At 36.4% G+C, this 57,671-nt stretch carries 60 protein-coding genes, 3 pseudogenes and 1 other annotated feature (1 of these 64 running past the window's edge); of the genes and pseudogenes, 23 read left to right on the top strand and 40 right to left on the bottom strand.

Annotated features, from left to right (window positions below; genetic code table 11):
• The 7 genes from ACYQ73_RS20475 to ACYQ73_RS20445 form a co-directional block, all read right to left on the bottom strand.
• Positions 1 to 293: the 5' portion of a hypothetical protein gene (locus tag ACYQ73_RS20475; RefSeq protein ID WP_460014155.1), read on the bottom strand. It extends 589 nt beyond the left edge of the window; the window shows 293 of its 882 coding nt (coding positions 1–293); the start codon lies at positions 291 to 293; its stop codon lies off the left edge, out of view.
• Positions 290 to 472, bottom strand: a complete 183-nt coding sequence (locus ACYQ73_RS20470; protein WP_460014154.1) for a hypothetical protein — start codon at positions 470 to 472, stop codon at positions 290 to 292. The genes ACYQ73_RS20475 and ACYQ73_RS20470 overlap by 4 nt, the downstream gene beginning before the upstream one ends.
• Before the next feature lie 8 nt (positions 473 to 480).
• Positions 481 to 750 (bottom strand): AbrB/MazE/SpoVT family DNA-binding domain-containing protein, encoded by a 270-nt coding sequence (locus ACYQ73_RS20465; protein WP_460014153.1) that lies wholly within the window; start codon positions 748 to 750, stop codon positions 481 to 483.
• A complete protein-coding gene (locus ACYQ73_RS20460) occupies positions 747 to 1,163 on the bottom strand; it encodes a helix-turn-helix domain-containing protein (RefSeq protein ID WP_460014152.1) in 417 nt (138 codons plus the stop codon). Before ACYQ73_RS20460 ends, ACYQ73_RS20465 begins: the two co-directional genes overlap by 4 nt.
• Before the next feature lie 112 nt (positions 1,164 to 1,275).
• Positions 1,276 to 1,770 (bottom strand): hypothetical protein, encoded by a 495-nt coding sequence (locus ACYQ73_RS20455; RefSeq protein WP_460014151.1) that lies wholly within the window; start codon positions 1,768 to 1,770, stop codon positions 1,276 to 1,278.
• Positions 1,771 to 1,813: 43 nt separating this feature from the next.
• The gene (locus ACYQ73_RS20450) at positions 1,814 to 2,302 is read right to left on the bottom strand and encodes a hypothetical protein (protein ID WP_460014150.1); all 489 of its coding nucleotides are present in this window, start codon (positions 2,300 to 2,302) and stop codon (positions 1,814 to 1,816) included.
• Between the two features lie 409 nt (positions 2,303 to 2,711).
• Complete coding sequence (locus tag ACYQ73_RS20445; protein WP_460014149.1) at positions 2,712 to 2,957, bottom strand: helix-turn-helix domain-containing protein; 246 nt, start codon at positions 2,955 to 2,957, stop codon at positions 2,712 to 2,714.
• Positions 2,958 to 3,111: 154 nt separating this feature from the next.
• Here ACYQ73_RS20445 and ACYQ73_RS20440 point away from each other — a divergent pair, with 154 nt between their 5' ends.
• Positions 3,112 to 3,732 carry a LexA family protein gene (locus ACYQ73_RS20440; RefSeq protein WP_460014148.1) on the top strand — a complete coding sequence of 207 codons (621 nt, stop codon included), beginning with the start codon at positions 3,112 to 3,114 and terminating at the stop codon, positions 3,730 to 3,732.
• An 81-nt stretch (positions 3,733 to 3,813) separates the two neighbouring features.
• The gene (locus tag ACYQ73_RS20435) at positions 3,814 to 5,229 is read left to right on the top strand and encodes a recombinase family protein (RefSeq protein WP_460014147.1); all 1,416 of its coding nucleotides are present in this window, start codon (positions 3,814 to 3,816) and stop codon (positions 5,227 to 5,229) included.
• Between the two features lie 42 nt (positions 5,230 to 5,271).
• On the opposite strand, the pseudogene ACYQ73_RS20430 reads toward ACYQ73_RS20435, so the two are convergent.
• A pseudogene (locus tag ACYQ73_RS20430) lies at positions 5,272 to 5,712 on the bottom strand (ATPase, T2SS/T4P/T4SS family); the annotation flags it as partial.
• Positions 5,713 to 6,037: 325 nt separating this feature from the next.
• On the opposite strand from ACYQ73_RS20430, the gene ACYQ73_RS20425 reads away from it, so the two are divergent.
• Positions 6,038 to 6,748 carry a helix-turn-helix transcriptional regulator gene (locus ACYQ73_RS20425; RefSeq protein ID WP_460014146.1) on the top strand — a complete coding sequence of 237 codons (711 nt, stop codon included), beginning with the start codon at positions 6,038 to 6,040 and terminating at the stop codon, positions 6,746 to 6,748.
• Between the two features lie 120 nt (positions 6,749 to 6,868).
• Positions 6,869 to 7,111 carry a DUF2626 family protein gene (locus ACYQ73_RS20420; RefSeq protein WP_024361272.1) on the top strand — a complete coding sequence of 81 codons (243 nt, stop codon included), beginning with the start codon at positions 6,869 to 6,871 and terminating at the stop codon, positions 7,109 to 7,111.
• A gap of 172 nt (positions 7,112 to 7,283) precedes the next feature.
• Here ACYQ73_RS20420 and ACYQ73_RS20415 read toward each other — a convergent pair whose 3' ends face one another.
• Both ACYQ73_RS20415 and ACYQ73_RS20410 read right to left on the bottom strand, forming a co-directional pair.
• Positions 7,284 to 7,934, bottom strand: coding sequence for a YidC/Oxa1 family membrane protein insertase (locus ACYQ73_RS20415; RefSeq protein ID WP_460014145.1), 651 nt, complete (start codon positions 7,932 to 7,934; stop codon positions 7,284 to 7,286).
• Positions 7,935 to 8,431: 497 nt separating this feature from the next.
• On the bottom strand, positions 8,432 to 9,076 hold the full coding sequence (locus tag ACYQ73_RS20410) for an MBL fold metallo-hydrolase (RefSeq protein WP_460014144.1): 645 nt from the start codon (positions 9,074 to 9,076) through the stop codon (positions 8,432 to 8,434).
• A 168-nt stretch (positions 9,077 to 9,244) separates the two neighbouring features.
• Here ACYQ73_RS20410 and ACYQ73_RS20405 point away from each other — a divergent pair, with 168 nt between their 5' ends.
• Complete coding sequence (locus ACYQ73_RS20405) at positions 9,245 to 9,424, top strand: DUF2759 domain-containing protein (protein ID WP_132356740.1); 180 nt, start codon at positions 9,245 to 9,247, stop codon at positions 9,422 to 9,424.
• A gap of 536 nt (positions 9,425 to 9,960) precedes the next feature.
• Here ACYQ73_RS20405 and ACYQ73_RS20400 read toward each other — a convergent pair.
• From ACYQ73_RS20400 to rpmG, 5 genes and pseudogenes are all read right to left on the bottom strand, one after another.
• Positions 9,961 to 10,197: pseudogene (locus tag ACYQ73_RS20400) on the bottom strand (transposase); the annotation flags it as partial.
• 318 nt (positions 10,198 to 10,515) lie between these two features.
• Positions 10,516 to 12,411 (bottom strand): LTA synthase family protein, encoded by a 1,896-nt coding sequence (locus ACYQ73_RS20395; RefSeq protein ID WP_460014143.1) that lies wholly within the window; start codon positions 12,409 to 12,411, stop codon positions 10,516 to 10,518.
• A 281-nt stretch (positions 12,412 to 12,692) separates the two neighbouring features.
• On the bottom strand, positions 12,693 to 12,902 hold the full coding sequence (locus tag ACYQ73_RS20390) for a YqgQ family protein (protein ID WP_460014142.1): 210 nt from the start codon (positions 12,900 to 12,902) through the stop codon (positions 12,693 to 12,695).
• A 1-nt stretch (position 12,903) separates the two neighbouring features.
• The gene (locus tag ACYQ73_RS20385) at positions 12,904 to 13,488 is read right to left on the bottom strand and encodes a 5-formyltetrahydrofolate cyclo-ligase (RefSeq protein WP_460014141.1); all 585 of its coding nucleotides are present in this window, start codon (positions 13,486 to 13,488) and stop codon (positions 12,904 to 12,906) included.
• 62 nt (positions 13,489 to 13,550) lie between these two features.
• Positions 13,551 to 13,700, bottom strand: coding sequence for a 50S ribosomal protein L33 (gene rpmG / locus ACYQ73_RS20380; protein WP_008408521.1), 150 nt, complete (start codon positions 13,698 to 13,700; stop codon positions 13,551 to 13,553).
• A gap of 149 nt (positions 13,701 to 13,849) precedes the next feature.
• On the opposite strand from rpmG, the gene ACYQ73_RS20375 reads away from it, so the two are divergent.
• Entirely contained in the window at positions 13,850 to 14,302 is a 453-nt protein-coding gene (locus tag ACYQ73_RS20375; protein WP_460014140.1) for a hypothetical protein, read from the top strand.
• A gap of 3 nt (positions 14,303 to 14,305) precedes the next feature.
• Entirely contained in the window at positions 14,306 to 14,803 is a 498-nt protein-coding gene (locus ACYQ73_RS20370; protein WP_460014139.1) for a hypothetical protein, read from the top strand.
• An 80-nt stretch (positions 14,804 to 14,883) separates the two neighbouring features.
• Here the strand turns inward: ACYQ73_RS20370 and ACYQ73_RS20365 are convergent, their stop codons facing one another.
• The 9 genes from ACYQ73_RS20365 to ACYQ73_RS20325 all read right to left on the bottom strand — a co-directional run bounded on the left by ACYQ73_RS20365 (position 14,884) and on the right by ACYQ73_RS20325 (position 24,209).
• Positions 14,884 to 15,456 (bottom strand): anthranilate synthase component II, encoded by a 573-nt coding sequence (locus ACYQ73_RS20365; RefSeq protein ID WP_460014138.1) that lies wholly within the window; start codon positions 15,454 to 15,456, stop codon positions 14,884 to 14,886.
• Positions 15,437 to 16,837 carry an anthranilate synthase component I gene (trpE, locus tag ACYQ73_RS20360; protein WP_460014137.1) on the bottom strand — a complete coding sequence of 467 codons (1,401 nt, stop codon included), beginning with the start codon at positions 16,835 to 16,837 and terminating at the stop codon, positions 15,437 to 15,439. The genes ACYQ73_RS20365 and trpE overlap by 20 nt, the downstream gene beginning before the upstream one ends.
• A 189-nt stretch (positions 16,838 to 17,026) precedes the next feature.
• Positions 17,027 to 17,272, bottom strand: a binding site (T-box leader).
• Between the two features lie 34 nt (positions 17,273 to 17,306).
• Positions 17,307 to 18,383 carry a mechanosensitive ion channel family protein gene (locus ACYQ73_RS20355; protein ID WP_460014136.1) on the bottom strand — a complete coding sequence of 359 codons (1,077 nt, stop codon included), beginning with the start codon at positions 18,381 to 18,383 and terminating at the stop codon, positions 17,307 to 17,309.
• Between the two features lie 73 nt (positions 18,384 to 18,456).
• Positions 18,457 to 19,329 (bottom strand): hypothetical protein, encoded by an 873-nt coding sequence (locus tag ACYQ73_RS20350; protein WP_460014135.1) that lies wholly within the window; start codon positions 19,327 to 19,329, stop codon positions 18,457 to 18,459.
• 495 nt (positions 19,330 to 19,824) lie between these two features.
• Entirely contained in the window at positions 19,825 to 20,484 is a 660-nt protein-coding gene (phoU, locus tag ACYQ73_RS20345) for a phosphate signaling complex protein PhoU (protein WP_460014134.1), read from the bottom strand.
• Between the two features lie 12 nt (positions 20,485 to 20,496).
• On the bottom strand, positions 20,497 to 21,330 hold the full coding sequence (gene pstB, locus ACYQ73_RS20340; RefSeq protein ID WP_460014133.1) for a phosphate ABC transporter ATP-binding protein PstB: 834 nt from the start codon (positions 21,328 to 21,330) through the stop codon (positions 20,497 to 20,499).
• Positions 21,331 to 21,342: 12 nt separating this feature from the next.
• Positions 21,343 to 22,221: a phosphate ABC transporter permease PstA gene (gene pstA / locus ACYQ73_RS20335; protein ID WP_460014132.1), complete on the bottom strand. Its 879-nt coding sequence runs from the start codon at positions 22,219 to 22,221 to the stop codon at positions 21,343 to 21,345.
• Position 22,222: 1 nt separating this feature from the next.
• Entirely contained in the window at positions 22,223 to 23,170 is a 948-nt protein-coding gene (gene pstC, locus ACYQ73_RS20330) for a phosphate ABC transporter permease subunit PstC (protein ID WP_460014131.1), read from the bottom strand.
• A 64-nt stretch (positions 23,171 to 23,234) separates the two neighbouring features.
• A complete protein-coding gene (locus tag ACYQ73_RS20325; RefSeq protein WP_460014130.1) occupies positions 23,235 to 24,209 on the bottom strand; it encodes a PstS family phosphate ABC transporter substrate-binding protein in 975 nt (324 codons plus the stop codon).
• A 350-nt stretch (positions 24,210 to 24,559) separates the two neighbouring features.
• Between ACYQ73_RS20325 and ACYQ73_RS20320 the strand changes: the two genes are divergently transcribed.
• Positions 24,560 to 24,754: a hypothetical protein gene (locus ACYQ73_RS20320; RefSeq protein ID WP_427447921.1), complete on the top strand. Its 195-nt coding sequence runs from the start codon at positions 24,560 to 24,562 to the stop codon at positions 24,752 to 24,754.
• Between the two features lie 135 nt (positions 24,755 to 24,889).
• Here ACYQ73_RS20320 and ACYQ73_RS20315 read toward each other — a convergent pair whose 3' ends face one another.
• The 6 genes from ACYQ73_RS20315 to ACYQ73_RS20290 form a co-directional block, all read right to left on the bottom strand.
• On the bottom strand, positions 24,890 to 27,094 hold the full coding sequence (locus ACYQ73_RS20315; RefSeq protein ID WP_460014129.1) for a peptidoglycan D,D-transpeptidase FtsI family protein: 2,205 nt from the start codon (positions 27,092 to 27,094) through the stop codon (positions 24,890 to 24,892).
• Between the two features lie 148 nt (positions 27,095 to 27,242).
• Positions 27,243 to 27,434, bottom strand: a complete 192-nt coding sequence (locus tag ACYQ73_RS20310) for a hypothetical protein (RefSeq protein ID WP_460014128.1) — start codon at positions 27,432 to 27,434, stop codon at positions 27,243 to 27,245.
• Between the two features lie 67 nt (positions 27,435 to 27,501).
• A complete protein-coding gene (locus ACYQ73_RS20305; protein WP_460014127.1) occupies positions 27,502 to 29,703 on the bottom strand; it encodes a peptidoglycan D,D-transpeptidase FtsI family protein in 2,202 nt (733 codons plus the stop codon).
• Between the two features lie 401 nt (positions 29,704 to 30,104).
• On the bottom strand, positions 30,105 to 30,710 hold the full coding sequence (locus ACYQ73_RS20300; protein WP_460014126.1) for a superoxide dismutase: 606 nt from the start codon (positions 30,708 to 30,710) through the stop codon (positions 30,105 to 30,107).
• A 174-nt stretch (positions 30,711 to 30,884) separates the two neighbouring features.
• On the bottom strand, positions 30,885 to 31,364 hold the full coding sequence (locus ACYQ73_RS20295) for a DUF456 domain-containing protein (RefSeq protein ID WP_460014125.1): 480 nt from the start codon (positions 31,362 to 31,364) through the stop codon (positions 30,885 to 30,887).
• A gap of 172 nt (positions 31,365 to 31,536) precedes the next feature.
• Positions 31,537 to 33,168 carry a Na/Pi cotransporter family protein gene (locus ACYQ73_RS20290; RefSeq protein ID WP_460014124.1) on the bottom strand — a complete coding sequence of 544 codons (1,632 nt, stop codon included), beginning with the start codon at positions 33,166 to 33,168 and terminating at the stop codon, positions 31,537 to 31,539.
• A 195-nt stretch (positions 33,169 to 33,363) separates the two neighbouring features.
• On the opposite strand from ACYQ73_RS20290, the gene ACYQ73_RS20285 reads away from it, so the two are divergent.
• The 4 genes from ACYQ73_RS20285 to ACYQ73_RS20270 all read left to right on the top strand — a co-directional run bounded on the left by ACYQ73_RS20285 (position 33,364) and on the right by ACYQ73_RS20270 (position 36,075).
• Complete coding sequence (locus tag ACYQ73_RS20285; RefSeq protein WP_460014123.1) at positions 33,364 to 33,882, top strand: DUF1189 family protein; 519 nt, start codon at positions 33,364 to 33,366, stop codon at positions 33,880 to 33,882.
• Positions 33,883 to 33,934: 52 nt separating this feature from the next.
• Positions 33,935 to 34,279, top strand: coding sequence for a hypothetical protein (locus ACYQ73_RS20280; protein WP_460014122.1), 345 nt, complete (start codon positions 33,935 to 33,937; stop codon positions 34,277 to 34,279).
• A 95-nt stretch (positions 34,280 to 34,374) separates the two neighbouring features.
• The gene (gene ispG, locus ACYQ73_RS20275) at positions 34,375 to 35,490 is read left to right on the top strand and encodes a flavodoxin-dependent (E)-4-hydroxy-3-methylbut-2-enyl-diphosphate synthase (protein ID WP_460014121.1); all 1,116 of its coding nucleotides are present in this window, start codon (positions 34,375 to 34,377) and stop codon (positions 35,488 to 35,490) included.
• A gap of 12 nt (positions 35,491 to 35,502) precedes the next feature.
• Positions 35,503 to 36,075 carry a 5' nucleotidase, NT5C type gene (locus ACYQ73_RS20270; protein WP_460014120.1) on the top strand — a complete coding sequence of 191 codons (573 nt, stop codon included), beginning with the start codon at positions 35,503 to 35,505 and terminating at the stop codon, positions 36,073 to 36,075.
• A 44-nt stretch (positions 36,076 to 36,119) separates the two neighbouring features.
• Here the strand turns inward: ACYQ73_RS20270 and ACYQ73_RS20265 are convergent, their stop codons facing one another.
• Positions 36,120 to 36,248, bottom strand: a complete 129-nt coding sequence (locus ACYQ73_RS20265) for a hypothetical protein (protein WP_256469430.1) — start codon at positions 36,246 to 36,248, stop codon at positions 36,120 to 36,122.
• Between the two features lie 175 nt (positions 36,249 to 36,423).
• On the opposite strand from ACYQ73_RS20265, the gene ACYQ73_RS20260 reads away from it, so the two are divergent.
• Together ACYQ73_RS20260 and ACYQ73_RS20255 are read left to right on the top strand one after the other, a co-directional pair.
• Positions 36,424 to 36,564 carry a hypothetical protein gene (locus ACYQ73_RS20260; protein ID WP_460014119.1) on the top strand — a complete coding sequence of 47 codons (141 nt, stop codon included), beginning with the start codon at positions 36,424 to 36,426 and terminating at the stop codon, positions 36,562 to 36,564.
• Positions 36,565 to 36,792: 228 nt separating this feature from the next.
• Positions 36,793 to 37,287, top strand: coding sequence for a hypothetical protein (locus ACYQ73_RS20255; protein WP_460014262.1), 495 nt, complete (start codon positions 36,793 to 36,795; stop codon positions 37,285 to 37,287).
• Between the two features lie 720 nt (positions 37,288 to 38,007).
• On the opposite strand, the pseudogene ACYQ73_RS20250 reads toward ACYQ73_RS20255, so the two are convergent.
• A pseudogene (locus ACYQ73_RS20250) lies at positions 38,008 to 38,213 on the bottom strand (transposase); the annotation flags it as partial.
• Between the two features lie 259 nt (positions 38,214 to 38,472).
• Positions 38,473 to 39,051, bottom strand: coding sequence for a YdcF family protein (locus tag ACYQ73_RS20245; RefSeq protein WP_460014118.1), 579 nt, complete (start codon positions 39,049 to 39,051; stop codon positions 38,473 to 38,475).
• 1,321 nt (positions 39,052 to 40,372) lie between these two features.
• On the opposite strand from ACYQ73_RS20245, the gene ACYQ73_RS20240 reads away from it, so the two are divergent.
• The 5 genes from ACYQ73_RS20240 (at position 40,373) to ACYQ73_RS20220 (ending at position 44,712) form a co-directional block, all read left to right on the top strand.
• Positions 40,373 to 40,774: a MerR family transcriptional regulator gene (locus ACYQ73_RS20240; RefSeq protein WP_460014261.1), complete on the top strand. Its 402-nt coding sequence runs from the start codon at positions 40,373 to 40,375 to the stop codon at positions 40,772 to 40,774.
• Between the two features lie 32 nt (positions 40,775 to 40,806).
• Positions 40,807 to 42,135, top strand: a complete 1,329-nt coding sequence (locus tag ACYQ73_RS20235; protein WP_460014117.1) for a hemolysin family protein — start codon at positions 40,807 to 40,809, stop codon at positions 42,133 to 42,135.
• 167 nt (positions 42,136 to 42,302) lie between these two features.
• On the top strand, positions 42,303 to 42,707 hold the full coding sequence (locus ACYQ73_RS20230) for a hypothetical protein (RefSeq protein WP_460014116.1): 405 nt from the start codon (positions 42,303 to 42,305) through the stop codon (positions 42,705 to 42,707).
• 170 nt (positions 42,708 to 42,877) lie between these two features.
• Positions 42,878 to 43,327: a helix-turn-helix transcriptional regulator gene (locus ACYQ73_RS20225; protein WP_460014115.1), complete on the top strand. Its 450-nt coding sequence runs from the start codon at positions 42,878 to 42,880 to the stop codon at positions 43,325 to 43,327.
• Positions 43,328 to 43,977: 650 nt separating this feature from the next.
• A complete protein-coding gene (locus tag ACYQ73_RS20220) occupies positions 43,978 to 44,712 on the top strand; it encodes a metallophosphoesterase (RefSeq protein WP_460014114.1) in 735 nt (244 codons plus the stop codon).
• Positions 44,713 to 44,743: 31 nt separating this feature from the next.
• On the opposite strand, the gene cyoE is transcribed toward ACYQ73_RS20220, so the two are convergent.
• Positions 44,744 to 45,694 carry a heme o synthase gene (cyoE, locus tag ACYQ73_RS20215; protein ID WP_460014113.1) on the bottom strand — a complete coding sequence of 317 codons (951 nt, stop codon included), beginning with the start codon at positions 45,692 to 45,694 and terminating at the stop codon, positions 44,744 to 44,746.
• A 680-nt stretch (positions 45,695 to 46,374) separates the two neighbouring features.
• Here cyoE and proC point away from each other — a divergent pair.
• On the top strand, positions 46,375 to 47,175 hold the full coding sequence (proC, locus tag ACYQ73_RS20210; protein ID WP_460014112.1) for a pyrroline-5-carboxylate reductase: 801 nt from the start codon (positions 46,375 to 46,377) through the stop codon (positions 47,173 to 47,175).
• A 444-nt stretch (positions 47,176 to 47,619) separates the two neighbouring features.
• On the opposite strand, the gene ACYQ73_RS20205 is transcribed toward proC, so the two are convergent.
• The 5 genes from ACYQ73_RS20205 to ACYQ73_RS20185 form a co-directional block, all read right to left on the bottom strand.
• Positions 47,620 to 48,273, bottom strand: coding sequence for an alpha/beta hydrolase (locus tag ACYQ73_RS20205; RefSeq protein ID WP_460014111.1), 654 nt, complete (start codon positions 48,271 to 48,273; stop codon positions 47,620 to 47,622).
• A 277-nt stretch (positions 48,274 to 48,550) separates the two neighbouring features.
• Entirely contained in the window at positions 48,551 to 49,108 is a 558-nt protein-coding gene (locus ACYQ73_RS20200; protein WP_460014110.1) for a hypothetical protein, read from the bottom strand.
• A 170-nt stretch (positions 49,109 to 49,278) separates the two neighbouring features.
• Complete coding sequence (locus ACYQ73_RS20195) at positions 49,279 to 51,459, bottom strand: bifunctional diguanylate cyclase/phosphodiesterase (protein ID WP_460014109.1); 2,181 nt, start codon at positions 51,457 to 51,459, stop codon at positions 49,279 to 49,281.
• Between the two features lie 299 nt (positions 51,460 to 51,758).
• Complete coding sequence (locus tag ACYQ73_RS20190) at positions 51,759 to 52,460, bottom strand: tetratricopeptide repeat protein (protein ID WP_460014108.1); 702 nt, start codon at positions 52,458 to 52,460, stop codon at positions 51,759 to 51,761.
• Positions 52,461 to 52,608: 148 nt separating this feature from the next.
• Positions 52,609 to 53,088: a thioredoxin family protein gene (locus ACYQ73_RS20185; protein WP_460014107.1), complete on the bottom strand. Its 480-nt coding sequence runs from the start codon at positions 53,086 to 53,088 to the stop codon at positions 52,609 to 52,611.
• A 192-nt stretch (positions 53,089 to 53,280) separates the two neighbouring features.
• On the opposite strand from ACYQ73_RS20185, the gene ACYQ73_RS20180 reads away from it, so the two are divergent.
• Positions 53,281 to 55,593 (top strand): YhgE/Pip domain-containing protein, encoded by a 2,313-nt coding sequence (locus ACYQ73_RS20180; protein WP_460014106.1) that lies wholly within the window; start codon positions 53,281 to 53,283, stop codon positions 55,591 to 55,593.
• 80 nt (positions 55,594 to 55,673) lie between these two features.
• Complete coding sequence (locus tag ACYQ73_RS20175) at positions 55,674 to 56,183, top strand: PCYCGC motif-containing (lipo)protein (RefSeq protein ID WP_460014105.1); 510 nt, start codon at positions 55,674 to 55,676, stop codon at positions 56,181 to 56,183.
• A 649-nt stretch (positions 56,184 to 56,832) separates the two neighbouring features.
• Here the strand turns inward: ACYQ73_RS20175 and ACYQ73_RS20170 are convergent.
• Positions 56,833 to 57,126, bottom strand: coding sequence for a 3-isopropylmalate dehydrogenase (locus ACYQ73_RS20170; protein ID WP_460014104.1), 294 nt, complete (start codon positions 57,124 to 57,126; stop codon positions 56,833 to 56,835).
• Between the two features lie 324 nt (positions 57,127 to 57,450).
• Between ACYQ73_RS20170 and ACYQ73_RS20165 the strand changes: the two genes are divergently transcribed.
• A partial coding sequence (locus tag ACYQ73_RS20165; protein WP_460014103.1) for an IS110 family transposase occupies positions 57,451 to 57,671 on the top strand: 221 nt, incomplete at its 3' end.

The following is a 57,671-nucleotide window of genomic DNA, read 5'->3' as shown; positions in this document are numbered from 1 at the left end:
GTTAAAAATCTAGGTTCACCATATGCTTCAATAACTTCATACGGCTTTCCAGCTGTAATTGTGTTTTTATGCGTTTCTTCAGCATGTTTTTGTGTAAATACAACCGTATCTCCAACTTGTGCTTCACGATCAACCTTACGATATTGGTTACCTTCAAATTCGATGATGTCCTCCACAGTATTAGTTGTAGAAGGCTCGATTGATTTCTTACCACGTAATTCATGGACTATTAGTTTTAATTCAGCTACTTCATTTTCTAAAACTTCTACACGTTGCTCGATAAACTTTGTCATTTCGCATCCTCCTGTGGTACAATACCAGTGTCATTTATAAAATTTTCACGCTCGCCATTGGTTGCACCCTTTGACGAGTTTTTTTGTTCCTCAACTTGTGCATTCTGCGCGTCTTCGATGTCTCTCCAGTAATCTGATTCACGGTCGTATACATCAGCATGTATGTGGCCTATACGCATGGAATCACCTACTTTAAATCAATTTCAGTGACAAGCTTTTTAGCTTCGTTTAGACTTAGAATCAATTTGCCACCTAGTAGAACAAGATTATCGTCCGATACTTCACCAGTAACAGCGCATGCCATATTAGGCTTGTACTTCTTTAAAATAACCTTGTCGCCATCTGTAAAGATTTCTACCGCTTCTCCTTCATTTATCCCTAAAGTTCTACGAATTTCCTTTGGAACTACCACACGACCTAAATCATCTACTTTGCGAACAATACCTATCGACTTCATTTAATTTCTCCTCCTTCTAATGCTTTACGTGCTACTATACCTTCATCAAACTCAATCGCTGATGGTTCCCAAGTAGGTGCTTCATATCCACCGTCTAACGAATATGGCTCCGATGTATTGTGACGTTTCCAATTTTCTTGATTAGCATAAAAATTAAGTGCCTCACGTAGACGTTTGTTTTCATTAACTATTTCAAGAATGTCAGTTTCATCTAAAACACCAGCTGCTCTATATAGATGAAGTTTTGAAACTTCTAAAACTGAAGCTAATTTTGATAACATTTCTAGAGAAACGTTTCTATCTCCCAATTCAATTTGCGATAAATATGTGTGTGACAAATCTATATTGTTAGCTAGTTGTTTAAGTGTCATTCCCTTTTCTTTCCTCAATCTCCGAATTTCTTCACCAACCACCTATTTCACTTCCTCTCAATCTTGTGCTGCGCGTTTAAGCGCCAATGTTTTAAGTAAAGTTGTATACATTGCATCTTCTAATGGTTGTCCTTTAATACTGTGGACGCCTAATTTATTCAATTGCTGGATTACTGCTTTGCGTTTCAGTTGCTCCATCATCGACATGTGCGTAATAACCCTCCGTGTATGCTTTGACCTCTTCTACAGTGTCAATGATGCCAAATACTCGCTGTTGTAGAAGCTTGTATTCACGTTGTTTACTTGATAGATGGCTATCAAATGGTAAGTTTGGTTCACTTTCCATCGCATCTATTGCAATGTCTAATAGTTTGTTATTTTCCTCCTTTTGCATATCCTCCAAATGCTTAATCAGCTTGTTATTGCCTTCCACAATTCTTGCTTCAAGCTCTGGATATTCCAGTGCTCCATCTAAGTCTTCTATTGCAATATGTGGTGATGTATCGTATTGACTTTGTGACTTATCAACAAAGCGAGTTTCACGATCATTTTCGTCCTTTGCATAAACTGATAGAGCTTTACCTGTGTCACGATAATGAATTGATAGAACTGATAACTTTGTACCTTTAACGTTAATTACTGGTTGCATACTACTAACCTCCAAATAGTTTGATAGATTTATTTTAGTGCGTTTAAAGAAGTGACTTGAATGGTTTTGAATTCATTGATTTCAAAGGTTCATTCAATGTAAATACCTCCGACAAATTATATTGAATAGCCATAGCTCCAAGCTCTTTTAAATAACGAATCAACGTTGTTTTACCAGTTGGACCTTGTAACCCTTCTACAATGATTGGTCTACCAACTGCAACTGCATGTTTTAATCTACCGATGTCGTAATTAGATAAAATACTTTGTAGGTATTGGTAATCATGCTCAATTTCATTGCTAATTATCGGTTCTTGATACTTCCTACGACCAGTAACAACATCCGCAATACCATCTTGGTATGGTACATTTCTTTCTTTTAACCTTAGAGATGCTTCGTTCACAACTGCCTGTAACAGTTCTGAGCGTCGTATCTCTCTTACTTCGCATTCACACATACCATTTGCAACTGTATATTCAACAGCTTCTTCAAACGCTTGTTTTAAGTTGGCAAATATATCTCTGTCCTCCACACTCTTCACTCTCCTTTTACAGATTGATAGATTTACTTCTGACGTACTATTGCACCTTGTTTAATTGCATTGCTGATTAACGCTAAACGTTTCTCAACCGGTAATGCTAACCACTCTGCTACTTTGATTTTCATTTAGTTCACCCCTTTCTTTTTGTTTCGCTTGTTCCGCTAATATTCGAGGTATCGATGTTCGCATAAAAAATTCTTTCATACGTTTGTATGTGTCTGGCGGTATCTCTGGTGGTTTTACTGGTTGTATTTTTAAACATCTCCTTCTTTCGATTTTTAACGTTGCTACCGTTACATTAGCTATAAGTCCGAATACTATACCGTCATCGGCTCGGTATCACAGCGCACTTTACTTTTAATCTATTTCAGTTACATGCTTTGACATTTTGGCACCAAACCTATACATAAACTTCTTCATTTGTTGCCATTTCGGAAACATTAATGGTAAAAAAAATCACAATGTCCTCTCGCTTAATCCCAAGCTTATTTGTAATCAAGGAAAATTCATCAACATCAATTGGTAATTTTCCATTTTCTTTCTTTGAATACGTTCCTTTTGCAACACCTATAACTTCACCCATTTCTTGAACAGTCAAACCTCTTGCAATTCTTTCCGCCTTTAGACGATTATGGTTGAATTTCATATTTTCACCTCCAACATTTGTTAACCAAATAATAGCACCGATGTTTCCATTCAGTCAACAAAAATATATTAATAGATTAAAAATAATACTTAATTCCTCCTATTGTTTCCTATCAGGAAACATGTTAGTATATTTATCAAGGAGGTGCTATTAATTGAAATCCATAGAAGTAGCTAAGAGAATAGAGAGAATAGCAGAAGAAAAAGGAATCAGTGGTGCTGAACTTGCACGAAGGATGGGAACTGATAGAAGTACCATTACAAGATATTACAAAGGCATCCGAAAAATATCTATGGAAGAGATACCGAAGTTTGCTGAAGTATTAGAAGTAGATGTAATAGAGTTACTTTTTGGTTCTGATATTAAAAACATTAATATTGTAAGCGAAGAAAAAGTTGCTGTTCCTATCCTAGGGAAAATAGCTTGTGGAGAACCTATTTTGGCTAAAGAAAATATAGAAAACTATATTTATAAACCAGCAGATACTTTACCAAGTGGAGATGTCTTTGCATTACAAGCTAAGGGTGACAGCATGGAACCAACAATACCGGATGGTGCAATTGTTCTTCTTCGTGCCCAACCAGATGTTGAGAATGGTGAAATTGCAGCTGTATTAGTAAATGGTGACGAAGAAGCAACACTTAAACGAGTAAAAAAACAGGGTGATACAATTTTTTTAATGCCAGAGAATCCCAAATACGCTCCTTATATCGTTGACGAAAATAACCCAGCAAGAATTATCGGAAAAGCAATAAGTTATGAAATGATACTTTAATTACAAAACGTTTTGAAATTAAAAAATTAAGAGCAGACTCATCCGTCTCGCTCTTTTCTTATATACAAAGAGGTGAGAAAAATGGTAGTAGGTTTATATGTACGAGTGAGTACACTTGAACAAGCTAATGAGGGTTATTCTATTGCAGCACAAAAAGAAAGCTTAGTGGCATATTGTAAAGCACAAGGTTGGTCAGATTATAAAATTTATGTAGATGAGGGTGTATCAGCAAAAGATACTAAAAGACCAAAATTACAACTGCTATTAGAAGATATTAAACAACAAAAAATCGATATTATTTTAGTGTATCGACTTGATCGCTTCACCCGTTCTGTACGTGATTTACATCAGATGCTCGACTTACTTGAAGAGTACAATTGTAAATTCCGTTCCGCCACTGAAGTCTACGATACAACCACAGCGATGGGCAGGATGTTCATTGGACTTGTTGCCTTATTAGCCCAATGGGAAACGGAGAATTTATCAGAAAGGATTATCATGGCATTAGATGAAAAGGCTGCAGATGGTGAATGGTCAGGTCAACCGCCATATGGCTATGATGTAGATAAAAATGATAAATTAGTGAAGAATGACAAAGGTAAGTACGTGCTTGATATTATTAATAAATTAGAAACTGGATGGTCTTACAATAGCATAAGTGACCAATACAGAGTCACAGATCAGAGTAGAGGTTGGAGTGCTAATGCGGTATTACGCATAGCAAGAAATCCTGCATTATATGGAGCATCAAGGCGTAAAGGAGAGATACGAGAAGGCACACATGAAGGTTATATTACTAAAGAGCGTTTCTTAAAATTACAAAAGATGCTTGATGATAGAGGTAAGCAATTTAGAAAAGACATTGAAAGCACTGGTATCTTCGGTGGCGTTTTAGTTTGTCCTAATGAGGGTTGTGGACATAGATTAATTGCTACAAGATTTATATATAAACGTGCTAATGATTCAGAAAGAGTTGGTTACACTTATAGATGTTCTTACTGTTTAAAGTATAAACGGACTCAAAAAAATTCTGGTGAAAGATATTTTATTGAAGGGCTGACAGAATACATGCGAAATATTAATTTCACTGATTTTGAAGCACCTGAACCAGCACTCCATATTGAAACAGAAGAAATTATACAGCAAATCAAACAAGTAGAGCAACAAAGATTAAAGTATCAACGTGGATGGGCTGCTGACCATATCGATGACGCTGAATTTGAAGAACTTATGCATGATACTAAAATTGTCCTCAACAACCTACAGAAACAATTAGATGAGTATGAAGAACCTGAGAAAATTAATTTAGATGCTATAAAGAATGTTGTAGTCACATTCAATAATTGTTTCACACAATTAAATCAAGAAGAGAAAAGTGAATTCGTACAACGCTTTATACGAAAAATTGAGTATCGATATGAAGATCGCCCTCCAACAAGCAAAAAACATAAAAAAGGACGCCCTCGAATCATTATCACAAATATAGAATTTTATTGACTTATTTACTTGTACTCTTGTGACATAATCAGTCGCACCTGTGAAACATAAAAGTCCTTGTTGATGTTTCACTAGTTCCATTAACAAGTCTGCTACATATTTGGAATAGGATAAGGAAGTAAGTGGGAAAGCATGATTTTGTAGAAGCAGTCGGATAATTAGGCTTTCTTTTAAAAATACTGAGGGAAGTGTAGAAACACGAAAGGCATATTGATCTTGTTCCATAGCTTTTTGGAAGGAGCCGCTTTGGGGTTTGCGTCGCTCGCTAATATCTAATGCCGCTAAAAATTTATAATAGGAAATCATTCGCTCCGCCAGCCCGTTTGGTAATTCACCTGCTTGGAGCAGCTTATCATATTTTCGAAAATAAATACGATATCGTTCACGTTCTGGAACTAATAATAAATCTGATGCACCGAAATGGTAGGCTTTTAGTAAAAGTTGCTCACATTTTTGCTCAACAACCGTTTCAAAATTTTGCATATTCGCACCCCTCTTCTGGTTCATTCGAATATGACCGCTCTATTCGTTATTTCCTAGTATAGATAGGAAGTCGTTACGTGAAAAGCCCTTTTCTTAAAATAAAAATTTGCTATAAAATTTCCTGTCAAACATGTTTTTTGCTATAAAAATGTGGATAACATGCAAATTTCCACTAAATATAAACATAATCTTATGAAAAAGTTAATATTTATGCCTAAATGAACTGTATCTTTTTCAATAATGCAATATAATAGAATTAACATGATTTTTTTCCTACACTTGGTAGAACAGCTAAAAATTCAAAAAATACATAGAGGTGAAGCAAATGATCAATCCATTAAAAATTACTAGTACATTGGCCGATGAAACTAGATACTCTATTTATGAGTACATCCTGCAAGAGAAGAAAACTGTAACGGTCCAAAATATTGCTGATAGATTCGGCATCCATCCAAATGTTGCACGTCTACATTTAACAAAACTTTCAGAAATTAATATAATTACTGCTGATTTTGCCAAAACTGGGAAAGGCGGTAGACCCGGGCGTATTTATAAGGCCTCAGATAAAGGTGTCTCACTAACGTTCCCGAGACGTGATGAAGATCGACTATTAAAATGGACAATCCAATTAATTCAAGAGTTCGGACCATCTGCATTAGAAAAATGCAAGGACATAAGCTACCAAGACGGCTACCAACAAATGAAGAATTATGTAAATGCTGAATTACAATTAAATAATACCCTTTCCTTCGAACAAAAGCTTCAACTATTAACTGACAATGCAGCATTAGTTGGCTATATTCCGCATGTTCAACAAACAGACCATGGTAAAAGTGTGACTTTCTCCATTTATAATTGTCCATTCCAAGAGCAGCTTTCTAGTCATTCAGAAATTGTATGTTCTTTACATGAATCCTATTTAAAGGGACAGGTTGATGCGTTATATGCAAGCAATGAATTTGTACAAATTGATAGCATGATACATAATTGCGATTTATGTAAGTATGAAATAAACGTGACAGAAATTGATAGTTAATTTTTAAATATCCAATTGTTTGTCACAAAGAAGAAGAAGTTCCAGTTTACAGATACCTTTCATATCATTTATAATGAGTAAGAGATTATTGTGTCGTGGGCAAAAGGAGGGGAAATCTTCATGGATAATATGTATAAAGTTATGGCATTCTGGACAGGTATTTTTGCAGTCATGTTCTACCTTGGTGGTATGAACGAAGTATCGCTATTATTCGTAGGTAATACAGGTTTATTCTTATTATTAGGCTTCTTAAACCTTTCAGAACGTATGTACATGTACATTTTCGGAGCATATTTAACTGTGTTCTTTGCTGGCTTCACGTACTATACAACATTTATTCACGTACCTGGTGGCGGTCATTAATACAAAGAAAAACGCGTGTCTCACCAAAAGTGAGACATGCTTTTTTTATGTAAATTTATTCACCAGATGCACGATCATATATCAGGACATAGTAAAATCCCCCTTTGCAATTACATGGTTAGATTTTGGTTATTTTATCTATCCAACAAATCGCAAGGGGGATTTTTGTATTTTATGAAGTTAATTTAGGCTTTAATTTATTAAACACGAAACTCTGTAATATTACCCACAAGGATGAAATTGTCCAATAAAATGCGATGGCTGATGGCATGAAAAGTGAAGAAATAACAATCATCACAGGCATCATAAATATCATTATTTTCATTTGTGGATTGCTATTATCAGATAGCTTAACTGACATATAAATTTGAATCATCATCGTTAAACCTGCGATAATTGTCATAAAAATATCTGCAGATCCTAGATTAAACCAGAAGAAATTCTCATGCTTGATGGCATTACTTTTTGTAATGGTATAATACAGTCCGCTTAAAATTGGAAATTGAATCAACGCTGTTAAACAACCTGTTTTCATACCTGAAAAGTTTTCCATCATTAGTTTTGAGATTTGCAACTGATATTCTTTACGTTCTTCTTCTGTTTTAGCCTTGCTTAAGTTTGATTGTAGCTCTATTAATTTTTCCTTATTACCTAGCGACGTTTGTGTAACTGCTAGTTGTGATTTAAAGGATTTATAATTTGGATACATTAAAATTAAGCGTATTAGCACTGTTAAAATCACTAAGGCAACTACATAGCTCCCCGTAAAATTAAAGAAAGTATCTAGTAAATTTGTCAGTGGTTGTGTTATAAATTCAAACATTAATTAATTTCTCCCCTTTTATAATAATTTTTCTTATAAAAGGGACACTAATTCTTCGTCATTATCTGATTTACTGTAAATTACTTTTCTCAACCATTTATTAAGAAACATATGAGAAGGATAAATTTTACTTTCGAAATTGACATTGACAGTTAAATCAATTGATACGTCAAGATTCGCGTCAATGACAGTAATTTTATCAAAAATAGTATAAATGTATACTTTAATAAATGGACTATGATGTACTAAATAACTAAAATCAGTAATAAGCGATAATAGCAATAATAATTCCATTTACATCACACCTATTATTATTTGGTTTATCACCATAACGTGAGGTTGATTTCCGTTCCGACCGGGCGACTCCAATCAACTTATATAAATGATATACGTTTTAACAAATATCATCCTACACCTTCCATGATTATCCTATTTTATCATAAAAGAATGTGTCATTTCCAATAAATGATATCCAACTATTACCCTTATCAGCAATTTTAAAAACCATTCAAGAAAGGATTTGTCTCCATTTCTGCACCGACCGTTGTATAATTGCCATGCCCAGGGTAGATAATAGTATCCTCAGGTAGTGTCAATAGCTTATCATGAATGGATGTAAGTAATGTTTTTGTCGAGCCTCCAAGTAAATCTGTACGACCTACACCTTGTTCAAAGAGTGTATCTCCAACAATAGCGAAGCCATCATTTTCAAATATATATGAAATACTACCTGGTGAATGTCCTGGCGTAAAAGTAGCTTTAAAATAAAAATCACTTATTTCAAATAGCTGCTCTTTTTTAATAATATTTTCTTCAGCTGGGGCACCGACAATATAATCTGGTAATGCTGCGTATTTACTAGAGCCATTTTTTGTTGGATCTCCTAACCAGCTTACTTCTTTTTCATGAATCCATACCGGAACATTAAAAGCCTCGCGGACAGCATCCACGGCACCGATATGGTCGAAATGTGCATGTGTTAAAAAAATGGCTAGTGGTTTTAGATTGTTACTGCGGATAGCCTTGATGATTCGATCTGCTTCTTCTCCTGGATCAAATATTAAGCATTCCTTATTTTTATTAGATACGATATAACAATTCGTTTGGACAGGTCCAAGTGAATAATTTCGTACGTTCATCATTGTTATCACCTCTATTTCAATTATACAGCCTTTGCCACAATTTGACGATAAATGTTCATAGTTTAGTCTATATTAGTTCTCGACAAAAACAGGTAGAACGTTTACAATTAAGGAGGAATATTGTTTACGACATTCATTTTCTGATGTCGAAAGGAGTGTCAATTTCTAATGAACTTATTAATGGTTATTTTTGGTCTAGTTGCTATTTTAGCTGTAGTTGGTACATTCCAAGCACTTAAAGAAAAGAATCTTTTAAGCGTTGTTTTCAACTTATTAAGTGCTGCAGTATTCGGTTGGTTCGTAATTATGACTGTTATTAATAGCGGATACCCACCAAAATTACACTAAAATTTAGACAGAAAAAAGAGCAGCCTCCATTTGAGGCTGCTCTTTTTCTATCGTTTTTACTTCAGCCTAACTTAAACGATAATAACCACTTTCCTCCAAGTTGTTTATTCGGCTGCATGAACGTTACATTTCAATTTGATAGTATACATAAAAATCCTTACATCCCCCTATTTATGCACAAAAAGGACTTTACCATTTGGGTGCATCACGTACTGTAATAACGTTCGTAACCAACATCGTGTCGCTGCCGCTACGTTAGCACAGCGTTTTCGCACAAAAAACCTCTGTTTGTCTGAGACTCTAAAGGGCAGCGGCTCAACGGATGCCCCCAGGAAGCTTTGCTCTGTGCGAAAGCGAAGCGTCAGCAACAATGTTTTAACTGTGCGAAAGCGAAGTGTCAGCAACAACAAAACACTAGGTCGGAACGGAAATCAACCTCACGTTATGGTAATGGGTTACCACTTGTTGCAACACCTATAATTATGCCTCACCCCAGCATTTGATATAAAGCAAAAAGAGAGATCTCATTACATGTATACTAGATCGACGTCTGATACATCATAAATCGCTTTTAATATTAAGTACTTAAACATACGAATTGGAGGAATGGCATTACGTCCATTGTCTACACAATATTTTGTTTTTAACTCTTCTAAAATGAATGAAAAATCAACAAGTTCATTGATTCGGCGAAGTATATTATCTTTTGGCACAACAATATCGTAGATCGACATGTATGTACTTAAATGAAGGGTTTCTTGATTTGAAATCATCGGGGGGCACCACCTGCACATTAATTCTTTAAAGGAAAGCGTGACTAAAATAATAGTGTGATACATTGCGTTGTTTGGAGAAGCATCGCTCGACTCCTGCGGGAAAGCGAGACAGACGAGACCCCGCACGAAGCGAAGCGTAGGAGGAGGCTCGGCGCTCGCCCGCGGAAAGCGAGCGGAATGCTTCGGAAAACAACAGTAGAGTCACAATGCCAAATGAAAAAAGCGAGGTATTCAACGATTTAATCATTGAATACCTCGCAATGTGAGATGATATAGACTTTTTCAGTGCCCACTTACATGAGATCTCTCTTTTTGTTACTTGGTTGCCCCTTGCTTCAAGTTACCTGTCTTTTGGTCATAGAAGCGGAGTAAATCACCGTTAATGATGGCATCCGAACTTTCAAGTTCTTTCGTAGCTCGATCAGCGTATGGCTGACATGGCTCACCATCAATTTCTTCGCCAGTTGCTTTGTCATAACAAGCTTCACCAGCATATAAATATTTATCTGTTACAAAACGACCATCGCGGAATACAACGAAGTCTTCATGCTCTGGTGAGAATAGGTCTGCACCAAGTTGCATATCTTTTGAAGTTTCAACGCCAAGAAGGTGTAAAATTGTTGGACGTAAATCCATTTGTCCAGCAATCTCTGTCATTTCTTTACCATCACCTGATCCAGGAATATGGATGAATAAAGGTACTTCTTGTAGCATTGCATTATCAAATGGTGTAATGCTATCTTTTCCTAAATATTGAGCCATCGCTTTGTTATGGTTTTCTGAAATACCGTAATGGTCACCATACATGACAATAATAGAGTTATCATATACACCTTGATCTTTTAAGCTTTGGTAGAAGTCTTTAAGTGCTTCATCCATATAACGTACTGTTTGGAAATAACGATTCAATGTACCTGAGTTTGAAGTATATTCAGGAATCATTACATCTTCTGGATCCAATGTGAATGGATAGTGGTTCGTTAAAGTAATTAGTCGAGAATAGAACGGCTGTGGCATATCTTTCATTAATGCTGCAGATTGCTCTAGGAATGGGACATCTTTCATACCCCAGTTAACAGCTTGCCCTTCGCCAATCTTATATGAATCTATGTCATAAAATTTATTAATGTGTAATGATTGATACATCATGTCACGATTCCAGAATGATTTATTATTTGGGTGCATGACATTCGTAAAGTAGCCATTATCTCCAAGGCGCTCAGCCATTGAGTTATACGTATTTCCACCGTGCGTGAAAAATACCGCACCACGACCTAAACCGAACAATGAGTTCTCAGTAATAAACTCTGAGTCAGAAGTTTTTCCTAATCCAGTTTGGTGATAGAAGTTACTGAAATAATACGTATCTTTATCTTTTGTTAAAGAGTTTAAGAATGGTGTAATTTCATGACCATCCATTTGATTATTAATCACAAAGTTTTGTAAAGATTCCATTGACACAACAATCAAATTACGACCCTTGTATTTACCAAACATTTGAGGGTTGATCGCTGCTTGATTAGAACGAATATAGTTGTTCACTTCTACTAATTCACTGCCATCCGCTAATGCACGTTGAGCAGAAGATTTTGATTGAATATAAATGTCATATAAATGGTAGTTATAAGTACCGATGTTTTTTACAAGTAATTCACGATCAAAGCTACGTGTTAACAATTGTGGACGCTCTGTTTCAGCTAATCCTAAGTTTAAGAACGACACAGCAATCGCTAATACGAAGTACGCGCGACGGAATTCCACGTTTACTTTAACTGCATCTTTCATCATAGGCAAATATTTATTCGCTAAAATTAGAATAAGTACGTCAACGAAATATAATAAATCCCAAGGGCTAACAATCGCTGCTACTGAAGTTCCTAAATCACCAAAGTTACTTGTTTGGAATAACACCGGTAACGTAATAAAGTCGTTGTAGAAGCGATAGAACGCGACATTCCCATATAAGACGATCGATAAAATAACACTGATCGTAATTATATAACGACTTTTAACTTTGGGCGATTTAAAGAATAACGATATACCATAAGCAAATAGCACGAAGCTTAATGGATTAATAAACAAAATAAATTGTTGCATCGCATTTTCGATTTTCATCTCAAAGCTTGTGTGATAAACAATGACCGTTTTTATCCAAGTTGCTACAATTGCTAGTATCATAAATGAATGTTTAGGCCACTTTATTGATTTCATCCCTAACATCCTCCCTACTTTCTTACAAAAAAATAATATTTTTAACAATTTGTTACTGAAACAAAATATATCTTAATCCATTTTTTACAGATAATCAATAGATATATTTTGGGAAAAACTGAGCTCCTTGTTCGTAAATGGGCCGGATAGTAATATATACGTTTTCTTTTGTAAAAAGTTTCGTAAATCATAAAAACAGTGGAAAACCACTGTTTTTTTAAGAATATTACATACATGTTACATTACCTTTACAATACCACAAATGAATTATATTTAAAACATTACTGATTATTTTCTTTCATGCGAAGCTTTGTTGTTTCTTGTCTAATTAGTAATAATGCCATTTGGTAATCTTTAATATCTAGTACATTAGCTTTATACAACTCACGAATTTCATCCTCCATTAACATCAAATCACCAATGGGATCTCGTGTGTAAATATAAGTGCCATATGTTTTTAATAAATCATAAATATCTAACATTTTGTCCATTTTAGTTCGCTCCTCGTTGTGTTACACAGTCAATACGTTTTGTCGGTGTCACAATGATATCTACTGGGCAATCGTGCGCTTCTGTAGGTACGCGTTCATATAGCTGCTCATTAAATAGCAAAGACATGAGCTTACCCTTTTTATAGTTTAATACATAGCGATCATAATAACCACCGCCATAGCCTATTCGATAGCCGAACTTATCAAAAACAACTCCTGGAACAAGTATAACGTCCATTTCATTTGCGTCAACAAACTCACATTTCTCTGGAATTGGTTCACGCAAATGCATATAAACAGTTTCTAGCTGGGCAAACGAGTCAATGGCATAAAATAACATTTCTCTTGTTTTTGAGTTGCATTTAGGTACAGCGACTTTTTTACCAAGTTTCCACAGTTCTTCTATTAATAGAATTGTGTCGACTTCTGGCTTATTGGAAATAGTAATGCCAATTGTAGTTGCTTCTATTATATATGGTTCCTGTAGCACTTTTTTAACTACAGCATTTGATTGATCGTAGTAAGCTACTTCGCTAATTTTTGCAAGAGCTTCCTTTACCTCGTTCCGTAAAGTTGTTTTATCCATGCTAAGCTACCTCCTAAAATGTAGAAAGCCAAAACCACAAGTGGTTTTGGCTTAATGAGCGATTACTTAGTTTCACGGTGAAGAGTGTATTTCTTCTCGCGAGAGCAATATTTTTTAAGTTCAAGACGCTCTGGATTGTTACGCTTGTTCTTTTTAGAAATGTAGTTACGTTCGCCGCAATCTGTGCAAGCTAAAGTAATGTTTACGCGCATTATTAACCCTCCCACTCTATATCAAGAATTTAAATTTTGAGCATGATTTATACGACTAACCCATTATAACATAAAATGAAAAAAAATCTACCTTCATTTCATATTAAGTTTGCATATGGTAAAATACCTATAATTACATACTTAATGAGGTGAAACTATTGGATTTATCCATCATACTTATGATTGTGGGAATTCTCCTAATTATTGCGTCGTTCTTTTTCAAAAACAGCTCGAAAAAGGTCGAACAAGATGTAGAGGAGCTATCCATCTCTATTTTTCAAGAAACAAATAATTTAAAGCGTCGCATGAAAATTGTCGAGGAAGAGCTGTTATTAGAGCCAGAGTTTCAGGTTAAATCACCGTCAGCGCAAAATAACGCTATATCAGACCCAAAGGTTCAACAAGTTATGCAAGCTGTCCAACAGGCTGCTCAGGCATCGAAAACAGGGCCAGCTACTCCAAAAACGAAACCTATACATCAAATTATTGTCAGTCAGGTGCTTGAATTAAATAAGCAGGGTCTTTCTGTAGCAGATATTAGTATTCGTTCAAATTTAACTGAAGAGCAAGTCCGCCAAGTGATTGCAAACGGAGGTCGGTAATTCATGAATAAGTCCGCTATCCGTGCCTTTGGCATTGCGCTTTTTCTTGTCGGAGCTTTGCTAGCTTTAGCAGCTCGTTTCGATCTCAATATCGGTCTTCCAACTAAAGCTTCCCCAAATACAGAAAATGTAGAGGAGTTGCAAAAAAAGCTCGAACAGGCAAATAAAGAAATTGCATTGTTAAAGGAACAAGCGAAGCAAGCTCCAAAGGAAACTAATCAGAAGACAGATACACCTAAAACAACGACTAAAGACAATCATAAACCGGCAGATACATCAACAAACGCTACAACAATGTCACTCCAAATTTACAGCGGTATTACACCATATATCGTGGCACAAAAGCTTGAAGATGGTGGCATTATCGACAATAGTGTTGAAATGGAACTTTTACTCGCTAACCCTAAATACGCGCGAAGCTTACAAATTGGCTCTTACGAAGTCAATTCTTCGATGTCTTTAGAGGAAATTGCAAAATTGATTACAGGGAAAAAGCAATAATATAACGATTCCATTGGTAAAGATGGCTGTCACCAAAAATCACAACCACTGATTTTCGATGACAGCCTCTTTTGTTTCGTTTATGAAATCTGTTCTAAGAAAGCTCGCATCATTATACTGCCCTCTTGTGTCCCAATGGATTCTGGATGAAATTGCAGCCCAAAGAGTGGGTACTCCTTATGTTGAATTGCCATAATCTCACCATCATCACCGGACTTTGCTAAAATATTAAAATCCTTATGCAACGTGCTTTCCTCAATGACGAGAGAATGATAACGCATTACTGCGATTTTACCGTCTAACTGAGCAAATAAGCCTGTTTTTTCATATTGAATTGTCGATAATTTTCCATGCATTATATTTTTAGCTTGAACAATGTTTCCTCCAAAAGCTTGCCCTATCGATTGGTGCCCAAGACAAATGCCTAAAATCGGAAACTTCGTATAAAGCTCTTTAACAACATCCACTGTTATTCCTGCTTCAATTGGCGTACCTGGGCCGGGCGATAATATAATAGCTTCAGGTTGCATTTTCTGAATGTCTTCAATTGTTATTTCATCATTACGTACTACTTTTACATCTTTCCCAAGCATTCCTATTTGCTGAAATAAATTATATGTGAATGAATCATAGTTATCGATCAGTAAAATCATTTTTTACCTCCAATAACGCGCGAGCTTTATTTAGCGTTTCCTCGTATTCAGACAATGGTACAGAATCGTAAACAATACCAGCTCCTGCCTGCACATGGGCACGATGATCCTTTATGATCATTGTCCTAATGGCTAGTGCTAAATCCATATCCCCTGTAGCGGAAATATAGCCTACTGCACCTGAGTAGATACCACGCTTCACAGGCTCGAGCTCATTAATAAGCTGCATAGCGCGGATTTTCGGTGCACCTGATACTGTACCAGCAGGTAAGCAAGCCCGAAGAACATCCAAAACATGTACATCATCACGTAATTCGCCGATAACCTCTGAACCAATATGCATAACATGTTTATATCGCTCAATACTCATATATTTTATAAGCTTCACTGAACCCACTTTAGCAATACGTCCAAGATCATTACGCCCTAAATCTACCAGCATACGATGTTCAGCGATTTCTTTTTCATCATTTAATAAACCTTCCGCGATCGCGTTATCCTGCTCCAATGTTTTACCTCTTGGCTTCGTACCAGCGATAGGATTAGTCGTTACCTTTCGATCCTTCACCTTAACGAGACTTTCAGGAGATGTTCCTAAAATGGTATACGTTCCAAAATCCATATAGAACATATATGGTGAAGGGTTAGAAGTACGTAATTGACGATATAAAGCGAAAGGATTACCTGTATACGGTGAAGAGAAGCGTTGTGATAAAACAATTTGGAAAATATCACCCTTACGAATATGCTGTTTTGCACGTTCAACCAGTGCTACAAAATTTTCTTTGGCGATCATTGGTCTGAAATCTAACTCTCCAAACGTCGTGTCGTCAAACGTTGTTCCAGCATAAAGCTGCTCCTTCATCATAGAAATAGCTAATTCCATCGCTTCAAGAGAACGCCCTTCATCAAATAAATCAATTGCTGCTAGTGTAATCTCTTGCTTTAAATGATCAAAAACAATGAATGTATCATAGAAAAAGATATGGACATCCGGCATTTCTAAATCATCCTGTAAGTATTCGCCTATTTTCTCTGTATAAAATGCTGTTTCGTAACCAAAGAAACCGATTGCTCCTCCAAAAAAGGCAAACGGGTACTGCGCCTTATGAAATGGCATAACTTGCTGTAATTTTACTAATACATCGGCATTCGATTTTTCTGTTTCTCCATCTTTGGAAAAAGAATAACCATTCTTATCTCCAATCAGTTCTGCCATTGGATTGACGGCAATAAACGAGTAACGTCCACTTTCTTCATGCTTGGCAGACGATTCGAAAAGCATCTTATGCTCCCCTTCAAGTGATTGATAAACAGAAATTGGCGTCATCATATCACCCTGTAATGCCTTCATGGCAAACTTTCTAAGCTCAACTGTCATACTCTTTCTCTCCTCTTCTCTTCTTTACTCTGCTCTTCTACACCAAAATTGATCAATTGTGCACCGGCGTAATGGACGCTGCCGTTTCTTTAGCACTTCTCTTTCGCTTCTATAAACATGGCGTCCAGATTTTGAACTGTGGAAAACACTATTCATTCCGGCAAAACATATAAAAAGGCCTTCCCATCACAAAAGGACGGAAAAGCCGTGGTGCCACCTTCATTGGTCTTCATCACAATCAGCTGATACTCGGATACCCGCTGAAAGAGTTAAAAGACCCACTCTATACCCTGTAACGTAGGCAGACGCTAATCCATACTTTATTCTGGATTAGAGCTCCGAAGTCCATTCACTATTTATTTGTACTAGTTTCCACCCACCACTAGCTCTCTATAACAAATAACAATAGCTACTACTCTTCATCAAAGCTGATTACATGTATTCATTGTAAAGTAAAAAAACTAACAATTCAATTTTTTTTTTTATTACGAAGCCATTCATCTTCAGCTGGATTTGCTAGTATAATATTTTGTTCTTGAAAGATTTGACGTATAGCAAATAAAATATCTTGTCGCACATTTAGCATCTCTGCCGTATCATTTGTTGCTACAAAGAAACGTACAAGGACTCGATAGGAAGTTGGATAAAACTCATCAATAAATACATGAATCATTTCTTTTTCTGTTTGAGCATGCAAATATATTTCTTTTTGAATGGCACTTAAAGCACTGCGTAATATTTCTTCTTCATTTTCCGCAGCTACAAATAAAAATTGCTCACATTTTCGTTTTTCCCTTTTGGATAAATTATAGATTGGTCGATTTACCAAATAAGAGTTAGGTACATAAACAAGCCCTTTATCACCCGTTTGAATTAATGTACTTCGAAGATTAATATCCTCAATGGTTCCTTCAATTTTTTGATCCTCCGTTGCTACCCAATCACCAATTTGAAACGGGTTATCTAATGCGACTGACATCCCACCAAAAACATGTGCTAGTGTATCTCGAATACCAAAGGCAATCGCGACACCAGTTAAACCAATCCCGGTTAAAAAGCCATTCAAATTAAAATCCCAGAAAGAAGCAATCGTAAACATCGCCAATATCATTATGAGCACTTTTCCTATACGAAGAAAAAAAGGTAACAGAACATTTGGTTCCTCATCGTTATTCAACGGTAGTGGCTGCTTTGTATAATAATTTAAAACATCGTATACGCCTTTGAAGGCAAAAAAGACCATAATAGACAAGACAAAATTTTTAGTTGCTACATGTGTAAATAAAAAGATATCTAATAATATTGATAAGCTGAGTACAATAACTGCAGTCATAAATGCATAGCGAATCGCTTTATTAAATTGTGCGAGTACTGTTGCCTGAAAGTTACGCTGACGATTTCTCAGAAATGTAACAGTACGATTAATAATTTTCTTTATAATAAACTGCTGAAAAAGCCAACCAATTACACAAAGTGCAACGGCAATAATAATTTCCATCCACGTTGGGGTTGAAATATCAGGTAATAACCATTTTATTGAATTCAAATTTCATTCTCCTCTAACTACTATGTATATTCACAGAAAAGGAGCCGATCAATAATGACGATCAGCTCCGTTTTTATTGAATTGCATCATCCGCAAAAAAAGCCTTATTAGCAAACCAAAATTGCTGCTCATTAAAATTATGTTCATGCATAGCGATGACAGAAAATTCAGCATGGTACTTACGCTTCATTTCCTCAAGTACAGCCTTCGCTTGCTTTCCAACGAGATGATGTCCATCAATTGGAGTGCCTTCTGTAAAAATAATAATATCCGCTTCTGTACAATGCTGATTTTCTTGAAGCAAGCCCTTTACAAAATGGAGCACAGGTAGAACGGCAGCTTCTCCCTTTGCCTTATATTCAATAAAATCCTTAAAATCGGATAAATTTACATGTCCGTCTTCAAATCGAAAATGAACATGAACTTGACAGTCATATGGAACGATATATAAGTCTCGACGATCACGGTGCGCGCTCATAAATAACGGTAAGATTATGCTTTTACAAAGCTCAGAATATGCCGCCATACCAGCTGTTTGCTCAAGGCAAATAATAATTGGACCTGTTTCTTGTTTATATTCATCAAACGGAACATATAGGATGTTTCCTTTTTTTATTGTTTGACGATTAACCTTTCGACGCCTAGCTATCTGCCACTTTCGTTCATAATACAAGCGCTGCTCCTTGCCATTGGCCAATCGTTCGGCTTGCTCAATAGCTGGTATATTTCCACAAATTTCATGCATCATATCTGCTAATTCAAGTGTAAATGCTGCCATATTTCGTAATGTTTCACTCTTGTAAAAAAAATCAATAAAAAAATGTTGTTCTTTGTTACTTAATTCCTCAAGATGTAAGTTTTCATATAGAAAACGTAAAAAGTCACGTTGTTCCGACGTGAATTCCAGATCAAATTTCTTTATGAGTGATTCTACAGCGTCTTTCACGAAGCAGCACCTCCGCAGCACATTTTTTCGGATAATGTCTATAGTATAACCAAAATAAATTTTTGACAATACAATAACGTTTGCAGTATTTTGACGCTATTTTGATTAAAAATGTTGCTGTTATTTATTATTAATAAAGTATGATTCTTTGGTAAAATAAGGGGTTGATTTCCGTTCCAACTGAGCGTTTTCTTAGAAGCGCCCGAGGAGTCGCTCAGTCTCCACTCCAATCAACCATTTCACTTAACATGTACTTCTGGCACGTTACTCAAATTTATAGTGATAAATCATCAAGATGTATTTTTGTGCAAAAGCGCAGTTTTTACGAAGCTGCAGCAATAATGTAAGTGGAGGAAGCAGTTGGAATGCTCGCTCACAAAAAAGCGAGTAGCATGAAATACCCCTCATTTAAAACACTTCAACATTTACAAAGATTTTCTCGACCATTTTGTTTTTCAACAATAAAAAAAGAGCCTATAATCGGCTCTTCTCTTACTAATTATTTAATTCATAATGTTTACCTTTGACTAAGTAAAATAAATGTTCAGCAATATTTGTTGCATGGTCAGCTGAGCGCTCTAAATATCGGCAAACAAAGGTTAAGTGTGTGATTTGAGAAATATGTGCTGGATTTTCAGCTCCTGCGCGTAGCAATAGCGTGATTGTCGCTCCATATAAATCATCGACGTAATCATCTAGTTCAGCAATTTCCTTGGCATGAACAGTATCTTCCTCTGTAAAAGCTTTGATAATACTTTCTAGCATTTCTACAGTCTTATTACACATCGTTTGCAAATTTGTTGTAGGAAAGATAAGCGACTCTTTCCCAATACGAATCGTCTCTTTTGCAATATTCACTGCATAGTCCCCTACTCTCTCCATATCAGATGCTGCTTTGACAAGCACCATGAGACGACGTAAATCAGTAGCTACAGGCTGCTGCTTAGCAATTATTAAAATAATACGGTCATTGATTTCTTCTTCCAGACGATTGATGATTAAATCGTCCTCAAGAATCTTCAAGGATGTCTCTAAATCCTGATTTAATAATGCTTCAAATGCTATTTTAAGAGCGTTGATACTACTATTGGCAATCTCGATAAATTGTTCTTGGACTTCTTTTAATTCCTGTTCAAAACGTTCACGTACTACCATCTAATCTCCTCCTTAACCGAAACGACCTGAAATATAATCTTCAGTACGTTGATCTGCTGGTGTTTGGAAGATAACGTCTGTTTTATCGTACTCAACTACTTCTCCACTTAGGAAAAATGCTGTTCGATCAGAAATTCGTGCCGCTTGTTGCATATTATGTGTCACGATAATAATTGAATAATCTTTTTTCAGCTCTTGTACAAGTTCCTCGACTTTTAATGTTGAAATCGGATCAAGTGCAGATGTTGGCTCATCCATTAAAATAACATCTGGTTCAATCGCTAAACAGCGAGCAATACAGATTCGTTGTTGCTGACCACCTGATAAACCATATGCATTTTGATTTAAGCGATCTTTTACTTCATCCCAAATTGCCGCACCGCGTAAAGATTTTTCAACGATTTCATCAAGAATCTTTTTATTTTTTATGCCGTGGATACGTGGACCATATGCAATATTATCGTAAATAGACTTCGGGAATGGGTTTGGCTTCTGGAATACCATACCTACACGAGTGCGTAATTCCTCAACAGTATAGCTTTTATCTAAAATATTGCGCTCACGATATACTATTTCCCCTGATGTTCGAACACTCGGTACAAGCTCTACCATTCTATTTAGCGTTTTTAAATAAGTAGATTTCCCACAGCCTGAAGGGCCAATTATTGCTGTTACTTCATTTTCGTAGATGCTTAAATTAATGTCTTTTAAACCATGATGATCACCGTACCATAAATTTAAATTACGTGTATCATATACTACTTTTTTGGCAACATCAGCAGATGGCTTTGTAGCCGTATGAATCGATTTGACAACAGTTTTTTCCTCTTTTATACCCAGTACCATAAGGTCACCTCATTAATAACGTTTTTGGAATTTATTTCGAATAAAGATGGCAATAGAGTTCATCAGTAAAAGCACTGTCATAAGAACTAAAATACCGGCTGCCGCTACATATTGAAATGCCTCTTGCGGACGTTTTGCCCAATCGTAAATTTGCATTGGTAAAGCTGTGAATTGACTTAACAAACCATTAGGTAAAAACTGTAAAATAACAGGGATTCCAATAACAACAAGTGGTGCTGTTTCACCAATCGCGCGAGACATCGCTAATATACTTCCTGTTAAAATTCCAGGAATGGCTGCTGGTAGCACAACATGCAATATCGTTTGCCATTTTGTCGCGCCCATACCATAAGAAGCTTCGCGCTGTTCATTCGGTACTGCACGTATAGCCTCCTGGGCCGCAACAATGATCACTGGTAAAATTAATAAACTCATTGTTAAACCGGCTGCTAAAACACTTTTCCCTAGTCCCAACATTCGAACAAAAATTGTTAACCCCAGTAAACCAAACACAATGGAAGGTACACCTGCTAAGTTAGAAATATTCATACGAATAAAGTCATTTAGTCTATTTTTCTTCGCATATTCCTCTAAATAGATTGCAGTTCCTACACCTAGAATAATCGACACCGGAGCAACAACTGCCATCAGCCAAAGTGAACCTATTAAAGCTGCCTTAATGCCCGCTTTATCTGCAAAACGCGAAGCAAAGTTTGTTAAAAAATCGATTGTTAAATAGTCGACACCTTGTGTTACTATACGATAAAGCAAAATAGCTAGTATCACTAATGCAAAGGTCGTTGCTAAGAAGAAGAAGAACTTCCAAACTTTATTGAATGTAATACGCTTTGTCATTCGTTTCATGACGGCCGTGTCATCAATATATCGCATGCTAGTAAACCTCCCTGAAGCGTTTCGAAATATATTGAGCAAGTAAATTCATCACTAAAGTAAAGATAAATAATGTGAATCCTACTGAATAAATCGAATAATAAATTGTCGTACCATAGCCAGCATCGCCTGTTGCAACTTGTACTATATACGCAGTCATCGTTTGAATCGAGTCTGTCACACCTAAATCGAATTTAGGTGTAGATCCACCTGCAAGTGATACGATCATCGTTTCACCAATTGCCCGGGAAATAGCGAGGACAACTGAAGCAATAATGCCTGATAATGCAGCTGGTAATACTACTTTTATAGCTACTTCAAACTTTGTTGCTCCAAGAGCTAGAGCTCCTTCACGCATACTATTCGGGACAGATGACATCGCATCCTCTGAAAGTGACGTAATCATTGGTAGAATCATAATACCTACAACAATCCCCGGACTAAGCGCATTAAATAGTTTCAGTCCTGGAATAATTTGCTGTAACATCGGCGTTACAAACGTTAATGCGAAGAAGCCATAAACGATCGTTGGTACACCTGCTAACACTTCTAAAATAGGCTTAACCGTACGTCTTATTTTTTCGCTTGCATATTCACTTAAATAGATTGCAGAAGCAATGCCAAATGGTACTGCTACGACAACTGCAATAAGTGTGACTTTCAATGTTCCAGCTATTAAAGGTAAAATCCCAAATAATGGTTCCTTCCCTGAAAACGGTAGCCACTGTGTACCAAATAGGAAATCCGTAATCGAAACACGTTTAAAGAATTCAAACGTTTCAAAAATAAGGGTGAAAACAATGCCAAATGTCGTCAATATAGAGATAAGTGCCGCAGAAAATAATAGTGTTGGCATTGCTTTTTCCACTATTTTCCTTGTTTTTTTATTGCGCGAATTTGCAATTAATTGCTGCACAGATGATGTCTTGTTTTCTTTTTGAGAAACCATTGGGTGCTCCTTTCAAATAAGAGAGGGAAAGAGCATACATCTCTTTCCCTCTATGCATGTCTACTTATTTTAAGCCTTCTAAAGTTTTTAAAGCTTCACTATATTTATCTTCTGGTAGACTGACATAACCAACAGCATCTGCCATGTCTCCCCCGTGCTCAAGTGTAAATTTGACGAAATCATATGCCGCTTCGTTTTCTTTCATAGCACTATTTTTCACATATACAAATAGTGGTCGTGAAAGTGGTGCGTATTCACCAGATTCAATTGTTTTATTTGTTGGCTCAATGCCGTTTACTTTCACAACACTTAATTTATCTTTATTTTCTAAGTAGTAAGCATAGCCAAAGAAGCCGATTGCGTTTTTGTCACCTGCTACACCTTGAACTAGCATGTTATCATCCTCTGATAATGTTGCTGTTTTTGCTAGATCAGCACCGTCTAAAATCGTTTCATCAAAGTAATCGTACGTCCCTGAGTCAGTACCCGGTGAGTAGTAGACGATTTTTTCATCTGGCCAAGATGGATCAATATCAGACCATTTCTTAGGTTTCCCATCTTCAACCCAAATTTTCTTTAATTGCTCAATTGTTAGATCTTTCGCCCAATCATTTTCAGGGTTCACGACAACCGATATGCCATCATATGCTAAAGGAAGCTCTGTAAAAGCAATTCCTGCTTTCTCTAGTTTTGCTTTCTCTTCATCTTTTACCGGACGAGATGCATTTGAAAAGTCTGTCTCACCTGCGATGAATTTTTCAAAGCCACCACCTGTACCTGAAACACCTACCGATACTTTGACATTCGGTTGAGTCCCTGCATATTCTTCAACAACTGCTTCAATAATTGGTGCGACTGTTGATGAACCATCCCCAGCTACAGCTCCTTGCAGTTTTTTGTCTGCAGCGTCTTGTCCTGAGCTCGCTGGTGCGTTTGTTTCTGCATTGTTACCCTTTTGTGCAGAGTCACTACCACAAGCACCAAGCATTAATGCTGAACCCATTACCGCTGTCATCGTTAAGTACTTCCACTTTTTCATCTCATTTGCCTCCGTCACTAACATTTTTATAGTTATTTGTCTTACAATCTTTACTATAATGACTAAATGTTGAAGTCGTATAAACAGTTCGTAAAAGAGACGTAAAGGAATGTAATGCTTTGTAAATGATTGTAAAGATGAATTTACAATTGTAGCTGTCGCACATATAAACAATGCGTCCAGATTTCGAATTGTGCTTAGACCTGCATCGGTAATGCCACAGTACATGGCGTTTTTACCGATGCAGGTCAGATAGCCGTTTTCTAATAATCAGATAAACTTGCTTCCTTATGGAAAAATGCTATAATAAGCAATTGTGTCAGGAAATAATCTAAGAGGAGTTTGACTTTGTGATTAAACATACAAAAGTACAAAATACCGATTACTTTAAAACGTATTTAACACTTATTATGGAACATCGTGAATATACTCTACAGGAAGCCGTTGATTTTATGGTAGAGTCTTATTTCTGTAATAATATAGAGCTTTATGGATTAAAACCGAAACAACAATTTGAAATAGCTATTCAACAATTATCTGTATAATAAGTCTTTTAGATAAAAATAAATAAAACACGGTATGAAATGGCGATCTTTCATACCGTGTTTTTTCGCGGGTATTCAATAATACTCTAAAACTATAAAAAACCGCTAGGCATGTAAATGCACTAGCGGTTTCTCTTATTTTTGCTCATCTTCACTAATTTTGTCTTTTGTAATAGCCGGTAAAATTGGTTGTTTTACATTACTGTCAGTCACTTTTTCAGCTTTGTATTTTGCTTTTAACTCAAAATATTTATCTACAGCTTTTCTAGCAATTTCATTATTATTTGATAAATGCACAGACGTGTAAGTCGTTGCCCACGGAATGACAACCGCGTAGGCAATTTCAGGATTGTCATACGGTGCAAAGCCAACATGAGTTAAGTTAATTGTACTTGTACCATAATATTGTTTTAAAGGTCCATAGTAAACTACCTCAGCTGTCCCTGTTTTCCCTGCCGCTGTATAAGGTGCATTTGCAAATTGTCTTTTTGCCGTACCATTTGCGCCCGTATAAACACGACGTAATCCTTGTTTCACATAGTTAATCTCATCTGAAGAATTATCAATATGATTTAAAATTGTTGGACCTATTTCTGTTACTAATTGGCCTAATGATTGCCCATCATTTGATGGTTCACGTATTTCCTTCACAACATGTGGCTGAATGCGATAGCCGCCATTTGCGATTGTCGAGATATACTGTACCAATTGTAACGGTGTATACGTATCATACTGTCCAATCGCTAAGTCGAGTGCTTTACCCCCGTAGGTTGGACCACTCGGACCTTGTACCCCACTGAATTCATTTGGTAAATCAATCCCTGTATTTACACCTAACCCAAATTGTGCATAAGAATTCCGCATTTTTGGGAAAGTATCATCATTTAAACGAAGTGGCATCCCATAGCTATATGGTGTTCCATTAATAAGCAAAGCTGTTTTAAACATATAAACGTTAGAAGATTGCTCCAAGGCTCTTAAACCATCCATTGTAATATAACCACTACGGTTAAAAATAGAAGATTTCTTTTGAGTATTCAGTAATTGAATCGGTTCATCTCCAAATATAGTACTTGGCTGGATGGCTCCTAATTTATACCCAGTTAGCAATGTTGCTGCTTTAACTGCAGAACCAGACTCATAAGCTGTTGTAAAGGTTCCGTACGAATAATCGACGATCTCAATTTTTCCTGTTTCAGGATTTTTCTCAATCTTCTTACCAGTCATTGATAAAATGTCGCCCGTATTTGGGTCCATCATTACTAAAAAGGCACGATCAAGTAAATGCGAACCACCTTTTGCTTTTAAATTAAGCAATTCTTGCTCAACAATTTTTTCAGTTTCTACTTGTAGCTCACTATCAATTGTCAGTTTTAAATCTTTACCAGGCTCACCTTCATAGGTCGTAATGGTATCGACTACCTGCCCTTTTTTATTCGTAATATTTTTAACAACTGATTTTTGCCCTTGCAGTAAATCTTCATATTGCGCTTCAATATAACTTTCACCAACACGGTCATTTCGTGAATAATCACGAGCTAAATAATAATTCAGCTTTTCTCTCGGAATCCCTTTTGCTGGTACTGTTGTGCGTCCTAAAATAGCGAGTGATGATAATTTCAAACGCTTCCAATCAGTTGTTGTGTTAACGCCTGGTAATTGAGTTAAACGCTCAGAGACACGTGCAAATTCATCGGCAGATACATTTTCACTCTTAATAATTTGCGGTGACAAATTGTATCCTGATGCCATCTCTCGATAGATTGCTAGTACTTCTAAGTCCTTTTCTGTCAATTGCAATAATTCTTCGTTTGTGATTCGTTCACGAACAAGTTTATCTATCTGTGCATTGATTTGACTTTCCGTTACATTTTCTTGTGCCCTAATTTTCTTTTTTTCTTTCTCTGTTACTTTTTCATAGGCAGCGTCATGATTTTTTATCATCCAAAAATCTTGTTTGTCACGTAATGTGACACGGTTCGTTGGTTGCTCAATCAATTGTGCCAGCTTTTCGGCTATGTCTAGCATGTCCTTAGTTTTTGTTGTCGACATTTTCGTATACGTAATGGCATTTTCTGGTTGGTTATCTACTAAAATACGGCCGTATCGATCATACATACGTCCCCTTGGCACACTTGTATTGACAGCTACTTCCTCTTTACGCTCTAAATCGCGTACATAATCTTCCCCTTTTACGATTTGCATATAGCCAAGTCTAAAAATTAGCATTGAAAATACGAGAAATATAGCAAAGAAAAGGACATTCATACGAAATGTTAAATTAGAGTGATGTTTTGCTTTAACACTCGTCGCGCGATTTTTTCCCGGTGCTTTGCGCATATGTATTCCCCTCCTCATCTAATTACATTTTAAATACACGATATTTAGTATACCATTCGAAGGTACGACAGGAAAGCATGCACTTGAGAATTTATGATTGAATACATCATTTATTTGACCGCACTTTAAGGTGAAAAGTTTCTGTTTTTTATCGATTGCTAGAAAAATAGTTTTTTATTGCGGGGAGAGACACAATTTGAAGCTCTTCAAACGTTCCGGCGTTCGCTACCTCCCTTTCAGCCCAACTGACTGCCATTTTTTTAACTGGCGTGTTGGGGCATTCACATCCATCTTTTATCTTATTGGATTCCTCAAAGATTATAGAACCTGTTTTCTTCACAGGTATTCAATAATACTCTAAAACTGTAAAAAAACCGCTAGGCATGTAAATGCACTAGCGGTTTCTCTTATTTTTGCTCATCTTCACCAATCTTGTCTTTTGTAACAGCCGGTAAAATTGGTTGTTTTACATTACTGTCAGTCACTTTTTCAGCTTGATATTTTGCTTTTAACTCAAAATATTTATCTACAGCTTCGCGAGCAATAATGTTGTTATTTGGCAAATGTTCACGACCTGTTGTTGCCCACGGAATGACAACAGCATAGGCAATTTCAGGATTTTCATAAGGAGCAAAACCAACATGAGTAAAAGTAAGTGTATTCGTACCATAATACTCTTTTAACGGTCCGAAATACACTACCTCAGCTGTTCCTGTTTTCCCTGCCGCGGTATATGGAGTATTTGCAAATTGACCTCGCGCAGTACCTTGCGAACCTGTATAAACTAGGCGTAACCCTTTTTTCACATAATCAATTTCTTCTACAGAATTATCGATACGATTTAAAATTGTTGGTCCTATTTCAGTCACTAATTGACCTAACTGTTGCCCATCATTTGATGGCTCACGTACCTCTTTCACAACATGTGGTTGAATGCGATAGCCGCCATTTGCGATTGTCGAGATATATTGCACCAATTGTAACGGTGTATACGTATCATACTGTCCAATCGCTAAGTCGAGTGCTTTACCCCCGTAGGCTGGACCACTCGGACCTTGTACCCCACTAAATTCATTTGGTAAATCAATCCCTGTATTTACACCTAACCCGAATTGTGCATAAGAATTCCGCATTTTTGGGAATGTATCGTCATTTAAACGAAGTGGCATCCCATAGCTATATGGTGTTCCATTAATAAGCAAAGCTGTTTTAAACATATAAACGTTTGAAGATTGCTCTAAGGCTCTTAAACCATCCATTGAAATATAGCCACCAGGGTTAAAAATTGATTTTTTTGAATCAGTACCCTTTAACCAGATTGGTTCATCCCCTAATACAGTACTTGGCTTAATGGCTCCTAATTTATACCCAGTTAGCAATGTTGCTGCTTTAACTGCAGAACCAGACTCATAAGCTGTTGTAAAGGTTCCGTACGAATAATCAACGACTTCATTTTTCCCTGTTTCAGGATTTTTCTCAATCTTCTTACCAACCATCGATAAAATATCGCCTGTATTCGGGTCCATCATTACTAAAAAGGCACGATCAAGTAGTCGCGAACCCCCTCGTGATTTTAATTTAAGCAATTCTCGTTCGACAATTTTTTCTGTTTCTAATTGTAGCTCACTATCAAGTGTCAGTTTCAAATCTTTACCAGGCTCGCCTTCATAAGTCGTAACAGTATCGACTACCTGGCCTTTTTTATTCGTAATATTTTTAACAACTGATTTTTGCCCTTGCAGTAAATCTTCATATTGCGCTTCGATATAACTTTCACCAACACGGTCATTTCGTGAATAATCACGTGCTAAATAATAATTCAGCTTTTCTCTCGGAATCCCTTTTGCTGGTACTGTTGTGCGTCCTAAAATAGCGAGTGATGATAATTTCAAACGCTTCCAATCAGTTGTTGTGTTAACGCCTGGTAATTGAGTTAAACGCTCAGAGACACGTGCAAATTCATCGGCAGATACATTTTCACTCTTAATAATTTGCGGTGACAAATTGTATCCTGATGCCATCTCTCGATAGATTGCTAGTACTTCTAAGTCCTTTTCTGTCAATTGCAATAATTCTTCGTTTGTGATTCGTTCACGAACAAGTTTATCTATCTGTGCATTGATTTGACTTTCCGTTACATCTTCTTGTGCCCTAATTTTCTTTTTTTCTTTCTCTGTTACTTTTTCATAGGCAGCGTCATGATTTTTTATCATCCAAAAATCTTGTTTGTCACGTAATGTGACACGGTTCGTTGGTTGCTCAATCAATTGTGCCAGCTTTTCGGCTATGTCTAGCATGTCCTTAGTTTTTGTCGTCGACATTTTCGTATACGTAATGGCATTTTCCGGTTGGTTATCTACTAAAATACGGCCGTATCGATCATACATACGTCCCCTTGGCACACTTGTATTGACAGCTACTTCCTCTTTACGCTCTAAATCGCGTACATAATCTTCCCCTTTTACGATTTGCATATAGCCAAGTCTAAAAATTAGCATTGAAAATACGAGAAATATAGCAAAGAAAAGGACATTCATACGAAATGTTAAATTAGAGTGATGTTTTGCTTTAACACTCGTCGCGCGATTTTTTCCCGGTGCTTTGCGCATATGTATTCTCCTCCTCTTCTAATTACAATTTAAATACACGATATTTAGTATACCATTCGAAGGTACGACAGGAACGCATACACTTAAGAATTTACGCTTGAACACATCATTTATTTGACGGCACTTTAAGATGAAAAGTTTCTGTTTTTTATCGATTGCTAGAAAAATAGTTTTTTATTGCGGGGAGAGACACAATTTGAAGCTCTTCAAACGTTCCGGCGCTCGCTACCTCCCTTTCAGCCCAATTGACTGCCAATTTTTCCAACTGGCGTGTTGGGGCACTCACCTCCATCTTTTATCTTATTGAATTCCTCAAAGATTATAGAACCTAAAAAAGACAGCAAAAAAGGCTATGCCGCGGTGACTTATCACCTTTGACATAGCCTTCTATTAACCAGAGATTATTTTGCAGCTTGGAATTTAGCTTCCACTACATCCCAGTTTACTACGTTCCAGAATGCACCGATGTAATCTGGACGACGGTTTTGATAGTTTAAGTAGTAAGCATGCTCCCAAACGTCTAAACCTAGAACTGGAGTTTTACCTTCCATAACTGGAGAGTCTTGATTTGGAGTAGATGTAACAGCAACTGAGTCACCATCAACGATTAACCAAGCCCAACCTGAACCGAAGCGAGTTGTAGCAGCTTTTGCAAATTCTTCTTTGAATGCATCGAAAGAACCGAATTTAGCATCGATAGCTTTTGCAACTTCGCCAACTGGAGTATTTGAACCGCCTGGAGCGATTACTTCCCAGAATAATGAGTGGTTAGCATGTCCGCCACCGTTGTTACGTACAGCAGTTTGTTTGTCTGCTGGAAGAGCATCAATGTTTGCGATAAGATCGTTAATGTCTTTTTCAGCAAATTCAGTGCCTTCTACTGCTGCGTTTAAGTTTGTTACATAAGTATTGTGGTGTTTAGAATGGTGAATTTCCATTGTTTTTGCATCGATATGTGGTTCTAATGCGTCATAAGCGTAAGTTAATTGTGGTAATTCGTAAGCCATTGTTAAGTTCCTCCCTAAAGTAAAGAAATAATTAATACATTCTTAGATTATCAAAATTGGTCAAACCATTCAACGAAAAATACTTCAAATTGAAGATTTCAGCCTTTTGACTGAAAAGCCAATACGATTACTATACTACCCCGTTTTCCAAATAGCTAAACTACAGGGAGGAAATTATATCGCTATAAAGAACACGACAATCATAACTATTTGAATCGCTGCTTTTGCAAGTGTCGATGTTAAGAAGCCAACAAGTGAGCCAACACCGCTTTTCACAGCCTCTCCAAATGTACGGCGCTCTACGATTAATTCTCCAATCACAGCTCCTAAAAATGGACCGACTAATATACCTACAACCGGAATAACGAACGGACCAATTAATAAACCAATGGTACTACCCCACATACCAGCATTTGAACCACCAAATTTTTTAATACCAAAGGCATTGGCTACAGAATCAGCAACAAATAAAATGACAACAAATAAAATTTCACTCGCCCAGAACAACCAGCTTAGCTCCGCGAATGAAAAAAATAATCCATATACTAAAAAACCACCGATTAAAAAAATCACACCTGGAATGATCGGGTATACCAATCCAACAAATGAAATGATAAAGCAGGCAATCACTAAAATCCAGCCAACAATTTCCATGAAAATTCTCTCCTTTTGTCGTGCATTGCCTTTCATACGGATTTACAAAGCTGTAGGTTTCATTTATCTTCACTCAGCCAATGTTTTCTGCGCGAAAGCGTAGCGACAGCGGCAAATGTTTTCTGTAGCGAAAGCGAAGCGACAGCTACAATTACGCTAAGGCGCAATTGATCTAATTTCTAATTCCTAAAATAGAGTCAGCTATATTTACAGCATGGTCTCCTATACGCTCTAAATTGCTAATGATATCCGTATAGACGATTCCCGCCGCTCCATTACATTCGTACGTATTTAAGCGTGCAATATGCTTTTGCCTTAACTTATCTTCCATATCATCTATCAAGCTTTCGAGCTCAGTTACTTCCTGCGCCAAGCTCAAACTAGCTGTATCCAGAGCCGCTATGCTCTTTCGTACAGCTTCAATCGCCAAGCTAAACATGCCTATTAAATCTTGTCGTGCTGACTTACTTAAACTTACTTCATGATGATCTTTATATTGTAAAAGCTCTAAAATATTTTCAAAATGATCGCCAATACGTTCAATGTCTCGTACATTTGTTAAAAGTGTATGGTGTCTTACTGAGTCTGCTCGAGAAAGTGGCTGCTTAGACACCATCACTAAATAATTTGTGATTTCCTTGTCTAAATGATTGAGCGCTACTTCTAATTGTAAAACTGTAGGAATATGAGCTGCTTCACCAGTTTTCATATATAAAAATGTCTCTTCTAAACCATGAAGTGCATGCTCCCCCATACGTAACACTTCCTCCTTCGCTTGCCCGAGTGCAATCGCCGGAGAGGAATCAATGAATGTTGGATCTAAATGCTTCGTTGTCACATCAATATTTCCATCATGCCCAGGAACTAGCTTCGTGACAAGTGCAGCCAACCCTCCGATAAATGGTAGCTGAATCATCATATTAATTATGTTAAATGAGCCATGCGCAATCGCTATTTGCATTTTCGCTTCTAAATGGAATAGCCCACTAATCCACTGAACATAATGCATAAAGGGTGTAAAGAACACCATGAAAATGATCGTTCCAATAATATTAAATAGCACATGTGCCGCCGCTGCACGTTTAGCATATATAGAAGCACCCAGTGAAGCTAATACTGCTGTAATGGTCGTTCCTATATTTTCACCAAACAAAATAGGTAAAGCACTATCTAAGCCAATCAAATGCTCAGCATATAAGCCCTGTAGCACACCAACTGTTGCTGTTGAGCTTTGGACAAGCAATGTAAAAACTGCCCCTAGAAAAATTCCTACAATGGGCAGATTCTTTAGTTGAAGGGTTAATGATGCTAGGTCAGCTAATTGATGGAGTGACTGCATGCTTGCACTCATTAACTCTAATCCTAAAAATAATCCCCCGAAGCCAAACAATATTTGCCCGATATACTGATACGTCGCTTTCTTAAAGAAAAATAACAACCCTGCACCTATCGCCAATAACGGATAAAAATATATGCCAATATTAATACCAATAATAAATGCGGTTATGGTCGTTCCAATATTTGCTCCCATAATGACACCGATTGCTTGACGTAATGTTAAAAAACCTGCACTCACTAGCCCAACCGTAATCACCGTCGTTGCGGAGCTCGACTGGATACAAATCGTCACAATTATGCCCACTAACACACCCATTAAAGGATTTGTTGTAAAACGATTCAACCATTCACGTAGTCGATCATCTGCTGATTTTTGAAGCCCATCCCCCATAAATTTAATGGAAAATAAAAAGACTCCTAAACCGCCTAAAAATTGAAACAGTATGCTTTGCCAATCTATTGTCAATTGTATTCGCTCCAATTCCTACATCTCTACTTCTCTATTCCTAATCTTTAAATGATAGTATAGAAAAAGTAAAGAAAACCTTTAACTTCTTTACACAATATTAACATTTCATTATCGTATTCTCAGTTATTATTTCTTATTTCATATCTTGTCAAAGTTGAACATGGTAGAATAGCGATTGGAGGAGATATGCTTATGAAACACTCACAACTATTTATCGATAGCTTAATTCATCCAAAAAAACTTGCTGCCTATCGTTTATTACCTATCGGAAAAGTCATTCAATATACCTTTCTTCTAATTACTGTTGTTACAGTTTTCTCTTTTGGTCGTTTTACGGCTGGAATGTCTGTTGATGCATTTGATATGAATAGTTTAAATGGTATTACTGAATACATAGAAGACGTTAAATGGGTATTGTATCCCGTGACATTCATTATGCTTTTTGTTTTTACTACGATGCTTATTTTTGCACAAATTGCTCTCTATGCCGTAGCAGGTCTACTGATTTTAAAAGTCATGAAGCGTCGCGGAGAATACCGTCACATTTGGCGTACTACGACATTTGCCATGACTTGGGCAATTCTAATAAGTATGCTAGCAGATTATTTACCAATTAACAGTACAATTATCTCTGTTTTTTCATTATTTTTAACTATGACTCTACTAATCGTAGCCATCACAAAATATCCAAAGCAACCAATCACAAAATAATGTGCATGAATCCCCTCTCTTCTAAATATAGTGTAGAAAAGGAGGGGATTTTTTGCGTGCTTTTGTGTTAACAGCTATCATTATTATTTTTGCTTTTGTTGTGAAAGTAGATTTAACAGAAGGTTCATTACACCTTGCTGCCATTTATCCGAAAGATACTGAAAACGCCCTTTGTGAGAAGCAGCGAGAGCCAAATTATATCACTGTACAGACTATTCAAGGCGATACTATTCACAGTTTATTTGCACTTCATCCTGCCAAAGTACCAATGACCTTCCCTGAACGCTTACAACTATTTTATGAATTAAATCCACACTTACAATTACAGGCTCTCGTTCCTGGTGAAAATATTAAGCTTCCTTTGTCATTTGAATTTGAAAACAAATGCGGAAAATGAAAAGTTAACGTTTCTTCCTTGTCCTTATTTTCTTACACTGCTAAAATAAATGTCAGTGACGGTCGAAAGTATGGCCCGAAAAGGAGAGAAAGTTAATGAGTGAAATTTGTCACCGTACAAATACACGTCCCGTGCGTGTCGGTAATTTAACAATTGGTGGTAGTAATGAATTATTCATTCAAAGTATGTGTACAACAAAAACACATGATGTTGAAGCAACCGTAGCAGAAATTCTTCGTCTTGAGGAAGCAGGCTGTCAAATCGTTCGCGTCGCAGTACCAGATGAACGTGCAGCTGATGCGATAGCAGAAATTAAAAAACGTATCAATATTCCATTAGTAGCTGATATTCACTTTGACTATAAATTAGCATTAAAAGCAATTGAAAATGGTATCGATAAAGTTCGTATTAACCCAGGTAATATCGGGCGTAAAGAAAAAGTAGAAGCTGTTGTTAATGCAGCTAAGGCTAAAGGTATTCCTATCCGTATTGGGGTAAACGCTGGTTCATTAGAACGTCATATTTTAGAAAAATATGGTTACCCTACTGCAGACGGTATGGTAGAATCTGCGCTTCACCATATTAAAATTTTGGAAGACTTGGACTTCCACGATATTATCGTATCCATGAAGGCATCAGACGTAAATCTAGCGATTGAGGCCTATGAGAAGGCGGCTAAAGCCTTTGATTATCCTCTACATTTAGGAATTACTGAATCAGGTACATTATTTGCGGGTACAGTAAAATCAGCGGCTGGCCTTGGCGCAATCCTATCAAAAGGTATTGGTAATACGTTACGTATTTCACTATCTGCAGACCCTGTCGAAGAAGTTAAAGTAGCACGTGAGCTATTAAAATCATTCGGTCTTGCCTCTAATATGGCAACACTTATTTCTTGCCCAACATGTGGTCGTATCGAAATTGATTTAATTTCAATTGCCAACGAAGTAGAAGAATATATTTCTAAACTTAATGTACCGTTAAAAGTAGCTGTTCTTGGTTGTGCGGTAAACGGTCCTGGTGAAGCACGTGAAGCCGATATCGGCATTGCTGGTGCTCGTGGTGAAGGTTTACTATTTATGAAGGGCAAAACAGTTCGTAAAGTGCCTGAAGAAACAATGGTAGAAGAGTTGAAAAAAGAAATCGATAAATTAGCAGCTGAAATGGCAGAAAAACGTGCTGCTGAAGAAGCAGAAAAAGCAAAAGCCTAAGGAGGTGCTAGTATGAAAAAGCCCCGCTTTGGTATTGATATCGATGGAACAGTGACATGTCCTAGTACTCTCATTCCACATATCAATAAACAATACAATATAAATATTACACTCGACGATGTGTGCGAATATGATTTTTTATCAGCATTTCCCCACCCTGTCGATCGTGTAGCTTTTAATACATGGTTTAAAGAAAATGAGCCATATATGTATGAAGTATCTGAAGCAGCTAAAGATGCGAAAGATATTTTAAATACGTGGAAAGAAAACTACGAACTTTATTATATCTCTGCTCGAGGTGAGAATGTATCAGATGTTACGGTAAATTGGTTTAAATCACAATCTATTCCGTATGATCATATCGAGCTCATCGGTAGTCATGATAAAATTTCCGTAGCAAAAAACCATGGTGTTGATGCTTTTTTTGAAGATAAGCATGATAATGCGGTTATGCTTGCGGAGGAATTAAAAATACCGGTTGTATTATTTGACACTCCGTATAATCGTCTTGCTGTTCCAGACAATGTCGTACGAGTTTATAACTGGCAAGAAGCCAACCATTTTATCACAAACTATTTTAAATAAACCATTGAAGTCGTGTTCATGTATTGAACACGACTCTTTTTCTTTTATACATCAAGTATCCCTCGTAACCATCGCTCCACAAAATTCTCAAAGGTAATGCCATAATTTTCATAAACAGCATGGTACACGAAATAAGTTCCTAATCGCTCAAGTAATTCATCATTAATCTTCATCACAAACCGCTCCCTTTCTTTTATCAATTTCGCCTTGGCGTAATTGCGTCCGGATTTTGAATTGTGCTCAGGCCTGCACGATGCAGGTCAGTTAGCCATTTTCGCAGGATGCGAAGGTTTTAGGCTAACATCCTTTTTTCATTCCTTTGAAAATCCGTGACATCCGCCGGAGGCTTTGGGCCAGCATGATGTTGGTCACTCAGTCGTTGCCACAGGACGTGGCGTTCTTAGACTGAGTTCCTCTATTTCAGCTGGTGCTTGGACATTCAAGGAAAAGAACCTATACCATCATTCATCTAACTACCCTCTGAGATAGGGTTTGTTGTACCTGACGCTTCGCTTTCGCTACAAAACATTTGCTGAACGAAGATTTTTTACTGAATTTTCAGATACTCAAACTTCCAATTTCTCGAGCATTCTAGAGGAGGTCGCATCGTTGCAAAACCGTCACAATCTGCCGCCTTCATGCCCTTTTTTCATAGTTTTCTTTTCGTTAATATAGTAGTATCAACTTGCAATACTGGAGGGACTACTTGTGAGATGGATGACAAAGGTAGCTTGTATAACATGTCTTTGCGCGTTGCTAACTGGCTGTGGTGATCGATTATCAGAAATTAAAGACGCGGTTTCCGGCATAAATTCAGCAGCAGAAACTGCAGCCAGTGCAGTTGGTCGTGATGTACATGCTGTACGAGCAATTGCCATTAACTATAAAGATACATCTTTTACGGTTAATGACCTGTTTAAAACTATTTTACGTGACGTACGCTGGGATTATGACGCTGAAAAAAGTGAGCTTCATGTGAGAGGCACTTGGAAAGCACCACTATTTTCTGAGCAACCGTGGGATGATACGATGAAAAAACAACTAGCAGAAACAGGTGTAGTAAAGGTTACGTGCACTATAAAAGACGATAAAATTGATAGCGCTCTCACAAATATAACACTTATTTTTAATAACGAAACAATTCTAGAAATGACTGGCGAAGATGCACTTCATCATCTATATGATACATATTTACAAAAAGAAACTTTGTAACTTTTAAACAAGGCTGTTTTCTCAAAGATTGTTACTGTTTAAAAAAAAGGCAGAATTAATCTACAAAACGTGTAGATTACATTCTGTCTTTTTGTTCTGATATTTCGTGAATCGAAAATTCAACTAAAGCTCCCTGTTTGTAATTGCCCAAAAATAATTTCTTAGTATATTCGATAAATTACAATTTTATTTTGTTATATTTTTTAATTAAAGTAACTAAAATTGCAAGAAAAAATACGATAAGACTATTTATTAGCAAACAATAGGCAAGATTAATATCTTTTACTTCCCCACCGAAAGCACCTGCGTTCATAAAAATGGCATCGCCTACTGACCAGGGATACCATATGCGAATTCAAAGCCTGTTAAAGAGTTTGTCTGTGCGAATTCTGAATAGCTGCGCAGGATTGTACGGTAATAGTGTTCTCTTCTCTACTAATGGCAGAGAGGTTCGTAAGGAATAATACACCCCTTCCTTTAAGATTAAGTTAGAACAGTTCCCTAAGACGGTTAATGGAATGTCTTCCGTATAGCAATAGTTCACAACGTTTACGATTGGGCTATATCTGTTTGGAAAAATGACTACATCGGCTGAAGAGGGCACTGAAAAACTTACGTTTTCATAAAAGCGAATCTTTTTTAGATAAAAATAAGGCACTTCTTGTTCAATTTTGAACAGGAACTGCCTTATTTCTGTCTCTATTCCTTATTCATTTTCGTTTAGTACTTCCGTTTTAAATTGACAACGAATATCGTTGTAGCACCTTGAATTTCCATGCCAAATAGACCCGCAGTCGATGCCGTATCGTACCCGTGTCCGTTTTTCAATTCACTATTCTCGCTTCTACTTTGTAGCGATTTGCGGCTAATTGCTTAAATGCTTCCGTATTTTAAAAGTCCTCTTGTTCGGCATGTATATCCGACTTTTAATAACAAGTACTTAAACATACGAATTGGAGGCTCGGCGCTTGTCCGCGGAAAGCGAGGGGAATGCTTCGGAAAACAACAGTAGAGTCACAGTGCCAAATGAAAAAAGCGGGGTATTCAACGATTTAATCATTGAATACCTCGCAATGTGAGAAGATATAGACTTTTTCAGTGCCCTCCGGCTGAACCGCCTGTTTTTGTTTAATTGTTAGTGTCATTGTCTATTTGCAGCTTCTTTTAGGCTGTTATTCTGCGATGCTAGGTGAGGATATGTATTTTTTCTAAATAATACTTCACAATAGCTAAATATTCTCTGGAGTAGTACTTAATACGAAATTCAGATGGTGTTGCAGCTGGTAAGCCGGTAACGTTAAGTCCTAAATCCTCAGCAATGGATTCGGCTCGATATAGATGGAATCGGTTTGTTACAACTACAACGGTGGAATCTTTGTCTATGTAATCCATCGAATACTGAAAGTTTTCAAGAGTGCGAGTAGAATTGGATTCGGTAATGATTCGTTGTTCATCAATACCTAATTGCATTAATGATTCTTTAATTACAGACGCTTCTGACACAATTTCGTCCTGCCCCTGGCCACCAGAAGCGATTGCAATTGTATTTGGATTTTCTTTTAAGTAGGCAGCTGCGGTCGCGATGCGCTCGAACAGCAGACTAGACGGTTGATTCCCCGATAAACGTGTACCTAAAATAATGAGGTAATCTGCATTTTCTTTCGCAGTATCTTTGCCTTGAGACACGATAAGTAAGTGTAGGCAAAGGAAAAAAACAAGTACTGCCGCGAGTAATATAGTAATAAGCTTGAATACCTTATTCATAATAACCTCCTTATACACTGTAACGATTGACATTATATAAATTATTGGTAGCAAATTTCAATATATGAGATTGTTTTTTTATGCTTTTCTAAAAGATCGTTGCTATTACTACCCTTTACATCTTTTCTTAAACAGTCTGTGGAATAAATATAAAACGACAGTTACATAAGCTCAGAATAAAAAATTGTATTGGTGATGTCCAAAATATTAATATAACATCTACGCCTAAAATAAGCTCGCCGGTGGCAGTTCTTTAGAGGGCGAAGAGAAGAATATAAAGGAAGGAAGAAATAATAACAGAACAAAAGAATCCTAAATATATAGATAGTAAGTATTTGTGGAATTCAATTTGAATTTTAATAGCAAAAAGAAAATTTAAATAGGCACAATGACAAAAAGAAGAATAAAAAGTTGCAAAAGAAACGAATCATAAAAAAACGCTTGAGCAAAGCAAACAATAACAACGTCTGCGATAGATACTATTGCGTAGTTTATATTATTCATTTCATCCTCCACAATTAAATTCATACAACACACTATTCTCTCCCTTTAATCTTAATCTGCTTTATAGTAAGACGAACGGAATGGTGTGATGTTTCAATTTTTCTTCACCTAACCCGTACTATTAAGTGATGTAAGGTTCTTCGGCAAAACGAGTGGTTGATTTCCGTTCCGGCTGGGCGCTTTCCCGGAGTCGCCCAGCCTCCACTCCAACCACTTTTACACAACATATATCTTCACGCATGTCACTTTAGTTATATTGAAAACGAAACTTCAGTAAGAAATTTTTCTGCGAAAGAGCAGCAACAGTAGATGTACAATCGCATCACTGTTATAAGTCTATTCGGTTCGGTTATAATGAGTAGTCATAGCGTTTACGTTTAAAATGCATAAAATTTATAAAAGTTCTATGCAATTGTTGATTGGAATGGAAGGCTACTAGAGTGTTCCTGTCGCTTCACTCTCGTCGCAGAGCAAAGTTTCCCGTAGTGAAAGCGAGACAGACGAGACCCTACACTAAGCGGTGGAAGTAGCTCGGTGCTCGCCCACAGGAAAGTGAGTTGCCTGAAACTGAAGGCAACCCTCGTTTTGCCGAAGAGTCGTACTTTATTTAACATGACAATTTCATTGACTTATTAGTTTTTCAAGGACATATAGCTTTTCTAACATTTAGTTGTAAGGAAAGCTTTTTTTCCTTTACAAATAAGCCCCTCCTTCGAAAGAAATCTTACAATTTCGAAATATTGGACTCTCCTAATTGAAACTGACAAAACTAACAAGTTATAATCAAAGTATCACGTGATGGTTTGGAGGTGTTTGCATTGGGACAGAGAGATTAAAAATTGGCGAGCTTGCGGAAAAAACAGGCATTACAAAAAGAACAATCGATTATTATACAAACATTGGCTTATTAGAAGCTGAACGTTCTGCATCCAATTATCGCTACTATGCTCCTACAATGATTGAACGACTTCATATTATTGAGCAACGCAAACAACAAGGTCTTTCACTCATAGAAATACAACATGAACTAAACACTTCGCATGAAGAAATCGATGTTCAAATGCTACGTGTAAAAATGCAAGACCTAGAGCAGGATGTAACTTCTCTACTTGAACAAATAAACAAACAAGACAATAAATATATTGAAAAGATTAAAAAAAATGTTTCTCCCGAAAGTATTGCGCTCATGCAATCTTTATTTTTACTTATTCATAATTAGGAGGTGACGTTCTGTTCATACAGAACGACTATTTGGAGACCATACTCAACTTATCGATTTTCATCATTTTATTAGCTTTAACTGGCTTTTTCGTGGCGACGGAGTTTGCTATTGTAAAAGTACGTTCCTCAAGACTTGACCAATTAATTGCGGAGGGCAATAAAAAAGCCATTTCTGCAAAGTATGTTGTCAATCATTTAGACGAGTACTTATCTGCCTGTCAACTAGGTATTACCGTAACAGCGCTTGGTATCGGGATGGTCGGTGAAAAAACATTTGAATTTATGCTACACCCTCTTTTTAACTTGATTGGCCTTTCAGATAAATATATGACGATTTTTACAATTGGTAGTGCTTTTGCCATCGCAACATTTTTACATGTTGTTGTCGGGGAGTTGGCACCAAAAACCGCTGCGATTCAAAAGGCCGAAACGATTACACTCCATTTTGCCAAACCAATTATGGTGTTCTATAAAGTGATGTATCCATTTATCTGGTTCTTGAATGGCTCCGCTCGAGTATTAATTGGCCTATTTGGTATGAAGCCTGCTTCAGAGCATGAGTTATCACATACAGAGGAAGAATTACGATTACTGCTATCTGAAAGCTTTGAAAGTGGTGAAATCAATAAATCAGAGCTAAAGTATGTGAATAATGTCTTTGAATTTGATGAACGTATTGCTCGTGAAATTATGGTTCCCCGAACAGAGATTGTTGGAATTGAAAAAAATGAATCTTTTACAAATATGATTCATTTTATCGCCGCTGAAAAATATACTCGTTATCCTGTTTATGATGGTGATCGTGATAATATTTTAGGCTTTATCAACGTTAAGGAATTGTTTACACACGGTTTGCTTGAGCAACTTACAGACGATTCATTAGTCCTTGAAGATTTCATTAATCCTGTTATTCGAGTAATTGAAACGATTCCTATTCAAGCATTACTTGTGCGTATGCAAAAAGAGCGAATTCATATGGCCATTTTAATGGATGAATACGGCGGGACATCGGGGCTTGTAACAGTTGAGGATATTTTAGAAGAAATAGTAGGTGAGATTCGCGATGAGTTCGATGATGATGAAGTTGCAGAAATCCGAAAAGTAAGTGACAATCACTATATTTTAAACGCAAAAATTCTCATTGAAGATGTTGAAAAACTATTAAATGTAACACTTGAAGCAGAAGAAGTCGAAACATTGGGCGGTTGGTTTTTAACAGTAAATAATGGTATTAAAGCAACTAAAAATATTGAGTTGGCCCCATATATTTTTAGTATTTATGAACAGCATGGCCATCGTATTCATTACATCGAGGTCCGTCCTCTCCGCAATATTTTGCCTACTGTATTAGAAGCATAATCTGACTGATACGGTTTTCTTAATAGTTTATAACAGTTTTAACTCAATTAGCATCATTCAAATGGGACCATTCTAATTTTCCAAATACTTTTGTCTTATTCCATTATTAGGCATATCCGTGTATAATAAATATATGGATATGATTCTATTTTCAGGGGGCAATACAGATGAAATTGTTTAAACTATATCATTCGGACGGTATTCACATCATTACCGACGTCAAAAAACACAAAACTAACATTGAGTTAAAAACAATAACAGGTGAAGTTTTATATATTATCGTAGTAACCGATGAAAACTACACAGTATACGATGATCGTTTTGCTGGTGCTTCAAAGCAATTAAATTCTGTGGAGGCATTTGATATTGACGGAAGCTTCCGTAGCCTAGATTTTGATACTATGCGTTCACTCTTCAAAGAGGCATTTACGAAGCTATTACAAGAGATTGCAGAATGTGTTAATGATAATGATGAACTAGTAGATATTGATACACTACGTCATAAAGTAAGCGCTCAAATTAAAGGTATCCATTTCCGCGTTATTTCTGACACAAAAAAATACGAGATTTAACTATCTAACAGACTGTCCAATCAATAGATTGCGGGATAGTCTGTTTTTTTACGTCCCAATATCCAATACTTTAGCCGTTATTTAACCACAGTTACCCGCGAAACCGGAAACATCTCATACCACTTTCATGTATAATGGTATTTAATTATCTGAAAGAAAGGGTGTTTTGGATGAATCGTGAACAATTAATCACACTTATTTCGGAAAAACTGAAATTAATCCGTACCGAAAAAGATTTAACTCAGGATCAGATGAGTGATTTACTAGGACTCTCTAAAAAAACACTTGTTCAAATTGAAAAAGGTCGTATTAAAACTGGATGGACTACAACGGTGGCAGTTTGTGCATTATGCCGAGAAAGCTCCATTTTACAGCATGAGCTTGGCGGGGATCCACTTGAGGTTGTCGACTTAATCGCTAATAACGGAACATTATATCCTAAGGAAAAGACAATGGGTGGATACATATGGTGGAAAAATCTTAGTGAGTACAATGGTTATCGTCTACAGCAAAACGTCATTAGTCAGCATTTTCGAATTTTAGATACAAACAACTATCGACTACTATCAACATTCGACGAGTCAATAGCCAAGCAAGCGTGGGAAGATTTTCAAGAATAATCAATTATGCCTCGACATAATTGTACCTACGCGCGCTGTGCTAACGTAGCGGCAGCTACAAGGTATTGTCTGTGTGAAAGCGTAGCGGCAATCCCACTCCTATAGGCGGTGAGAGGAATGCGGTTATCAGTCACTTTTCTGTGGGTATCTAAATATCCGCTGAACATTTGCTGAAAGAAGTTAAGGTACTGCACACTTGCACATAACGTAGAAGTAAATACTTCTACGTTATACACAAGTAGAAAGAACCTTTATAAAAGCTGCACGATACTGCCAGTGATGGCACTCATTTGTATTTTTGGTCCCCTATTTTTGTTGTATCACTTTCTTTCATATTTCCTCTCACCTCTCCTTGCTCTTTTCTTATACACCACGAGTCTTTAATTTCATTTATCTCACCCCTATAAATGAAAATCGGAAAATGCCATTCACTGTGAGCAAATTCACTCTTCCTCTATTTCAACACTATAGACGAATGAATACAGAAATGAAATCACTTCGTCATATGATAAAGTGTAACTAGAAACCGGTAGTGTGGAGTAATAACATTACAACCAAACTTTTGGTTAAAAGTAACATTAGTCGAAATTTGTAAAACTATTCTCTATACTTAATAATAACTTCTCTAATACTGGAAAGGATGCTCTTTTATGGATCGAATACTAGCAATTAGTGATATACATGGGGAATTAGAACTTTTTGAAGAATTATTATTAAAAGCAAATTATGATACCGTGCAAGATCAGTTATTTTTACTTGGTGATTATATCGATCGTGGGCCTGCATCTTGTGGCGTTTTAAACTTGGTCGGAGAATTGCAGGCAAAAGGTGCACGTGTTCTATTAGGAAATCATGAAGCCATTATGCTAAAAGCCTGTCGCTCTGGCCATCCTAAACCGTGGAATCATTGGGTGGAACTTTGTGGTGGCGAGGCAACACTTGCAAGCTACGGTTATCAGTTAGACGATTTTAAGGAAGTCATTGAAAATGAGACATTACCTAGCTTTATTCAGTCTTTACCAAAGCTCGAAGAACATTTACAGCTTATCGAAACCTTTGATACTTACATCGAATTAGAGGATGCCATTTTTGTACATGGCGGTGTTGTTCCTGGCGTAGCTTTGGCAGAAACAGATCCCTTGCAATTTTTATGGATTCGTGAAGAATTTCATGTAGGTTATCAAGGCGAGAAAACTGTAATCTTTGGCCATACTCCTACCTATAGACTTCACCAAAATCCAACAGATTACAGTGTCTATTTTGGCGAAAATAATATCATTGGTATAGATGGTGGAGCTGTTTTTGGAGGTCAGTTACACGCATTAGAATGGCCAAGTCATCAAATAATATCGGTGGAAAAGGAAAAGCCAACAAGTGTAGAGTAACCTGTTGGCTTTTCGTGCTGAATGAAAAGTTTTAATACAATTTAAAAATAACACCTACTAAAGAGTACACAATAACCGTTGTAAATAAAATTGTCATATGGATAAGTGAGAAAACAAACATTTTTGTCGCCCACTTTATTTGATCTTTATTACTATGATAACCGTAAATACTCATTACAAGCCATGCAATGCTTAACAATAGAGCAACAAGCATAATACCCACACTTAAAGTGCCAAATAAAAAGCTTGATAATATTAATAAGATTAAATAAAAGTTCGTTTGATAATAAGTACGACGCATTCCTTTCACAACTGGAAGCATTGGAACGCTGGCTGCTTCGTAATCAGCATGCTTACGAATGGCAATGGCATAGAAATGAGGCATCTGCCAAATAACCATAACTAAAAATAGGCCAAGTATCGCAGGGTGTGTAATATCAGTAGAAACTGCAGCCCAACCAATGTACGCTGGAATCGCCCCTCCTATACTCCCAACTTCCGTGTTATAAATCGTATGTCGTTTTGTCCACATCGTATAGGGTACTACATATAAAAACACCCCTAAAAGACCAAATGCTGCAGCTAATGGTGAAGCAAGTGCCAACACAGATGCCCCGATAATGAGCATGGCAAAAGCTAAAATTAACGCTGATTTAGCTGACATTTCACCTGTAACAGTTGGTCGACTTTGCGTACGAGGCATTACAGCATCAATGTCGCGATCATACACATTATTAAATGCACCAGCAGCACCAATAACAAGTGCAGAGCCAATCGTCGCGAAAATAATTTCAGGTATATTCTCTACAAAAGTCATTTTATTTTTGTACATACCTAGCGTTAAACCAGCCCACATAGGAATTAAATTGGATTTAATGATTCCTGTTTTTACTGTCTGCGCTAAAATAGAAGAGCGTGAGGACTTCTCCAATGACTTCTTGGAAGAATGTAGTTTTTGCTCCGTTTTTAGATTTTGTTCCATTCATCTTAATTCCTTTTCTCTCTTAATTTCTACACGCTTTACCATTAGAAAGCGACAAATTTTGCATGCAATCAATTATGCCTCGGCATAATTGCGTCCGGAATCGGCTTTGTGCTTAGGCCTGCAGGATGCAGGTCAGTTAGCCGTTATCGCATGGATGCGATGATTTTAGGCTAACATCCTTTAAGAACTCCTTTCCGATTCCGTGACATCCGCCGGAGGCATTGGGCCAACGTGATGTTGGTCACTCAGTCGTTGCCACAGGACGTGACGTTCTTAGACTGAGTTCCTCTATATCAGCGGATGTTGGCACATTCTTTGCCAAGTAGCTTACACCCGCATTCATCACCATCTATAGGGATGGTTGACTTCTGTAGCTGACGCGTTGCTTTCGCTACAAAAAAATTCGCTAAAAAAAATGAGACATATCAAATTATTATTCTACCTCTTTTAGATAGAGTCTGTCCCAATGTTCACATAAAGTACATGATTTTCTTACTCTTTATATTCTACCTAATGAAAATAGAGATACACGTTCATTCACAACATCTTCTATGATACCACCGACTGACGTGAATTTGAACCTAATTGGCTTGATTCTTTGCATATTACTATTCAAGTAAAACAATCTACTCTATACTAAGGTGTATGTTTTAACTATATGAAGGAGTGTCTACCACGTGAAATACGGATTTATCGGCCTTGGAAATATGACAACGGCCATTATTAAAGGAATGTGTAAAAGCGGAGATTTTGATCCTACTTTTATTTATGGCTATAATCGTACCAAAGCAAAAACAACAACATTAACAACCTCTTACGGTATTCAAGCCGCAAGCTCTATTGAAGATATTATGTCGAATTGTGACGTCATTATCCTCGGTGTCAAACCCCAAATGTTACCAGATGTTTTACCAGAGGTGAAAAAGCATTTACAAGACAACCATGTCATTGTTTCCATAGCCGCAGGTAAAAATATTTCATATTTTCAAGGTTATCTATCTGAAGTTACCCCTATTATTCGTGTAATGCCAAACATTAATGCGCTTATCGGTGCATCCACAAGCTGCTTTACAGCGAATGAACCAGTATCAGATATGCAGCTACAGTATGTCGTTTCACTGTTTGAAACAGTTGGCACAATAATCGAGGTACCTGAACACCTATTTTCCATATTTACAACAATTGGTGGAGCTTCACCAGCATTCACCTATATGTATATTGACGCTTTAGCACGTGCTGCTGTTCGTGAAGGAATGCCAAAAAGCATGGCTCTTGATATTGCAGCAAATGCAGTACTCGGCAGTGCAAAAATGATTATACAATCTCAGGAACATCCTTGGGCACTTGTAGATCAGGTATGTTCACCGGGAGGGACAACTATTCAAGGTGTATCCTCATTACAAAGCAATCATTTTGAAACAACAATTCACGATGCAGTTGCTGCAGTGACTAACAAAGATCGAAGCTTATCAAAATAGAGCTTGATTGATCTACTAAAGAATAGAAATAAAACCGAGACATCGTTCATGTCTCGGTTTTTATGTTGAAAACAAAATAGTCAAGGGAGTTTTGTGAATGCTTCGCGTTTTAAATAAAGGTGATTTCCTTATCAGATTTCGGATTTATTTGAGCGTTTCTTTATCGAAGAGGAGGAGATGGCTTATCTGATCACTTCTTCTCCAAAACGGATCAGTTTTCCGCTCTATCCGATCACTTCTTCTCCAAAGCGGAGCAGTTTTCTGTTCTACCCGATCACTTTTTTCCGTTCTATCCGATCACTTATCAGCAACAAAGCGCCCAGCCGGAACGGAAATCAACCCCTCGCTTTGGCTGAGAACCACACTTCATTTTTTACAATGATTTCCAAAAAAAAAAAAAAAAACATGAAAGCCGAGACACCCTACACGTCTCGGCTTTTCATTTTATTGAATATTATTTTGTAATTCCTGTGCTAAAAATGCAGTTAAGTCACGTAGATTTTCTGGTGTAACTCCGTGACCGTCTGGATACTGTTTAAATGTCACAGTAGCTCCAAATTGCTCAAATATTTCTTTACTTTCAGCGCCCCATTGCGATGGGATGACATAATCATAATCACCATGTGAAATAAATGCATGTAAGTGATTGATTGGGCGAATTGCATATTCCTCTGTCACGAATTTTGGCGTGTAGCCACTTAATGCTACTATTCCTGTAATTAAATTACCCATTGCAAAAGCAAGTGACTGTGCCAATACTGCTCCTTGACTAAATCCAAGCATATAGACTTTATGTGGATCAATTTGATATTCATCAATTGCCTCTAACACAAATCGTTGTAGAGCCACTAATACTTTATCGAAAATTTCACGGTCTGGTTTACCGATATCTTGGATTGTGAAAAAAGCATAGCCAGGCTTTTGCGTAATAGGTCCACGTAAACTAAAGATATGACATTGCTCTTTAAAGCCCTGCACTAATTGTGGTAAATCATCTTCATTGCTTCCCATTCCATGCAATAAAAAAATCGCTGGATATTTTCTATTTGGATCCATATTCGTTGGCTGTGTATGTTTAAATGTAAATGGTGTATTCATAAAAAATTCCTTTCAGGTGAGGTGAATTTAGTGTCACCTTATTATACTGCAAAAAATATCTAGACAAAAACAGGATTGCTTCGTTATCATAAATAGTTTTTGGGGCATACGATAAGACACTTGGAACACAATGTTTTTAGTTTTTATGTACGAAAGCGTAATCATAGAACGTATGCTTTTAGCCTTTGTTCTTCTATCGGCTCGCTCAAGGTACTGCGATCGACTTATATACATGGCGTAAAACAAATATTATCTCAACTTTTGAGAATGAGCCAAACTATATTAATTTTGTCTTATTAATAAGACCATCAGTATGATAAGCAATATAGCCGTTAATTATGCGAATCGTTTCTTGTGGATCTGCGTTAAATAGCACTTTTGATTGCTCTGGAGTTGAGACAAGTACCGTTAATAAATCTACGCGCATTGAATGTCCAGCAGAGCTATAAGCATAATCGTAAACAATATCTTCCTCTGTCACATTGTCTGTCACATACTGCTTATGAAACAATTCTTTAGCGGAATCCATTTGTTCGGCGACCTGCTGACGAATACGCATTTGATGCATCAATAGCTCTTCCTCAAGTACAGTGGCCTTTACCCACTCTTTCTTTTCAAGCATCTTCAAAAATTCTTTTTCCCAAACTTGCTCATTTTCAGTAAAATACAGCATATTTATCATTAACATATCCCAAAAATCAATTTGAGACTGTGCTGATTTGCGTTGCATCTCTATTACTTCTTTAAAGTGCTCCTCAACCTTCGTAATATTCATATTGCGCACTAAATGATTACATACATTTTCAATAAATTTATTTGCCGCTTCTTGTGCCATGAAAAAACCCGTCCTTTATATCTACAAATCATTTCCTCACTATCATACCATGATTGTAGAATAGAAAGAAACGGTTGACGTTTAGGTCTACAATGTAGGCATTCATAGTTTTACATAGCAAACAAAAACATCCTTGTTATAAGATGAAACAAGGATGTTGCATGAACACTTTATACTTCCGATATAGTAATTGAATCTAAAATAGACTTTGCATCATTGTGAAGCGTTTGATAGTTCTCCTGTAAAATATGCGGAGGTACAGGTTTGCTGAATAAGAAGCCCTGTACAGTATCACATTTGCTTTCTATTAGATATGATAGCTGTTCTATCTCTTCTATTCCCTCTGCAACTACCTTTAACTGTAGATGCTTTGCCATAGAGAGAATCATGTCAACTAATGCCTTATCTGTAGAGTTCGATTGTATTTTCTGAACGAAAGACCGATCGATTTTTAAACAATCTATAGGAAAATCCTTCAAATAAGATAATGACGAATAGCCCGTTCCAAAATCATCTACCGCGATCGTAATCCCAAGCGCCTTCAATTTGTGTAAAATCGTCGTCATATGATCAATATTGATGGTCATACTTTCTGTTATCTCTAGCTGTAAATATTTTGGCTCTAATTGCGTTTTCTCAAGAACATCATGAATTATTTCAACTAAATTTTGCTGAAAAAGTTGACCTAATGACAGATTGACTGCCACTTTAATTGGTGGCAATCCAGCTGCTTCCCAACTCTTTACTTGTTTACAGGCTGTTTCTAGTACCCATTGTCCTATAGGTATAATTAATCCCGATTCCTCAGCAATTGGAATGAAGAGTCCCGGCGAAATCCACCCCTTTTTTGGATGCTGCCATCTAACTAAAGCCTCTACTGACTTAATTTGACCCGTGTGTAAATCTAGTTGTGGTTGATATTCTAAAAAAAGCTCTTGATTCGCTAATGCATCATGTAAATCAGTTTCTAATAAAAGTCGTTCAGTCGTTTCATTAGATATTGAAGACTCATAGAACCTAATGCGTGTTGGCGTTTTCTGTGCTTCATGCATGGCATAAAATGCAAATCTAATAAGTTCCTCTTCCCTATAAGAGTCAGTTGGAAATAAAGCAATACCAATATTTAATTGACTATTGAGAGAAAAATGTTGTACTTGAAATGATTCTTCCATGACAAGTTGGAGCTTTTGACTTAGCTGCGTCAATTGATGGGTATCATGCACCTCATCAATATAAACGACAAAATAATCTTCTCTTTGTGAGTATAATAAGTACTTTTCTGGTAAAACATTTTTCAATCTTTGCGCGATTAGACTTATCATTTGGTCTGCATATGTACTACCTAAAGACGCTTTAATAGCAGCAATTCTTTCTATACCGATAGCAATAATTGCCTTTTGGGATTTAGATATGTATAAATCTTTTTTTAATGATTCCATTAAAAAACGTTCATTTGGTAAATTCGTAATCTCATTATGGTAAGCCATATGATGCATCTTTTCACGAGATTTTTCTAAATGCTCTTGTGTATCAACTAACTGCTGGAAAGGTTTTTCGATAGATGAAAAATAAATAGCTCTAAATAAAAGATAAGATGCACCTAACTCAAACATATGTCCTATGAAGTTTTTAATATCAGAAACATCTTGATACATGGTATAAAGAAAATCACTCATTATTAAATATATCGAACTACATAATAATAAAAATATAATTTTAGGTGCTTTTTTAAACTTTTGAAGTAATAAAGCCATAATCACCAAATGGAAAGCTATAGCTATATATTGCAAAGTATTTTTTAAAACAGTGGGACCTTCACTTTCTATCAAAAGTGGTGGCAATATAGGCGTTGGGGCATAGATAACGACAAAACAACCAGTGATGATTACAAACGGCAAGCTATAAATAAACCAACGATAAATCGATTTTATTTCCTTTTCCTTTATAAAAAAAATAATGAGAAAACCAATCGATAATAGTAATCGACAAAACATGTAAAACCATGTTGATGCATACGGCGTACTTTCAGTAATGAAAAATGGCATTCCTTTATAGGAAAGTGCGTGAGCCATTTCTAATAAGCTAATCGTTAAAAATAATGACCCAGCATAGAGGACTTTATTCGATAAAATATAAGGCGTAATTAACCATGTCTGAATCGAAATAGACATTGTCACTACAGTAATAAGCATTTCCATCATTAAATGAAGCGTTACATAATTGTTCTCTCCAAATATCCAATAAAATTTATCACTACCCAAACCAATTACGATTAATAACATCAGTGATAATAGGATGAATTGAATGCCCTGCTTCACAAATGAAAAATCTTCATTAAATTTCCACATCATAACACCCCTTCTTAATCTCTAAACAAGCTCCTTCCATATATTGTTTTATTGACGCATTTAGTATAATTATACTATAAAATTATCGATAAGTACCAACTTTTCAACCAAATAAAAATAAAAGTTTAGGACTAAATATTAAAATAAAGTAAAACTTTAATCAGTAGGAGAGGTTCTTCATCCTACACTGATTATTAATCTTCACTTATCAGGCTTTTCCGGGATAAAAAGTATCACTACAAAAAACATGTGCTGAATGAAAATAAAAAAGATGCCTCAGCTTTCGAGACATCTTCTATCTGCTATGAAAATACATAGCTATCCATATTATCTATTGTATTTTGGATAGCATCTTTTAAGGAACGCTGATGTTCGCCACAATCAGCTATTGCCTCTTCTAATGTAATCGCAGCATTTGCCATAAACGGTGCCATCTGCAAATCCTTCGCTAATTGAATAAGAACAAGTGCTTTATTCCATTTCCAACGTGCATTTTTTGGATCTAAGTTAATAGCTTGCTCTAAGTAGCCAAGTGCATCGAATGGCATCCACCCAAAGCGATGCATCGTTTGACCTGTGATGCCCCAATATAACGCCTTGTTAGGGTTTTCTTTTACTGCTTGTCTAAAACAATGGACACTCTCATTGTAATGATGCGCAAACAAAAACAGTTCACCTTGTGTAAAATATGATTGTGCTTTTTCATTTGAGGTACCTGTTGTTGCTACATCCTCAAGTTCTTTAATACGCTTTGAAAACTCTGTTTCATCTTTTATCGCGCGAATTTCGACTACGGTATCCGATTCAGGATAACTTTCATCCGCTCGTTCTGCATGTTGAGTTTCAGCACCCAGTGTAGGCTTTGTAAAGCTAGCAAAACCGTACCCTTCTAATAATTTAATATATTTATCAGCTAACGCTATCTCATTTTCATTTATAACTTGCTTAGCCGCCTCATAGCACTTCATTAGCTCACCATTATAAAAATAATCATCCATTGTCATTCAATATTCCTCCAATGTACAACTCTTCAGTATATTTAGTATACACTACACAAATCAATTATGCCTCGGCATAATTGCGTCCGGAGGCTTAACTAGAAGTTAAAAAAAGACTGTTCAAAAATAACTTTTGATCCAGTCTCCGCTTTACTTATTTTTTTAATACTTCTTTCTTTAAAAATGTACGTAAATCTTCTTCTGATAAGGCACCTTCAAAACGATTTACCTCTTTACCACCCTCAAAGCGAATAAAAGTTGGTGTCGCCGTAATATGATATTTATTCCATAAATCTTCGTATTCCCAAACATTTAATTGAGCAATATCAACACCAAGCTTCTTAGCAATAGGCATTAGCACTGGTGTAAAAGCTTTACAGTGCACACATGTCGGACTGAAGAAATAAGCATTTACATCTTCACCAGCTTTTATTTTTTTTTCAAGTTCGTCTGGTAACATAATATTTTGGTAATTTTTATCATCCAATTGATCAATTGTTTCTTGTTTTAGATCTTTGTCGCCATAAAGTTTCTCTGCGCCTGCTAATTTGCTATTGTTCGAGACATTTGTTAGCACAATAATTACTGCAAATAACAAAACAATTACTGAGCCAATAATTAGTAATTTTTTCACTAGAATATGTTCCTCCTTTTTTACACCAAAAAATCCTAGTTTTAGTGTATTCGCGATTGATTATAAAGTGTTTTTAAAACCTAGTAAACTAATAAGTCTTCGAAAATAAGTTTTTCCATAATTCAAACATAATCTGGCCCAAATTTGGGAACATACATATATAATGCTCAATACGAATATGGAGTGGTTAATATGAAACACACTATCCGAAATATTTTTCAAATTTATAAAAGTGATATCCATAATATCTTAACAAACTGGGTAGTTGCTGTCATTATTGGTGGACTCATTTTTTTACCTTCTCTTTATGCGTGGCTCAATATTTATGCATCTATGGATCCCTATGCACATACAGCCAACATGAAAATTGCTATTGTCAATGAAGACACAGGAGCGAATGTTAGAGGAGAAGATATTAATGTCGGTAACGAGGTAGTAGACAATTTAAGTACCAATCAAAACTTTACTTGGGAATTTACTTCTCATGAACAAGCCATTGATAATTTAAAAAACGGTAACTATTTTGCGGTTATTGTTGTCCCTAGTGATTTTTCTCAAAAGCTGACCTCCATACTATCAAATGTGCCTACTAAAGCGCATATCGATTATTATGTAAACGAAAAAATAAATCCAATCGCACCCAAAATTACAAGTAAAGGTGCAAGCGGACTGACGCAACAAGTTTCTAGTGAGTTTATTTCAACTGTCAGCGGAACACTTTTTTCTATTTTTAATACGGTCGGTGTGGAGATGGAAAAGGAAATTCCAGATTTTAAGAAATTCGAAAATTACATTTTTACAATCGAACATAACCTTCCTGATATCGGAACGTTTTTAGCAAAAACTGCTAAAGGCGGAAAAGAAGCTGAGACATTACTGAACCACACGATTACCCAAGTTCCTGAGGTTGAAAAATTAACAAATGATGGTCTAACAACTATCAACTCAGGCTTAAAATTGATTAATGAAGCTGATACATTGTTCAACCAGTTGTCCCCTATCATCAAAAAAGATCTAGAAACTGTACAAAATATTGCCCAACGATTTACAGATATAATAGGGAAAATACAAAATGCTAATGTGGATTCAGCTACCATTGCACAAATAAAGGATACGATTAAAAATCAACTGGATACATCCCGTGATAAAGTAAACTCTAGCATCCAAACACTTGAAGCACTTCAAAAATTAACACAAGCTGATGCTTCGACACGTAAACAGCTTGACAACAAAGTGCAAAACATCCTAACGGCGCTACAGCAAAGCAATTCTGAAGATGTTAAGTCGTTGCTAGCTAATAATAAAATTATTGAACAACTTGAAGCTATACGCGGGAATTTACAAGCAAACCCTAGTTTAACCGATTATTCCTTAAGCTCTCTAACAGCACTAAATCAGCTAAATACTTTATTAACGGACGCCTCTACTAAAGTACAGCAGTTAAATAATATTGATGTCGAAACGCTAAAAAAAGATCTTGCCGATGTTCAAAATGTTGCGCAAAACGCTTCAAACAATCTTCATCAATTCCTTACTCATTATAACGATAACCTAGAGCCACAAATTCATACGACCTTGGCTTCTGCGAGAAATACGTTAACAAATGCATCAACCATGCTAACAAAAGTAAAAAGTGTACTGCCTCAAGCAACAGATCGTTTAACAAATGCTAAAGATATGTTAGCAACAGCTAATAAGACAATTGGTACAGTACAATCAGATTTTCCTGCTTTAAGTACAAAAATTAAAGATCTTGCAGACAAGCTAAGAAAATTAGAAAGCGAAGCTGATATTTCTGAAATCGTTCAATTATTGAAAAACGATGTTAACGCTGAGCGAGATTTCTTTGAGGAGCCTATTAAGCTTGAGGAACATAGAATGTTTCCAATTGCTAATTATGGAACAGCTATGACACCTTTTTACACTGTGCTTTCCATTTGGGTTGGTTGTTTATTATTAATTTCTCTTTTATCTGTAGATATTCACGACAATAATCAATATAGTATTCGCCAAATATACTTTGGACGTTTATTAACATTTGCAACTTTTTCATTTATTCAAACGCTCATTATTACAATAGGAGATATTGTTATTTTAGATGGGTCCATTAGTGCTCCTTACTTCTTTATTCCATTTGGGCTATTTATTAGTTTAGTGTTCATTACAGTTGTCTATACGCTAGTATCCGTATTCGGAAATGTTGGAAAAGCGTTAGCCATTGTCATGTTAGTGTTGCAAATTGCAGGTTCCGGTGGCACATATCCTGTAGAATTACTACCAAAGTTTTTCCAAATGATAAATCCATTTCTTCCGTTCACTTATGCGATTGGAATGATGCGAGAGGCAGTTGGTGGTATTATTTGGTCGAAGGTCTGGATTGATCTTGCCTTTTTATCTTTCTTCTGGCTCATTTTCATTCTATTTGGTTTCTTCATGAAAAAATTACTGAGTGAGAAAATGGAACTTTTAATGAACAAAACACGCGGATTAGATATATTTCATTAATTTTTGCTAGCGCTTCTTGTAAATGTTTAAGTGAACGATGTTATAATGGAAATATTGTAAACATGTAGGAGGCGCTTTTGTTGAAAAAACTACTATCTATTTTTACTTTGTCGTTATTAGTGTTAAGTGCTTGTGGTGAAGATAAACAGGTTGTTGAAAAAAATCAGAATGCAGCGCAAAAAGAAGCTTCACATGAAGAACATGAACATGCTTCCGGAGATATTCAGGAGGAAACTGCATCTGCTGATATATTACCATCGTTTTTAGATAATAAATCAGAAGATATTCGCTTAGTGTATCAAATTGCTGGTCAGTCTACAGAAATTTTAGAATGGATGCCATGCTATTGTGGATGTGGCGAATCAGCCGGACATAAAAGCAATTTAAACTGCTTTATTGAGGAAAAACGTAAGGATGGCACTATTGTTTGGGATGATCACGGTACTCGTTGTCTCGTTTGCCTAGAAATTGCTGTCCAATCTGCAAAAATGCATAAAGATGGTATGAGCCTGAAAGAAATTCGTCAAACAATTGATAACACCTATAAAGAAGGCTACGCAAAACCAACACCGACTGATATGCCTGCTTAATAACAAAAAAACTCATCTTGATGTTAAAGATAAAAAACAAGCTGTTTTAGCTGCCTTAAAGGAGCTAACCCTCCTCGATGATCTTGTAAACAATCCTGTTTCAAAAGCCGAAATATGCCGCAAAGCAGGGGTGAGCAAGACGTTCTTATACTTCTTATCAGGAAGAACCTATAAAGCCGGTTGACGAAGCAATTAAGAAGCAAAATCAGAAGTTAAAGGTTATCACTAAAAAACAGACGGTTAGTGAAAGTTCAAAAGATAAGCTTATTGAATCATTAAAACGAAGATTAACTAATTAGAAACAGAAAACCAAAAACTAAAAAAAGATAAGGCCATCTTACTTGGAAAACTAGCAAATGATCCATTTGGAAACGATCAAATCAATATATCGGACGGTGAAGGTCCGTTTTAATTGAAATTTAATAAAAGTGCGTTTTCGTTTAGATTGCTGCTTTTACTGTCTTGAGATAGAAAAAAGCGATGATCCCACAAAAAAATGTGAGATCATCGCTTTTTTGATTTGAGTATTTGAATCGAATATTCAACAAATGCTACCCGTTAGCCATCCATGAAGCGCAAAATTCAGCTCTTCACCACAGAAAATGAAAGATGATTAAGTTCTTCCATGGGAGTTGAATATAGTCGTGAATTATGTTGTTCTGTTGTTATATCTTTTTATTATAGTTACTAAAATTGCAATAATGAAAACGATGATACTATTGAATAATAAATATTGTGCTAGTTGCATTCCGTAAAATACTGCAAAAGCATCACGAATAATAAATAATGCTAATGCACCACCGATTGCCCCAAACAAAACTGCTGATAACAATATTGTAAAAGCAGCAGCATATAAATTTTTCTTTTTTTTGTAGAATATAAAGCCAATGATATTTGCAATAACGATAAAAACGCCCATAAGTGGTAATAAAAAATTAGCCATTTAAATCCCTCCCATCATAAACATATTTTACCACTAAAACTAAAACTTTATTGAATTGTTCTGCTCCGTTAGTTCAATAAAGAAAACATACTAAGATTAGTAGTGCAGACCAAGGCATTGGTTCGTACTACTATTTTTTTATATAGTAGAGGTGAAGAATAGGTCGGGCAGCTCTTTGGATCTTGAATCCGTAAAAAAAACTGACCTACTTCACAACCTTATTTGAATCAGGTTTAAGTATGTTGGATCCTTTGAGATCGTGTATAAGAAATGGGAATCAATAAGGCTAATGTGAAGACTTCAAAACACATAGGGAGGGAGAACATGAAACATGTTATCGCCTTTGATATTAGTATGGGAAAGAGTTATATGGTTGTCTATAACGCGCTGAAAAAATGTCAGTTGGAAAAGGAAATTGCGCACAATCGTCCGGGATTTATGGACCTTAAAAAGTTAATTGATGACTTAATTGAAGGATATGATGAGCAACCTCATATCGTATTTGAATCTACAGGAGTCTATTCAAGAACACTGGAACGTTTCAT

The sequence above is a fragment of the Lysinibacillus sp. CTST325 genome, from assembly GCF_054665055.1.
This window is presented reverse-complemented; position numbering and strand designations above follow the sequence as displayed.

What these genes read in the sequence shown, in the direction of transcription:
- ACYQ73_RS20225 (WP_460014115.1), top strand. Translation starts at nt 42,878, where the DNA reads ATGAATCGTGAACAATTAATCACACTTATTTCGGAAAAACTGAAATTA.
- ACYQ73_RS20180 (WP_460014106.1), top strand. Translation starts at nt 53,281, where the DNA reads ATGAAACACACTATCCGAAATATTTTTCAAATTTATAAAAGTGATATC.
- ACYQ73_RS20195 (WP_460014109.1), bottom strand. Translation starts at nt 51,459, where the DNA reads ATGATGTGGAAATTTAATGAAGATTTTTCATTTGTGAAGCAGGGCATT.
- ispG (WP_460014121.1), top strand. Translation starts at nt 34,375, where the DNA reads ATGAGTGAAATTTGTCACCGTACAAATACACGTCCCGTGCGTGTCGGT.
- trpE (WP_460014137.1), bottom strand. Translation starts at nt 16,837, where the DNA reads ATGACAGTTGAGCTTAGAAAGTTTGCCATGAAGGCATTACAGGGTGAT.
- ACYQ73_RS20205 (WP_460014111.1), bottom strand. Translation starts at nt 48,273, where the DNA reads ATGAATACACCATTTACATTTAAACATACACAGCCAACGAATATGGAT.
- ACYQ73_RS20390 (WP_460014142.1), bottom strand. Translation starts at nt 12,902, where the DNA reads ATGGACAAAATGTTAGATATTTATGATTTATTAAAAACATATGGCACT.
- phoU (WP_460014134.1), bottom strand. Translation starts at nt 20,484, where the DNA reads ATGGTAGTACGTGAACGTTTTGAACAGGAATTAAAAGAAGTCCAAGAA.
- ACYQ73_RS20445 (WP_460014149.1), bottom strand. Translation starts at nt 2,957, where the DNA reads ATGAAATTCAACCATAATCGTCTAAAGGCGGAAAGAATTGCAAGAGGT.
- ACYQ73_RS20455 (WP_460014151.1), bottom strand. Translation starts at nt 1,770, where the DNA reads ATGCAACCAGTAATTAACGTTAAAGGTACAAAGTTATCAGTTCTATCA.
- ACYQ73_RS20420 (WP_024361272.1), top strand. Translation starts at nt 6,869, where the DNA reads ATGGATAATATGTATAAAGTTATGGCATTCTGGACAGGTATTTTTGCA.
- ACYQ73_RS20245 (WP_460014118.1), bottom strand. Translation starts at nt 39,051, where the DNA reads ATGAATAAGGTATTCAAGCTTATTACTATATTACTCGCGGCAGTACTT.
- ACYQ73_RS20230 (WP_460014116.1), top strand. Translation starts at nt 42,303, where the DNA reads ATGAAATTGTTTAAACTATATCATTCGGACGGTATTCACATCATTACC.
- ACYQ73_RS20315 (WP_460014129.1), bottom strand. Translation starts at nt 27,094, where the DNA reads ATGCGCAAAGCACCGGGAAAAAATCGCGCGACGAGTGTTAAAGCAAAA.
- ACYQ73_RS20190 (WP_460014108.1), bottom strand. Translation starts at nt 52,460, where the DNA reads ATGACAATGGATGATTATTTTTATAATGGTGAGCTAATGAAGTGCTAT.
- pstA (WP_460014132.1), bottom strand. Translation starts at nt 22,221, where the DNA reads ATGCGATATATTGATGACACGGCCGTCATGAAACGAATGACAAAGCGT.
- cyoE (WP_460014113.1), bottom strand. Translation starts at nt 45,694, where the DNA reads ATGGAACAAAATCTAAAAACGGAGCAAAAACTACATTCTTCCAAGAAG.
- ACYQ73_RS20270 (WP_460014120.1), top strand. Translation starts at nt 35,503, where the DNA reads ATGAAAAAGCCCCGCTTTGGTATTGATATCGATGGAACAGTGACATGT.
- ACYQ73_RS20395 (WP_460014143.1), bottom strand. Translation starts at nt 12,411, where the DNA reads ATGAAATCAATAAAGTGGCCTAAACATTCATTTATGATACTAGCAATT.
- ACYQ73_RS20285 (WP_460014123.1), top strand. Translation starts at nt 33,364, where the DNA reads ATGAAACACTCACAACTATTTATCGATAGCTTAATTCATCCAAAAAAA.
- rpmG (WP_008408521.1), bottom strand. Translation starts at nt 13,700, where the DNA reads ATGCGCGTAAACATTACTTTAGCTTGCACAGATTGCGGCGAACGTAAC.
- ACYQ73_RS20265 (WP_256469430.1), bottom strand. Translation starts at nt 36,248, where the DNA reads ATGAAGATTAATGATGAATTACTTGAGCGATTAGGAACTTATTTCGTG.
- ACYQ73_RS20425 (WP_460014146.1), top strand. Translation starts at nt 6,038, where the DNA reads ATGATCAATCCATTAAAAATTACTAGTACATTGGCCGATGAAACTAGA.
- pstC (WP_460014131.1), bottom strand. Translation starts at nt 23,170, where the DNA reads ATGGTTTCTCAAAAAGAAAACAAGACATCATCTGTGCAGCAATTAATT.
- ACYQ73_RS20220 (WP_460014114.1), top strand. Translation starts at nt 43,978, where the DNA reads ATGGATCGAATACTAGCAATTAGTGATATACATGGGGAATTAGAACTT.
- ACYQ73_RS20255 (WP_460014262.1), top strand. Translation starts at nt 36,793, where the DNA reads ATGACAAAGGTAGCTTGTATAACATGTCTTTGCGCGTTGCTAACTGGC.
- ACYQ73_RS20300 (WP_460014126.1), bottom strand. Translation starts at nt 30,710, where the DNA reads ATGGCTTACGAATTACCACAATTAACTTACGCTTATGACGCATTAGAA.
- pstB (WP_460014133.1), bottom strand. Translation starts at nt 21,330, where the DNA reads ATGGTACTGGGTATAAAAGAGGAAAAAACTGTTGTCAAATCGATTCAT.
- ACYQ73_RS20465 (WP_460014153.1), bottom strand. Translation starts at nt 750, where the DNA reads ATGAAGTCGATAGGTATTGTTCGCAAAGTAGATGATTTAGGTCGTGTG.
- ACYQ73_RS20365 (WP_460014138.1), bottom strand. Translation starts at nt 15,456, where the DNA reads ATGATTTTACTGATCGATAACTATGATTCATTCACATATAATTTATTT.
- ACYQ73_RS20385 (WP_460014141.1), bottom strand. Translation starts at nt 13,488, where the DNA reads ATGGATAAAACAACTTTACGGAACGAGGTAAAGGAAGCTCTTGCAAAA.
- ACYQ73_RS20370 (WP_460014139.1), top strand. Translation starts at nt 14,306, where the DNA reads ATGAATAAGTCCGCTATCCGTGCCTTTGGCATTGCGCTTTTTCTTGTC.
- ACYQ73_RS20415 (WP_460014145.1), bottom strand. Translation starts at nt 7,934, where the DNA reads ATGTTTGAATTTATAACACAACCACTGACAAATTTACTAGATACTTTC.
- ACYQ73_RS20170 (WP_460014104.1), bottom strand. Translation starts at nt 57,126, where the DNA reads ATGGCTAATTTTTTATTACCACTTATGGGCGTTTTTATCGTTATTGCA.
- ACYQ73_RS20405 (WP_132356740.1), top strand. Translation starts at nt 9,245, where the DNA reads ATGAACTTATTAATGGTTATTTTTGGTCTAGTTGCTATTTTAGCTGTA.
- ACYQ73_RS20325 (WP_460014130.1), bottom strand. Translation starts at nt 24,209, where the DNA reads ATGAAAAAGTGGAAGTACTTAACGATGACAGCGGTAATGGGTTCAGCA.
- ACYQ73_RS20410 (WP_460014144.1), bottom strand. Translation starts at nt 9,076, where the DNA reads ATGATGAACGTACGAAATTATTCACTTGGACCTGTCCAAACGAATTGT.
- ACYQ73_RS20470 (WP_460014154.1), bottom strand. Translation starts at nt 472, where the DNA reads ATGCGTATAGGCCACATACATGCTGATGTATACGACCGTGAATCAGAT.
- ACYQ73_RS20200 (WP_460014110.1), bottom strand. Translation starts at nt 49,108, where the DNA reads ATGGCACAAGAAGCGGCAAATAAATTTATTGAAAATGTATGTAATCAT.
- ACYQ73_RS20305 (WP_460014127.1), bottom strand. Translation starts at nt 29,703, where the DNA reads ATGCGCAAAGCACCGGGAAAAAATCGCGCGACGAGTGTTAAAGCAAAA.
- ACYQ73_RS20435 (WP_460014147.1), top strand. Translation starts at nt 3,814, where the DNA reads ATGGTAGTAGGTTTATATGTACGAGTGAGTACACTTGAACAAGCTAAT.
- ACYQ73_RS20295 (WP_460014125.1), bottom strand. Translation starts at nt 31,364, where the DNA reads ATGGAAATTGTTGGCTGGATTTTAGTGATTGCCTGCTTTATCATTTCA.